Origin of the sequence: Agreia sp. PsM10 (assembly GCF_030433855.1) — a bacterium.
In the GTDB taxonomy this organism is placed as follows: Bacteria; Actinomycetota; Actinomycetes; order Actinomycetales; family Microbacteriaceae; genus Agreia.
Genome location: NZ_JARUXC010000002.1, coordinates 283,008 through 340,678, shown reverse-complemented (window position 1 = coordinate 340,678; position 57,671 = coordinate 283,008). Strand labels below are relative to the sequence as shown.

The following is a 57,671-nucleotide window of genomic DNA, read 5'->3' as shown; positions in this document are numbered from 1 at the left end:
CGCCAGCCGCCACACGCACGTCGAGGGGCGACCCGCGCGGAACCGTCCACACGAATCCATCGGGGTCGATGCTCGGCTCGATGAGACCGGGGCGGTCGTCTACGAGACCGGGCGTCGACGAGGGAGCGACGGCGTAGACGCCGGCGGCCGTTCCCACGGCGGCGAGCTGCAGGCCGGGAACGGAGTCGGAGAACGCGATCGATGTGGCCGCGAGCGATGCCACGTCGTCGCTGATGCCCTCGATCGGCGTGAGCGAACTGCCGGTGAAGAAGCCGAACTGCCCAGAGCGGAGGACGAGCGCACGACTGTCGACGCGGGGACTGGTGACGGGCGCGGCGTCGCCCGAGGTGGCCAGAGGAACCTCTGTGGAATCGACTGTCAAGCGTACGGTCGACACGCCGCTCAGGGCGAGCAGACTCGCCCTGAGCTGGACCTGCATGCGCTCGAGCGTCGCCTCGCTCGAGTCGAGGACGGGCCCCGACAGGTCGACGGATGCGAGTCCGGCGTCGACGGGAACGCTCGTCACTCCGGTTCCCTCGGGGAATGCGGTGACCACGGCGCCGCCGAGCCAGGCGGAGGGGCCGTTGATCAGGGCCCGCGCGATGCGCGTTCCGGTATTGGATGCGACGCGCGGGAACCAGCGCACGTCGGGCACCAGACGCTCGTAGCTCGGATCGAAGAAGTAGAGAGGGTACGAGTTGTAGACCTCGGCGAACTCGGTGGCGAGCATGACGATGCCGTCGGGCGCCGTGTTGATGCGCCACTGGCCGCCCTCCTGCACGAAGGTGTAGCTGCGCGTGACCGGGGCCGCGGCGGGCACGGTGACGTACTCGCCGTCGCCGTCGACGGTGGCGATGGGGCTGACCTTCAGATCGATCGAGGTCTCCGATACGGTCTGCGTGCTCCGGCCGCTCTGGTCGATCGTGACTCCGGCGTCGGGCTTCCAGTCGTCGGAGAAGCTCTTGCTGAGGAACGACCTCGCGACCGCGAAGTTGTTCAAGGGGTTGAGGGCTGCGCGGATGAACCCGTTGAGGATGTCCTCCTGGCTCTCGTCGACGCCCGGGCCGGAGGGCTGGAAGATGATGTCGATCTCGTCGCTGGTCGAGATCGCGTCGCCCTTCTCCACCGGGCCGGAACCGGGGATGCCCACGCATCCGGCGAGAAGCAGTACGGTCAGCGAGGCCACCGCGGCGGCGAGGGATCGGGAGCGGGATCGGATCATGGCTTGTCTCCGTTGAAGGCCTGCTCGTCGAACGTGTTGTGCGTCTGCGCCTCGCCATCGGCATCGAGCGGCGGCAGTGGCAGCGGCGAGACGCCGATCGGCCGGCCCTTGATGCGGGGCAGGGTCAGTCGGAAGCACGAGCCGGCCCCTGGCTCGCTCCACAGTTCGAGCTCTCCCCCGTGCAGCGCCGCGTCTTCCAATGAGATCGCGAGGCCGAGGCCCGTGCCGCCGATGGTGCGTTTGCGCGACGGGTCGGCCCGCCAGAACCGGTCGAATACCCGGGCGGCCGCCTCGGGGGTCATGCCGATGCCGTAGTCGCGGACCGCGAGCGCGACGGCCGTGGCCGTGCTGTCGATCGACACGATGATGGGGCGCCCCTCGCCGTGCTCGATCGCATTGCCCAGAAGGTTTCGCACGATGCGCCGGATGCGTCGCGCGTCGATGTCGGCCTCGAAGTACCCGCCCAGCGCGACGAGCCGCAGTTCGCTGCCCGCCTGCTGCGCCAGCTGGCTCATCTCGTCTATCGAGCCCTCCACGAGATGCACGAGACTGGCCGGCTCGGTCTCGAGCTCGGCGGAACCCGCGTCGAACCGGCTGATCTCGAGCAGGTCGCCGAGCAGCAGCTCGAAGCGCTCCGTCTGCGTGTGCAGCAGCTCGGCCGTGCGCGAGGTCGCGGGCGGAAAGGAGTCGCGTTGATCGAACAGCACGTCGCCGGCCAATCTGATCGTGGTGAGGGGCGTGCGCAGCTCGTGCGAGACATCCGACACGAACCGCTGCTGCACGCGAGAGAGATCGGCCAGCTGGGTGATCTGCGACTGGATGCTGTCGGCCATGCCGTTGAAGGACCTCGCCAGCGTCGTGATCACGTCGTCGCCCTTCTCGGGAATGCGCACCTCGAGCTCGCCCGCGGCGAGCTTCTCGCTGGTCTCGGCGGCCACGCGGATCGGCTCGACGACGAGTCGCACGACGACCCAGGCGATCACGCCGATCAGCAGGCTCAGCGCGAGGGCCGCGATGAGAAGGATCTGCTGCACGAACACGAGTGTGCGGTCGGCCTCGGCGAGGTCGTAGCCGAGGTACAGCTCGAAATCTCCCGAGCCGGGCACGACGAGCGGCGACCCCACGACGATGCCGGGCACGGATTCGGAGCCGCTGTCCTGGAGGGTGACCGACTGCCAGTACTGGGTCTGATCGTCTCCACCCGACGCCACCTGCTGGCGAAGCTCCGGGGTGATCACATCGACCAGCCTCACCGCTGCGAAGGAGATGGCCGTGTTCGGCCCCGTCTCCGTTCCGGGAGTCAGGTACAGAGCGACGAGGCGCGACGAGGTCGACGCAGTGATGGCGTTCTGCACGCTGTTTCTCAGGGAGAAGCTCGCAGCCTGCCCGGTGACGTCGGACGAGTCGAAGATGCGTTGCGCCTCCGTGGCCGCGCGCTTCGACTCGTTCAACACCTGTTCGAGCCGCGAGTTGAAGAGGTCGTTGCTGATGCTCGTCGACACGAACGCACCCGTAGCCGACAGGGCCACAGCCGAGAGCGCCACCGTGATCACGATGGTGCGGAACTGCAGCGATCGCCGCCAGCCGCGCGCGATCTGCCTCGGCCAGGTGCGCCACTCCCGCACGATCGTCGGGCCTATGCGGCTCGTGCGGCGCCCTTCGACGGTGGCGATGCTGTCTGTCGACACGGCCCGCTACGTGACCTGACCCGCCCGGTAGCCGACGCCACGAACGGTCATGACGATGCGCGGGTTGTCGGGATCTTCCTCCACCTTGGCGCGCAGGCGCTGCACGTGCACGTTGACCAGACGGGTGTCGGCCTTGTAGTGGTAGCCCCAGACCTGTTCGAGCAGCATCTCGCGAGTGAAGACCTGCTGCGGCTTGGCGGCCAGGGCGTGGAGGAGATCGAATTCGAGAGGGGTGAGTCCGATGCGCGCGTCGCCCCGGCGCACCTCGTGCCCGGCGACGTCGAGCTCGAGGTCGCCGACCTGCAGCAGCTCAGGCGAGCCGGCGGCGCTGGGCCTCAGACGGGTGCGGATGCGTGCCACCAGTTCCTTGGGATTGAACGGCTTGACGACGTAGTCGTCCGCTCCCGCCTCCAGCCCCTTCACCACGTCGGTGGTGTCGGCCTTCGCCGTGAGCATGATCACCGGTGTTCCGGACTCCGCTCGGATGAGCTTGCACACCTCGATGCCGTCGAGACCGGGGAGCATCAGATCGAGCAGAACGAGATCGGGCTTCGACTCGCGGAAGATGCCGAGCGCCTCCGCGCCGTCGGCGCAGAACACCGGCTCGAATCCTTCGGCGCGCAGAACGATGCCGATCATCTCTGCCAGGGCGGTGTCATCGTCGACGACCAGTATGCGAGCATCCATGCGCTACAGATTAGTCGAGCCGCCCGTCATTGATTCACAGCATCCTGCGGGCGGGGCGGGGTGTGTGGAAGCATGGGAGCACGTGACATGCCGGGGGGACACCGATACGACATGAAGGAACACCGGTGAACGACAGCCAGAATGGCGGGCCCGAGGCGCCCTCCTCCCTGCCGCAGCCGTACGGCGGTGTGCCCCAGGCCGCCTACGGAGCCCCGCCCACGGGCTACCCGCCCGTGCCGCCGCCCGCACCCGGCGCCTGGTCTCCGCCGCCTCGTCCCGGCCTGCTCCCCCTCCGCCCGTTGGGGTTCGGCACGCTCCTCGGCACCCCGTTCCAGGTTCTGCGACGCAACCCCGGCGCCACCTTCGGCAGCGCCCTGATCGTTCAACTCGTCACATCTCTCGTCGCGGTCTTCGTCATCGGCGGCGTCGGCATCCTCGCCTTCGGTCGAATCGACAGCGCCCTCCCCGAAGACCGAGACGCCGTCACCGCCGGCGCCTGGGCGACGGTGATCCTCGCCAGCCTCGTGCCTCTCGCCCTGTCGATCCTCGGCTCCGCTCTACTGCAGGGCGTGCTCGTCGTCGAGGTCGCCCGCGGCACCCTGGGCGAGAAGAACCGCATGGGCGCACTCTGGAAGGCCGCCGGTAGACGGCTCTGGCCCCTGATCGCCTGGTTCGCGATCCTCCTCGGCCTGATCGTCGTGGCCGTCGCCGGGGTCATCGGCATCGCCGTGCTCATCGGCATGATCGGAGGGGCCGCGATCGGCGTCGCCATACTCTTCGGCGTTCTGGGCACGCTCGTGCTCGCCGCCGCCGGAGTCTGGCTGGGCACGAAGACGGCCCTGGTGCCGTCGATCATCGTGCTCGAGCGTCGAGGGGTGATCTCGTCGATCGGACGTTCCTGGAGGCTCACCACCCACTCGTTCTGGAAGACCTTCGGCGTGCTCGCGCTCATCGGCATCATTCTCTACGCGGCGACGCAGGTGATCACCACTCCCGTGTCGTTCATCGGCGGACTCGTCGCGAGCTTCCTGTTCCCCACCGGCAGTTCCGACGACTCCGGTTCATACATCGCCGTGGTGGCCGTGACCTATGGGCTCGCGCTCGTGGTCAGCCTCGTCCTGGGCTCGATCGCGGCCGTCGTGCAGTCGTCCGCCGTCGCGGTCGTCTACATCGACCTCCGGATGCGCCGCGAGGGTCTCGATCTCGACCTCATGCGCTACGTCGAGGCCCGGCAGGCCGGCGGATCCCACGAGGTCGTCGATCCCTACCTCGTCTCGTCCCAGAGAAACGGCTGACCTCTCCTCTCCTATGCGCCCGTTCTCCGCTCTGTCCACGGTTCTTCTCGACGTTCCCGTCGATCCCGACGCGCCTGACGCGCGCAAGCTGCTGCTCGAGGAGCTCGGCAAGCCCGAGTACGCGGCGGCCAGGCCGACCCTGATCGACCGCATCGCCCAGGCCATCCAGGACTGGCTCGGTTCCTTCCAGGGCTCGGGTGACAGCTCCGTGCCGGACATCTTCCCGCTTGTCGTGACCGTGCTCGTGGTCGGTCTCATCGTGGCGGCCTTCTTCGTGTTCGGCCGGCCTCGCCTGCAGCGGAGGAGCGCCGTCGCCGGCGCCCTGTTCTCCGACGACGACGACGCTCGCACCTCGGCTGAGCTGCGGGCGTCGGCCCACCGAGCCGCAGCCGCCGGTGACTTCGTCGTGGCTATCGAGGAGATGTTCCGCGCCGTCGCCCGCCAGCTCGCCGAGCGCACCGTCGTATCGGTCACTCCCGGCACCACCGCGCAGGAGTTCGCCGCCCGCGCCGGCCGCACCTTCCCGGAGTACGGCGATCGTCTGGTCCGGGGAGCCCGCTCCTTCGACGGCGTGCGCTACCTCGGCCGGCCAGGCAGCCGCGAGGAGTTCGACGAGATCTCTGCACTCGACCGCGACCTGCTCACCGCCCGGCCGGCTCGACTCGAGCGCGTCGCCGACTCGGGAGCCGCGCTGTGAGCGCGCCCGCGACCGTGCAGGGTTCCCCCTCCCGGGCCGAGTCGACGACGCCCACGCTCCGCGCCACGGCACGACGCTGGCGGTTCTGGCTCATTCTCGCCGCGGTCGCCGTGGTCGGCCTGCTCGCCGTCACCGTCGCATCCGGAACCGGAACCGGCAGCAGGGCGCCGTATTCGATCACGAACGCCGCACCCGACGGCAGCAAGGCGTTGGCCGAGGTCCTGCGGCAGCAGGGGGTCGACGTCGTGCAGGCCGACACGCTCCCGGAGGCGCGAGCCGCGGTGGATGCGGCGCCCGGCGCGACCCTCGCCTTCGCCGACCCCGTCGGCTATCTGACCGACGAGCAACTGGCCGAGGCCGCGGAGCTCGCCGACCGGGTCGTGCTGTTCCTGCCGGGGTTCAACGAGTTGCGTGCCTTCGCACCCGGGGTCTCGGCGGCCGGCGCACCCCGCGACGTCGACGGCGTCGATGCCGGATGCTCCCTGCCGGCCGCCGAACGCGCGGGCACCATCATCGGTGGCGGACAGTCCTACCGCGCAGCCGCAGACGGCGACGCACGACTCTGTTTCCGCAGCTCCGACGACGCCTACTACGTCGTGAGCACCGAGACTCCGAGCGGCACGGTCACCGTTCTCGGCGCGGCCGATGTGCTGACCAACGAGGGCATCACCGGAGTAGGAAACGCGGCTCTCGCGCTGGGCCTCCTGGGCGAGGACGACACACTCGTCTGGTACGTGCCCACGGCAGACGACGTCGTGGCCGACGGACCGGCCGACGTCGCGTCGCTCACTCCCGACTGGGTCACTCCCGTGCTTGTGCTCGCCGTCTTCACCTTCGTCGCGGCCGCCATCTGGCGGGGGCGCAGGCTCGGTGCGCTCGTGGTCGAGAACCTTCCGGTCACCGTGCGTTCGCGCGAGACCATGGAGGGCCGCGCACGGCTCTACGCCAAGGCCGGCGCGCACACCCATGCGCTCGACTCGCTGCGCATCGGCACCATCACGCGTCTGTCGTCGGTGCTCGGACTCCCCCGGAATGCGTCCGTCGACGAGGTGGCCTCATCGGTGGCCGCGGTGCTGCCCGGATGGTCGCCTGGCGACATCCGGTCCGTTCTGGTCGATGCGACGCCCTCCGGCGAGGCCGATCTGATCGCCCTCTCCGACCGGCTCATGCTGCTCGAGAACGCCGTGACGAGCGCGGTGCGCCCATGACCGTCGAGACCACCCCCGCAACAACCGCAGGCACCGCGCACACCACGCCACCCCACCTGCCCGTGTCCCCACCGAAAGGCCGACCATGACAGACCAGCCAGAACAGACTCCCGACCAGCTCCGCCAGGCGCTCGGCCGAGTGCGCGCAGAGGTGGGCAAGGCCGTCGTCGGCCAGGACGGCGCGGTGACCGGCCTCATCGTGGCATTGCTCGCGAAGGGTCATGTGCTGCTCGAAGGCGTTCCCGGCGTCGCGAAGACCCTGCTGGTGCGATCGCTGAGCCACGCGCTCTCGCTCGACACCACCCGCGTGCAGTTCACTCCCGACCTGATGCCCGGCGACGTGACGGGCTCCCTCGTCTACGACGCCAAGTCGGGCGACTTCGAGTTCCGCGAGGGCCCCGTCTTCACCAACATCCTGCTGGCCGACGAGATCAACCGCACCCCTCCCAAGACGCAGTCGGCCCTGCTCGAGGCGATGGAGGAGCGACAGGTCAGCGTCGACGGCCTCAGCCGCCCGCTCCCCGACCCCTTCATGGTGGCGGCGACCATGAACCCCATCGAGTACGAGGGCACCTACACGCTCCCCGAAGCCCAGCTCGACCGGTTCATGCTCAAGCTCGTGCTCGACCTTCCTCCGCGCGACACCGAGATCGCCGTGCTGCAGCGGCATGCGGCCGGGTTCAACCCGCGCGACCTGGCCGGCGCCGGTCTCTCGGCGGTGCTCGGCGCATCCGAGTTGCGCCAGGCGCAGGCATCCGCAGCCGCAGTGGGCGCCAGCCCCGACGTGCTCGCCTACATCGTCGATCTGGCCCGTGCGACCCGGCAGAGCCCCTCGGTCAAACTCGGCGTGAGCCCCCGTGGCGCCACGGCCCTCGTCGCGTCGGCGAAGGCCTGGGCATGGCTCAACGGCTCCCCCGCCATCACTCCCGACCACGTGCAGGCGATGGTGCTGCCCGTGCTCCGGCACCGCATCCAGCTGCGTCCCGAGGCCGAGCTCGAAGGCGTCTCCGTCGACTCGATCCTGCGTTCGATCCTCAGCCAGGTGCAGGTTCCCATCTGATGACACCTCGAGAGCTCTCCCTCTGATGGCCGTCACCGGACGCTACGTGCTGCTCGTCGCCCTCGGCGCCGTTCCCGTCGTGATTCTGGGCGAGGCCTACCGCCAGGCCGAACTCACGCTCGTGCTGTGGCTGCTGCTCACCGTCGTGATCGGCGTCCTCGACCTGATCCTGGCCGCGTCACCGCGTCGGCTGGTCGTCGAGAGGGTGCTGCCGCATCGGGTTCGTCTCGGAGAGACGGTCGCGAGCGAGGTCTATCTCACGAACGAGAACTCGCGAACCCTTCGGGCTCTCGTTCGCGACGCTTGGCAGCCGTCGGCGGGGGCAGCCCTCACCCGTCAGTCCCTCGTCGTTCCCCCGTCCGAGCGCCGGATGCTGCGCACCGCGCTCACCCCGTTCCGACGCGGAGATCGCAGAACGGCCGGCCTCACGGTGAGAAGCTTCGGACCGCTCGGGCTCTGGGCCCGGCAGGCCACCCTGTCGAGCCCGGGCCGCGTGCGCGTGCTTCCTCCCTTCACCTCGCGCAAGCACCTGCCGTCGCGCCTGGCCCGCCTGCGCGAGCTCGACGGCGCGACGAGCGTGCAGATCAGAGGCCAGGGAACGGAATTCGACAGCCTGCGCGAGTACGTGCGCGGCGACGACGTGCGTTCGATCGACTGGCGCGCCACGGCGCGGCAGGGGGATGCCCGGGCCGGGCACGAGCAGAAACTCATGGTCCGCACGTGGAGACCCGAGCGCGATCGGCGCATCGTGATCGTGATCGACACCGGACGAACACAGGCCGCTCGCATCGAGGACGAGCCCCGCATCGACACGTCGATCGAGGCATCGCTGCTGCTGGCCGCCCTCGCGACGCGGGCCGGCGACCGTGTCGACCTGATCGCGTGGGACCGCCGCATCCGGGGTCGTGTGACCGGCGCGAGCGGCGGCGAACTGCTGAGCCGCATGGTCGACACGATGGCCACGATCGACCCCGAGCTGCTCGAGACCGACTGGTCGTCGGTGGCGGGGCAGGTTCGTGATGTGACGAACCAGCGGGCGCTCGTCGTGCTTCTCACGACGATCGACACCCCTGCGTCCTCCAGCGGGCTGCTGAGCGTGCTCCCCCAGCTGACTCAGCGCCACACGGTCGTGGTGGCTGCCGTCTCGGATCCCGAGGTGCTGCGGGCCGTGTCGCGGCGCGGCGACCGCGACGAGACCTACCGCGCTGCGTCGGCCGAACGCTCCCTGCTCGACATGGAGCGGGTGACCACGGCCATCCGTCGACTGGGCGGCGACGTGGTCACGGGCTCCCCCGCCGCGCTGCCCCCGATGCTCGCAGACCGCTACCTCGCCCTCAAGGCCGCCGGCAGGCTCTGACCGCGCACCGCGCGCATCCATCGGGCAGGAGCAAGGGTCAGCCCGCGACGAGCTGCTTCGCGCCCGCCTCGAACTCGTCGAGGTCTCCCGTGTGGCCGGCCCGCACGGCGGCTCGTCCGACGATGAGCATGTAGGCGAGGAACGCGGCCAGGGCGAGGGCACCGATGCCGATCTTCACCGCCCACGGCCAGGGCTGGGGCGTGACGAAGCCCTCGATGATTCCCGAGATGAAGAGCACGATCACCAGGCCGAGGGCAACGGTGAACAGGGCCCGTCCGTCTTCGGCCAGCGCCTGCGCCCGGGTGCGGGCGCCGGGAGCGACCCACGCCCAGAAGATGCGCAGGCCGGCGGCTCCGGCGACGAAGATGGCCGCGAGCTCGAGAAGACCATGCGGCATGATGTAGAGGAAGAAGGTGTCGCCCTCGCCGTAGTGGAACAGCACGGCGGCGCTGAGTCCGAGGTTCTGGGCGTTCGACATGATGAGCACGGGCACGTAGAAGCCCGTGATACCGAACGCGATGCACTGCGCGGCGAGCCAGGCGTTGTTCGTCCAGACCTGGCCGGTGAACGAGGCGGCGGGATTCTCGGAGTAGTAGTCGACGAAGTCCTGCTCGGCGAGCTTCTTCAACTGCGCATCGGAACCGAGGTTCGCCAGCACCTGGGGATCGTTCGACACCCAGAGCGCGTAGAGGGCGGCCACGCCGACCGTGACGACGGCGAGCACGAGCGTGAGCCAGCGGATGCGGTAGAGGGCGGCCGGGAGCTGGAGGACGAAGAAGGCGGGGATCTGCCGGAGGATGTTCGGGCCGGCCCCGGTGAAACGCAGGCGGGCCCGCGAGAGGAACAGGGAGAGCTGGGCGCCCTGGGCCGTCGATCCGGCCGTGGTCTTGATCGCCGACAGATCGGATGCGCCGGCCTGGTATCGCTCGATCAGCTCGTCGGCCTCGGCACCCGAGAACTGACCTCGTCTGCCCAGGGCATCGAGACGGGCCCACTCGTCGCGGTGGGCTGCAGTGTAGGCATCGAGATCCATCTGCTTGAATTGTATTCATGACCGACGCCCGTGTCGCCTCACCCGCTCCGGCCTTCGTCGACCCGCTCGCCGACGCCTACGCCGACGACGAGCTGCTGATCGGCGAAGCCGTGGCCATCGACGTGCGCCCCGCGGGCTTCATCCTGCGCGCCGGCGGTGCTGCGATCGACGTCATCATCTCCGTGGCCATCCTCATCGTGCTCCTGCTCGGTGTCGGGGCCCTCGCCGAGAACGCCCTCATCGACGAGGCCCTCACCGCCACGTTCAGCGTCTCGGCACTGGTGCTGTGCTTCGTCGTCGTTCCCACCACCCTCGAGGTGGTGCTGAAGGGTCGCTCCGTCGGCAAGCTCGCCGTCGGCGCACGCATCGTGCGCGACGACGGAGGTTCGATCTCGATCAGGCACTCCGTGATCCGCGGGCTGGTCGGCGTCCTCGAGATCTACATGACTCTGGGCTCGATCGCGATCGTGACGGCTCTGCTCAATGGCCGGTCGAAGCGTCTCGGTGACCTTCTCGCAGGCACGTACAGTCAGCACGAGCGCGTGCCGGTTCCGGTCAGTCACGCGCGAGGCGTGCCGGTGATGCTGCAGGCGTGGGCCGAGGTCGTCGATGTGGCCCGCCTGCCCGACCGCCTCGGCCATCGAGTCTCGCAGTTCCTCGTTCAGGCGCCGCAGATGGCCCCGGCCACGAGGGAGCGACTCGCTGTGGAGCTCGCCGCCGAAGTCACGCCGTTCGTGTCGCCCATTCCGCAGGTGCACCCCGCGCTGTTCCTGTCGGGGGTCGCGGCCGTGCGCCGCGATCGAGAGTACGCCGCTCTCTCCCTGCAGAAGGCCGCTCTGAACCGCCTCGACCCGATCCTGCAGAGCCTCCCGCACGCCTTCCCCCGGCGCTGACGTCCTCGGCGCTGACGTCCTCGGCTCCGCCGTTCAGTCACGCCCAGCGCGGGTGTTCCAGCCATGCGCCGTGGCCTGACCACCACGTTGGGCAGGAACCACCGCGCTCGGCCGCAGACCGTGGCAGCCGGACGTGCGGCGAGCTCAGTAGCGGTAGTGGTCGACCTTGTACGGTCCCTCGACGGGCACGCCGATGTAGGCAGCCTGGCGGGGAGTGAGTTCGGTGAGTTCGACGCCGAGCGCATCGAGGTGCAGTCGCGCCACCTTCTCGTCGAGGTGCTTGGGCAGCACGTAGACGCCCACCGGGTAGCGCTCGCCGAAGGCGAACAGCTCGATCTGGGCGAGCACCTGGTTGGTGAACGAGTTGCTCATGACGAAGCTGGGGTGGCCGGTGGCGTTGCCCAGGTTCATCAGGCGCCCTTCGGAGAGCACGAGCACGCTGCGGCCCGTGGGCAGGCGCCACTCGTGCACCTGCGGCTTGATCTCGACCTTGACGGCTCCCTCGAGCTTCTCGAGCCCTGCCATGTCGATCTCGTTGTCGAAGTGGCCGACGTTGGCGATGATGGCCAGGTGCTTGAGCCCGAGGATGTGCTCGACGGTGACCACGTTCTCGTTTCCGGTGCCCGTGACGATGATGTCGACGTCGCCGATCACGCTCTCGAGCCTGGCCACCTGGTAGCCGTCCATCGCGGCCTGCAGCGCGCAGATCGGATCGACCTCGCTCACGATGACCCGGGCGCCCTGTCCGCGAAGCGCCTCCGCAGCGCCCTTGCCCACGTCGCCGTAGCCGACCACGAACACGACCTTGCCGCCGATGAGAACGTCTGTCGCGCGGTTCAGGCCATCCGGAAGCGAGTGGCGGATGCCGTACTTGTTGTCGAACTTGCTCTTCGTGACCGAGTCGTTGACGTTGATCGCGGGGAAGAGCAGCTCGCCGGCGGACATCAGTTCGTAGAGGCGGTGCACGCCGGTGGTGGTCTCTTCGGACACACCCTGGATGTCGGCGGCGATGCGCGTCCAGCGATCGGTCGACGAGGCGAGCGAGCGGCGCAGCAGGTCGAGCACGACGCCGTACTCCTCGCTGTCTGAGGGATCGCTCGCGGGAACGGCGCCGTCGAGTTCGAACTGACGACCCTTGTGCACCAGCATCGTGGCGTCGCCGCCGTCGTCGAGGATCATGTTCGGACCGGCGTAGTCGGCACCGTCGGCCTCGGCCTCTGCAGACCAGTCGAAGGCCTGCTCGGTGCACCACCAGTACTCCTCGAGCGTCTCGCCCTTCCATGCGAAGACCGGAACACCGGCGGGGGCGTCGGGGGTTCCCGTGGCGCCGACGACGATCGCTGCCGCGGCCTCGTCTTGCGTGGAGAAGATGTTGCAGCTGACCCAGCGAACGCGAGCACCCAGCGCGGTGAGGGTCTCGATGAGCACGGCCGTCTGGACGGTCATGTGAAGCGATCCCATGATGCGCGCACCGGCCAGCGGCTGGGAGTCGGCGAACTCGGCGCGAAGCGACATGAGGCCCGGCATCTCGTTCTCAGCGAGGCGGATCTGATGGCGACCGGCCTCGGCGAGCGTGAGGTCGGCGACCTTGAAGGGCAGAGTGGTCACCGGAGCGGCAGCAGAAGTCATGCCTCCATTGTAAAGAGGTGACGCTGCACGAACGCCTACTGGGTGAACTGCACGTGACGCATGACCTGCCACCCCTGCGGCGCCTTGAGCCGCTCGGAATGGCGGGCGCAGAGGTCGTAGCTGTGCGGCTCGTGGCTGAGGCTCAGAGGGCCGAGCACGGCGAGGGAATCGGCGTAGACGTACGTGAGGGTGGCGATGGCCTCGTCGGGGCACGCCACACGGGAACACGGTCGATTCGTCATCACCCTTCACGGTACGCCCGCGGCGGCGACCAGACGGTCAGGCTCGATCGTGTGTCGTGGGTTCTGCCGGGCGCGAGCGCAGAGAATAGACTCTCGCCATGGCTCGCTCACGTCGCATCGCACCGGCCTCATCTCGAGGAACCGGTCGCAACCGCCACGGCAGAGGGCTTCGCTCGGCGGTGACCGGCCCCCATCTGCCCATGATGAACACCCGCATCGACTTCTTCGACACCACCGTCGCATCCACGGCCGAGTACCTGCGCAGCATCTGGCCGAACGAACTCGCCGACGCCGTCTTCGAGATCGGTGCGCTGCCCTACGGCCCCAATGGAAAGCCGGGCACCGCGGATTCAGGTGTGGAGCGCTGGCGCGTTCTCGGCGACCGCATCATCCTCTACCGCGTGCCCATCGAGCGTCTCGCGCACCTTCACCGCAACGACGAGGCACACCGCCGCATGCTCGTCGAGAGCTGCGTGTTCCGCGCGGTCGCCGAGTACCTCGGCAAGGATCCGTGGGATCTCGCGCCCGAGGGCTTCCGCCACTTCTGAGCGGTCGCTTCCCACCCGTCAGCATTGGTGGGATGCGCCGAGAACGCCTACGGGTAGACGACGATCGGGGCGGCGAGCTCGCTCGGCGCCGCGACCGTGTACGCGGAGAGCTGCCCGTCGCTGCTGTAGCCGACGCTGATGCTCACCGCCTCGGTCATCGTGGCCGTGTAGATCGTGTTCGGCTGGGCCTCGAGACCCTTCGTGCCGCCCGCGGGCACCACGATCTTGACCTCGCTGCCCGAGGCCGTGCGCAACGTGACGGTCGCGTCGTCGTCGCCTGAATTCGCCAGATGGATGCGCGGGGACGGGCCGGGCGCGATCGGAACGAGAACATCGTCGTCGAGCGGCTCCGCCGCCTGGTTCCAGGCGAAGTCGATGGCGCCGGCGGAGAGGGCGGACGTGCGCGCGGAGGCGACGATCGGCTCCGTGGAATCGAGCGTCACGGAGTAGGTGCCGTCGGGAAGATCCTTGAGCGGAAGCTCGCTGACGACGCCCCCCGGAGCACTGAGGCTGTAGGAGCCGTCGGCTGAACCGGAGCTCTCGCTGGCGACCGACACGGTGATGGTGGCGTCGGAGCTGCCGGGCACGTAGACGCGCAGCGCGGCCTGCAGATCGGCATAGCCGTCGGCGGAGAGGCGCTCGGCGATGGCGGACGTTCCGGTGATCTTGACTCCGGGGAAGACCATCTCGGTCGAAGGCGCCGATGTCGTGCCCGAGAGCTCGATGCCGCCGGGCTCGAGGCCGCGGATGATGGTCTGCTGCAGGCTCGCGGCGACGTATCCGCCCGTGCTGACGACGTGAACCACGGGGTACTTGGCGTTCGGGGCGAATCCTGCGAGCGAGAAGACACGCTGCGACTGCGCATCGACGGTGATCCCCGTCGATCCGGGAGCCTCGAGCCGGCCGTTCTCGTCGAAGAAGGTGAGGTCGACGTCGGCGGTGACCTCGGACGGGTTGCTCAGCAGCACGAAGCTCGTTCGACCCACGGTCGTCGCGCCTCCTACGAGCCAGGAGTCGGCCTTCGCCTCGGCACAGTTCGTGGAGGCGAGGCCGGCCACGTCCTCCTGCGAGATAGCGACGGACTGGGCGGCAGCGACGAGAACGCCGGGATCGGCATCCGGCGCCGTCACCACGGTGGGCGCGGTCTCATCGGTGACGGTCGAGTTGTCGGGAGCTGCAAGCGGGGCCTGGTCGATGTCGACGTCGGCCTCGGAGGCCCCGCTGCTGCGCTTGGGCGAGCCGATGCCGGACGAGGAGGTCGCGTCGGCTCCTGCACCGTTCGAGAGCTGCAGGAGCGATCCGGGGCACACGAGCGTCTGGGGCAGCGGCGTCGGGGCGACCTCGACAGCCGGCACCGAGACGGAATGCGAGGGCAGCGGGATGAGCATCGCTCCGGCCACGAGCGCGACGCCCGCTCCGAGGGTCAGCGCTGCTCCCAGCGCGCGTGCGCTGGTGGCGATGACTGTGCGTCTAGCGGCCATCGTGCTCATCCTCCTCGTGGCTCAGGTCGATCGGTTTCACGCGCATCACGGTTTCCGCATCGGGGTCGTAGTCGTCGTCGATGTCGTCGGGCAGGGCACGTGGATGCGAGAAGGCCGGTTCAGGGTCGGCCTCGGGCTCCGAGCGGTGCGGCTCGAGGGCATGTTCCGCCTGCGGGGCCTGCACCGGCTCAGGCTCCGGTGCCGGCTCGGCTTCGAACTCGGGCTCGTGCTCGGCTTCGGGAGACTCGACGAACTCCGTCGTCGGCTCCGCCTCGATCGGCGGCAGCTCTGTCGAGGCGGGCGATTCGACCAGCTCGTCGAGCGACGGAGTCTCGGGCTCTGCAGCGAGCTCGGGTGCGGTCAAGGGCTCGGCCGGCCCGAGCAGATCGAAGTCCTCGCCGGGGTGGATCACGACCGGCTGCGGGGCGGCTTCGACCTGAGCGTGCGATTCGGCCTGCGCGTGCGACTCGACCTGAGCCGCAGATGCGGTCTCCGGTTCCGGGGTGGGGGTCGGCTCGGACATCTCGACGCTCGATGACCCGGCGACCGACGATTCGGATGCCCCGTCCGGCTCCGCCTGCGTCTCGTCGGGCGTCGTATCCGGAGCAGACGCGACCGCGGCCGTGCTCGCCGCGACGGCGGCAGCAGCCGCCTCTGCGGCGGCGTCGGGACGTTCCTTGCGCGCGAACAGGCGACGACGACGGCGCACTGTCGCACCGGGCGCCGCGGCGCCCGCCGTCTCGGCGGCCCGCCCATCCGGAGCCTCGGCCCCGTCGTCGGCGTTCTCGTCATCGTCGGAGCCCTCGGAGTCGGGCTCATCGGGGATGACCGGACCTGCAGGCTCCAGCGCGCTCACGGCGCGAGCACCGTGCGGCTGCAGACGTCCGGCCGGCAGCGCGAGAAGCAGCATGAGAAGGAAGACGATGCCCTGTCCGACGAGCACGAGCACGCCGGTGGCCGATCCGAGGTTGGTGGGTGCCGGCTCCGGGAGGCTCGACAGGCTCTCGGTTCCCGTGATCTGCCAGAGGGTTCCCGCGAAGGTCTTGCCCACCGTCGTGAGCGACGCGTTCGCATCGAACGCGGCCGTCGAGCGGGTTGTGGTGGTGACCAGAGCGGGTTCGTCGTCACCCGGCGCGGGGTTGGCGAGCAGCACGAATTCCACGCCGAGGTCGGCGAGGCGCGGGGTGCTGTCCTCTCCGCTCAGTGAGGCCAGGTTGCCGATGAGCTCCGCGAGTTCGGCGTCGCGTGCCGGGTCGCGGTTCGTGGAGGCGAGGGTGGATTGGTCGTCGAGCATCACGCCGGTGCCGTTGACGATCTCCGACTCGAGTCCGCCGTCGGGCTGCGGGGTGAGCACGAGAGTGCCGACGCGGGGTGTGGATGCCGCCTCGGCGGTGACGAACGCGGGAAGCAGGCGGCCATCGGTGGTCTGGATGGCCGAGGAGCCGAGCAGGGTCGACGCGACGAGCGGCACCGCGACCACGACAACGGTGGTGGCTGCCACGAATCCGGGGGCGACGGAGAACCGCTTGAGCGTGTGCAGGCCGATGACGGCGGCGCAGACGAGGCCGAGCCAGTAGAGGCTGAGACCCGGGCCGGCCCACAGCACGACAGGGTCGGCCCCGATCGCGTCGAGCGAGATGCGGGTCGACGCGATCGCGGTCGCCAGGCCGAGCAGCGCGCCGACCACGGCGACGATGGCCCGGGTGACGCTCGGACCGGGAATCACGAGCGCGAGCACGGCGAGGAGGCCGAGGGGAACCACGGCGATCGCCAGGACGAGTTGCAGCACCGACGAATCGATGCCGACCATCGACGCAAGCCCGGTCCATCCGCTCTGTGCGGAGTCGGGGATGCCGCTCAGCAGCGCCAGGATCGACCCCGGCTCGCGCACGACGGGAACACCGGGGTCGGCGAGGATGCCGATCGGATTCCCGGCGCGGAACTGATCCCAGGCAAGAGGGAGGAAGAGGGCGACGGCCGGAATCGGGATGCCGATGTAGCGGGCGATGTTGCGACCCGCCGTGGCCACGGACACCACCCAGATGACGAGAAGTGCGGGCCACAGCGACGGGGCGCCCGCCAGGGTCACGGCGAACAGGATGGCGGCCATCGCCGACGCCGACCACGATTTGCGCGCGGCAAGACCCGCGAGCACGAGCCAGGGCAGCAGCAGATGCGCCAGAACCGCGCCGATGGCTCCGTTGTCGAGCGAGGCGAGGAAGGGGGGAGCGAGAGTCCAGAGCACGGCGGCGACGGCGCGCAGCCACGGTTTGTCGGTGAGTCGTGCAGCGAGGAACCAGGCCGCAAGCGCGGCCAGCGGCAGAGCGGCCAGATAGAGGCCGACGACCGCGAGGGACGGCGACCAGAACGTGATCGATCCGAGCACGGCCAGCACGGTGGTGAAGGGGTCTGCGGCACCGACGAAGCCGAGCCCGATGTCGCGCCAGCCGTAGCCGACGTGACTCCACAGCTCGCCGAGAGTCGCGCTCACCGGCAGCAGGGAACCGCCCGTGAGTGCAATGGCACCGATCAGGGGGACGAACATGACCAGCCCGAGCACGGCGAAGATCAGAACGGTGGTCACGCCGCCCGTCGCGATGAACTGGATGCGGTCCTTCTCGCCGCGCAGGTGCGTCAGGGCGATCTCGCGTTGCAGAGAGCGGCGGCGGCGCACCTCGTCTCCCGGAATGCGCAGAGGAGCGATCGTGGTCCAGCCGACCCTCTTCGCGGCATGCAGATTCTTGCGGGCCTCGGTGATGCGCGATCCGAATGCCGTGCGGAACGCGGCCGACATCTCGCCGCCGATGGCGCCGGGCTGCTTGCGCACCAGCTGGCCGAGACTGCGGGCCACGGCCAGGGGAACGAGCGAGAGCCAGTGGAAGACCACGGCGAACGCGGGTGCATAGACCAGCCTGCGGTGAAGCTGCGCTGCCCGCCGGTCCGCCTGTCGTTTTCTCCGCGCGCGACCCTTCTCGCTGCGGCCGGGGCCGGCGAGACCGACGCCCGCCGACGCGATGCGCGCTGCGGGCACGCCCATCACCCGGTGGCCGGCGAGTCGCACCCGCACGCTGAAGTCGAGACCGTTGTCGGCGGTCGGCAGGGCGTCGTCGAACCCGGCCAGGTCGTTCCAGACGGTGTGGCGAACGAGCATGCCTGCCGCGCCGACTCCGAGAACATCGCTCATGCGATCGTGCTGTGCCTGGTCGAGCTCGGTCTCCGCCATCGAATAAGTGGCTCCGAAGCGCGTGAGCGTCTCACCGAACTCGCTGATGTAGTCGGGGTGCTCCCAGTCCATCTGCTTGGGGCCCGCGGCAGCAACCGAGGGATTCACCTCGACTGCGGCGAGCAGAGCGGCGAGCGCGTCGGGCTCCGGCGCCGTGTCGTGAGCGAGCAGCCAGAGCCACTCGTTCTCGTCGGCGGGAGGGGGGACCACACCGAGGGCGTGGGCGACGGCCGTGCCGAAGCTCAGCCTGCCGGAGGCCGAGATGAAGTGCGTGGGAAGCGCCGCCGACAGCAGGGCGGGCGTCTCATCCGACGAACCCACATCGACCACGATGAGGCTGTCGGGCTGCCTGGTCTGCGCCTTCAGCGCGTCGAGGGTGCGCGGAAGGTAGTCCGCTCCGTTGGAGGCGACTAGAACTGCTGTAACTCGGGCGCGCATATCCCTTAGACCCTAAGGGCGGCATGCGCCCGTGGCGGGTCAGGCCCCGGCGTGCCGGGATACCTATGAGAAAACTATGACCCTAGGCCTGCTTGCGCAGCTTGCGGCGCTCGCGCTCGGACAGGCCACCCCAGATGCCGAATCGCTCGTCGTTCTTGAGCGCGTACTCGAGGCACTGGGCCTTCACCTCGCACGATGTGCAGATGCGCTTGGCATCTCGAGTCGAGCCGCCCTTTTCGGGGAAGAAGGCCTCGGGGTCGGTCTGGGCGCAGAGAGAGTCGGTCTGCCACGCCAGCGGGTTCTCGTCTTCTACCGGCGCCTGTTGACGAACGCCCGGAACACCGAGATTGACGGGATCGACGAACCAGTCCTCTGGGACGCCTGAGCGGTATTCCATAGCCATACCACGCTCTACCTTCTGATCTGCATTCGACCTGCCGAACCCCTCCCGCTAATTACACCCGTGTAGTTCGTTCGAGTCAAGTCGCAGATCGTAAACCCTCAAGTGCTTCTGGAGGGTTTGGCGAAACGCCGTGTCGCGCACATCGACGACGGCGCAGTGCGTCACATCGACTACTCGCCCTGGCGCGCCGCCCATGCACTGCGGACCATCTCGTCGAGGGTGTGGCGCATCCGCCAGTCGAGGTCTCGCGCGGCCAATTCGCCGGATGCGACGATGCGGGCGGGGTCGCCCGGTCGGCGCGGTGCGATCTCGGGAGTGAAAGGAATCCCCGTGCCCTCGGCCATCGCCGTCATGATCTCTCCGACGGACACCCCGGCCCCGCTGCCGAGGTTGTAGGCCTGCTCTACCGACTCGCCGGCATCCAGTCGCCGCGCGGCCGCGACATGCGACAGGGCGAGGTCTGACACGTGGATGTAGTCGCGCACGCACGTTCCGTCGGGGGTGTCGTAGTCGTCGCCGTTGATGCGGGGAACGCGACCGTCGAGGAGGGCGTCGAAGACGAGGGGGAAGAGGTTGTGCGGACTGGTGTCGAACAGATCCGGATATCCGGAGCCGACGACGTTGAAGTAGCGCAGCGATGTGTGGGCGAGTCCGGCAGCCACGCCCTGGTCTCGCAGCAGCCACTCGCCGATCAGCTTCGACTCGCCGTAGGGCGACTCGGGATTCTTGGCGGTGGACTCGGTCACGAGATCGGTGTCCGGCGTTCCATAGACGGCCGCGCTCGACGAGAAGACGATGCGGTCGACACCGGCATCGCTCATCGCACCGAGCAGCACCTGGGTTCCCGTGACATTCTGCTCGTAGGTATGGAGCGGCCGGGTGACGGAGACGCCGGCGTACTTGTAGCCGGCCACGTGCACGACACCGGAGATCGCGTGGTCTTCGAAGGTCTGGCGCAGAAGGCCGGCATCGAGAATGCTTCCGTCGATGAACGGCACACCGTCATCGACGAACGCGCGGTGGCCGCTGGAGAGATCGTCGACGACCACGACGTCGATGCCCTGCTCGCGGAACGCCCGCACCACGTGCGAGCCGATGTAGCCCGCGCCTCCTGTTACCAACCACGCCATTCGTCGTCTCCTCTGCCCATGGGGATGCGACGGTACCCATCGCGCACCCAGTCTCGCATCGTCCACACAATCGCCGCGGCCGACAGAACACCCATAACAACGAGAAAAATCATCATGGCAGTAACGCTACGAATTGCGAATATCCGCCACCAGATGGAAGAATGTCAACAGTCCACGCTTTACTGCCACACCTCCCGTGAAGGAACAGCCATGCTCAAGAAGGTCGTGCTCATCGCCCTCCCCCACGTCGCACCGTTCGAGTTCGGAGTGATCTGCGAGGTCTTCGGCATCGATCGCTCCGACATGGGCGGGCCCGTCTTCGACTTCACGATCGCCGCCGCAGAACCCGGCCCCATCCCGACCAGCCTCGGCTACGACATGATGATCTTGAATGACCTCTCGGCAGCGGCCGACGCGGACCTCATCGCCATTCCGGCTCACATCATCGAGGGCGCAGTGCACCCCGAGGTTTTGAGGGTGCTGCACGAGGCCAACGACCGGGGCGCCTGGATCCTGACGGTGTGCAGCGGGGCGTTCACGTTGGCGAAGTCGGGCCTGCTCGACGGCAAGCGCGCCACCACGCACTGGATGCACGCCGACCGGCTGGCACGCGAATTCCCGAAGATCGAGGTCGACGCCGACGTGCTGTTCGTGCAGGACGGCAACATCATCACGGGCGCAGGCACCTCGGCCGGCATCGACGCGGCGCTGCACCTCGTTCGCACCGAGCTGGGCGCCGCCGCCGCGAACGTCATCGCCCGTCGCATGGTCGTGCCCCCTCAGCGCGCGGGCGGCCAGGCCCAGTACATCGCCACCCCGCTTCCCGCAGAGCCGAGCGACTCGTTCGCGGGCGTCACCGAATGGATGCTCGAGAACCTCGATCGCGACCTCAGCGTTGACGAGCTCGCCCGCAAGGCCCTGATGTCTTCACGCACCTTCGCGCGCCGATTCCGCGCGGATCTGGGCACGACGCCGGCGGCCTGGCTGAACAAGCAGCGCCTCATGCGCGCGCAGCAGCTCCTCGAGGAGACCACCCTGGGGCTCGAGGCCGTCGCCGCCGAGACGGGCTTCGGCTCGGCCGCCGTGATGCGGCACCACTTCGTGAAGACGCTCCAGACGACACCGGCCAACTACCGACGCACCTTTTGCGTGAGAGAACTCGTGGGCTGACAGTCAGTGCTGGGCCCTACGCCGAGCGCTAATTGAGGACAAACTGCTCCTGCGCCGCACACTGCCCCGTCAACCTGGCGCTCTTTCCAGGGTCCAGCGAGGAATGTCCTCAGTTGGCGAGGTCGCACGGGAGTATCAGCCGTCGACTCCTCCCTCCCAGGGATGTGAGCTCACGAAGGACTCACAGAACTCTCCAGTCCGTCCCACGTTCATCCGGGTAACGCCACGCTCGAACCATGGTCGGAGATCACTCGCGCATTCGCGGCCTCATGCTCATGTCGGGGGGAATCGCATCACGGCGCACCCTCACTTCCCTCGGAGCGGAATTGCCTATGATCGACCGAGCCCGATCTGACCGCATTCTCCAGCCGATCCGTCGAGGCATCTACGCAATAGCCGAGGCCGATCTCGATCAAAGACGCGCGGTCCGTCTCGGCGGCAAGGTCGCCTGCCTGTCGGCCTTGCGCAGAAACCGGGTATGGGCGGGCCTCGACACGCGACTACACGTTTGCGTTCGCCGCGGTGCGCACGACCTGCACACGGCTGACGCCTCACGCGTCGGTCGACCTGCCGAAACACCTCGGTCCGATACGAACTTCGTTGCAGATCCGGGAGTTCCTCGCGTTCACTGGCAGCGTTCGGCCACGCCGGATCTCTCCACCGGGCCGTCGAATCATCGCGACTGGCTCATGCCGCCTCTCGTATCGCTGCGCCAAGCCGTACTGTGCCAGAGCGAAGAGCATGCGATCGCGAGCATCGACTCCGCGCTGCGGACAGGGTTCGTGACGGCTGACCAGGTCGGTCTCCTCTTCAGACACCTTCCCCGCCGACTGCAGCACCTTCGGGCAGAGATCGATCCCGCCGCAGACTCGGGCAATGAAACGATCGTTCGCGTGCGTCTTCGTCGAGCCGGTTTCGTGGTGGAGACGCAGTTCCCTCTTCCTGGCACGAGCCCCTTCGACCTCCTGATCGATGGCGTCCTCCCACTCGATGTCGACAGCCGGCAATGGCATAGCGACGATGCGCAGATCTCGTGGGATTTCGATAAGGTGCTCGCCTCGTTCGGAGCAGGTCTGCCGAGCCTCCGCATCCTGCCCAGACACATCCATCAGTTGTGGCCGGAGACGCTCGCGGTCATTCGTCGCACCGTGTCAGAGGCGAAAGAGCTCAGAGACTTTCGACGTGGCGCCAACTGAGGACAAATCTCATTTCGTCCGCGAAGGTTCCCCGGGAAGCAGGGACTACGCCGCGGCCCAATGCACAATGTCCTCAGTTGGACCGGTTGGGTCGCCGAGGACCGATGCTGCTAGGCGGGAGCGCCCGGAGCCGCCAAGAAGACCGTGCCCACTCCCGTGAACGTGATCGCACCCTCCTCAGGCGTGATGAACACCGACTGGCCCCGCTCGAGGGTCGTGTCACTGCGTTCGCCGTGGATCTCGAAGGACCCTGCCGTGCAGATCGCGATCGCCGCGCCATCGGGCCGATACGCCGCGCGCTCGTTGAGCCGGGTATGGATGCGCACCAGCACGAAGTCGGGCACGCCCGGCCGGAACTCCTCCACACCCTCCGAGGGGAACGTGGGTCGCAGGTACGGAACGGGCAGCGATTCGAAGTCGAGCACCGACAGCAGCTCTGGCACGTCGATGTACTTCGGCGTGAGGCCGCCCCGCAGCACGTTGTCGGAGGCCGCCATCAGCTCGACGCCGAGCCCCTCCAGGTACGCATGGATGTTGCCGGCCGGCAGATACAGCGCCTCGCCGGCCGAGAGGGTCACTCTGTTGAGCAGCAGGGAGGTGACGATCCCCGGATCTCCGGGGTACTCGACCGCCAGGTCGCGCACGGTCTGCAGCGACGCCGCATACTCCCCCGCTGCCGCGGGCTCGTTCTCCTCCGCGAGCGCTGAGACCCGGCTCACGAGCGCCGCGACCTCCTCAGAACCACCCAGCAGCCATTCCACCAGCGAGCGGAGAATCTCGCCGTCGTCTCCGTCGGCGCGCGCCCGCGCGGCGAGAGGGGCGAGAACGGCCGGCGCCGGGGCATCCGATTCTGTGTCCCACTTCTCGAGCAGCGCGACGATGTCGCGGATCTCGGCCACGGGCCGGAACCCGCACAGGGCGTCGAAGGTCTCGCTCAGGGCGACGATGACCTCGGGCTTGTGCAGCGGGTCCTTGTAATTGCGATTGGGGGCGTCGAGCGGGATGCCCGCGGCGTTCTCGGCGTCGAACCCCTGCCGGGCCCGCTCCAGCGAGGGATGCGCCTGCAACGACAGCGGCCCGTCGGCGGCGAGGATCTTCAGCAGGAACGGCAGCTGCGCGTGCCCCCCGATGGCCACCTCCCTGTCATCCGCGATCCACTCGGCGAGGTCATCGACGCCATGACGCATGGATCCGTCGATGATGCGCGCCGGGGATCCGGGGTGCGCTCCCAGCCAGAGCTCGGCCTGCGGCCCTCCGGTCGACGGGATTCCGAGCAGTTCGGCGATCGCCGTCGTGGACCCCCACGAGTAGTCACGGGGAGTATTGGTGATGCCAACGAACACGTCGGGCGCCTTTCTGGGAAATCTGCGAGGAGCACGGCCCGGGGGCAGCATTATGAGCGACCTACAACGTCGCCCGGCGCGGCCTGCCGAGTCTTAGCCCAAACTACCAATCAGTTGGAGCGGCGACGGCCTCGCTGATTGAGTTGCACCCGAACACCCCTGAGCAATGGAGCACACATGTCATTGGAACCTCTCGCGAGCGACTTCTACGGCTACGAGTCGATGCTGACCGACCAGGAGAAGGATGCCCTCGCCGGCATCCGCCGCTACCTCGAGAACGAGGTCAAGCCGGTCGTCAACGGGCACTGGGAGAAGGCGACGTTCCCGCACGAGATCGTCAAGGGCCTCGCCGACCTCGACGTCTACCGCTTCGGCTGGGACGAGACGAAGCCGTTCGAGAATTCAGCCGTCTTCCGCGGCTTCGTCGCCCTCGAACTCGGCCGCATCGACGCATCCGTCGCCACCCACGTGGGCGTGCAGAACGGACTCGCCATGGGCGCCATCAGCGTCACGGGTTCCGATGAGCAGCGCGCAGAGTGGCTGCCCCGGATGGCGGCGGGAGAGATCGTCGGCGCGTTCGGCCTCACCGAGCCCACCTCGGGCTCGGACTCCGCCCAGGGCCTCAAGACCACGGCTACGCGCGACGGCGACGAGTGGGTGCTGAACGGCGAGAAGCGCTGGATCGGGCACGCGACCTTCAGCGACATCACGGTGATCTGGGCCAAGGACACGGCCGACAACCAGGTGAAGGGCTTCATCGTTCCCACGGACACCGACGGCTACGTCGCCACGAAGATTGAGAACAAGCAGAGCCTTCGCATCGTGCAGAACGCCGACATCACGCTCACCGACGTGCGCATCCCCGAGTCGCTGCGCCTTCAGAACGCGAACTCGTTCCGCGACACCGCCAAGGTGCTGCGCCTCACCCGCGCCGAGGTCGCCTGGGCCGCGGTCGGCAACTCGATCGGCGCCTACGAGGCCGCCCTGCGGTACACGAAGGAGCGCGTGCAGTTCGGCAAGCCGATCGCGTCGCACCAGCTGATCCAGGACCTGCTCGTGAAGTCGATCGGCAACATCACGGCCAGCCTCGGCATGGTCGTGCGCGTCTCGCAGATGCTCGATCAGGGCATCCAGCGCGACGAGCACTCGGCGCTCGCCAAGGCGTATGCCACGGCCCGGATGCGCGAGACGGTCGCGTGGTGCCGCGAGGCGCTCGGCGGCAACGGAATCGTGCTCGACTACGACGTCGCGCGGCACTTCGCCGACGCGGAGGCGCTGTACTCGTACGAGGGAACACGCGAGATGAACACGCTCATCGTGGGTCGCGCGCTCACGGGCTTCGCCGCCTTCGTGTAACACCTCGTTCCCTGAGCTTGTCTAAGGGCACATCCCTTCGACAAGCTCAGGGAACGAGCATCGGTAGTCTTGCCTCTATGAACTCCGTGACCAGCACCGGCCGCTCCACGCTGGCCGTGCTCACGTTCTTCACGCTTCTCGCCGGCGACTTCTGGCGCAACCTCATCGGCTGGTACGGATTCGCCGCCCTCTGCCTCGCGATCGTCATCACGCTGGTGGTGCTCATCACCCGTGACAAGGGATGGCGCCAGCTCACCCCCCGTCGGGTCCCGCTCGGTCTCACTGCGTTCCTCGCCCTCGCGATCATCTCGATCACGTGGTCCTTCTACCCCGGGGCCACGCTCCTCGGCCTGGTCGCCCAGGCGGGCCCCGTGATCGCGGCGATCTTCTTCGCCACCTCGATGTCGTGGCCGCGCATCCTCACCGCCCTCGGCCGCGCGACCCGCTGGATCCTCGGCCTGTCACTGCTCTTCGAGTTCGTCGTGGCCGTGTTCGTGCGCCGCCCGATCATTCCGTTCTGGGTCGACTACGGCAGCGGAAAGCTGCCCGACGCCTTCTTCTGGAGCCAGGCTCATCTCTTCACGGGAGACCCCATCCAGGGCATCGTCGGCAACCGCAACCTGCTGGCGTTCGTCGCCGTGATCGCGCTCGTCTGCCTCTTCCTCGAGTTCACGTCGAGGTCGCTGGGCCGTGCACGCTCCTACTCGTGGTTCGCCGTGGCGGTCGCCACACTGGCGCTCACCCGCTCGACCACGGCCATCGCCGTGCTCGTCGTCGTGGCCGCAGCCGCAGGCATCCTGATTCTGATGCGACGGTCGAACGCGAGGCAGCGCCGGGTCGTTCTCGTCTCGAGCGCTGCCGGCATCGCCGCGATCGCGGTTCTGGTGGGAGCGTTCTCGTCGCAGATCCTGCGGCTCTTCGGCAAGAGCTCCGACCTCACGGGTCGCCTCGACATCTGGAACGCCGTGACCGGGCTCGCCCAGCAGCGTCCAGCGTTCGGCTGGGGCTGGGTCAGCTACTGGGTGCCCTGGGTCGAGCCGTTCACCCACCTCGCCGAGCGCAAGGGCGTGACCTACCTTCAGGCGCACAACGCCTGGCTCGACGTGTGGCTGCAGCTCGGCATCGTGGGCCTCGTGCTGTTCATCGGGGCGGTCGTCGGCGCGTGCTGGCGGTCGTGGTGGTTCGCGGTCGATGAGCAACTGGATGCCCGGGGTACGGCCGTTCCGTTCGTTCCGGTCACTTTGCTCCCGGCCCTCATCCTCACGCTCCTGGTCGCCCAGTCGTTCGTCGAATCGCGCATGCTCGTCGAAGGCGGGTTCGCGCTCCTGGCGCTGATGGCGCTGAAGACCCGACTCGACGTGGGCGCCACCGGAATCGATCTGACCGTGCCCGACGGCGGCCCCGTCGAATCGGACGCGCCGGTGCGGCTGCGACGGGTCGGCCTCGCGAGGTGAGGATCTCCGAGCACCCCGGATGGGCGGTGGTCGCCGCGATCTTCGGCTCGCCGCGGTTCTCGGCCGTGCTGTCGGTGGCCGCCATCGGATCGGCGCTCTCCGTGCACGTCATCAAGGCGACGATGGGCTGGGCCGGGCTGGTCGGCATCCTGAGCACCCTCGTCGTGCTCGCGACCGTCTCCCTGGTGGCCCGCCGCAAGGATCTCGACTGGCACGGCGTGCTGCCCCTGTCGCTCCTCGTCTTTCTGGGCTGGTGCGCCATCACGATCGTGTGGAGCAGGTACCAGGCATCGAGCATCACGGGCGTCGTCTACCAGCTCACGTTCTCGTTCCTGGCGCTGTACGTCGCGCTCGTGCGCGATCTCATCCAGATCGTGCGGGCGGTCGGCGATGTCATGCGCGTGCTGCTGACGGCGTCGCTGGCGCTCGAGATCCTGTCGGGCCTGCTGCTCGATCTGCCGATCGCGTTCCTGCGCATCCAGGGCAACCTCGACGACGGCGGGCCACTGCAGGGCATCTTCGGATCGCGCAACATGCTGGGCTTCATCGCCCTGATCGCGCTCGTCACTTTTCTGGTCGAGCGCAACACGCGGTCGGTGCAACGCGGCCTGAGCCTGTACTCGATCATTCTGGCCGGGGTGCTTCTCATCGGCTCCCGCTCCCCCATCTCGCTGGGCGTCGCCGTGATCGTGCTCGTGGCCGCGCTGGCCGTTCTCGCGCTGCGCCGGGCGAGGCCCGAGCTGCGCCGCAGCCTGCAGATCGGAATGCTGGTCATCCTGGTGATCGGAACGATCAGCGCCTACTTCGTGCGCACGCGCATCCTCGCCATCGTCGGCGCTCGGGCCGAGTTCACCTACAGGCTCGAGATCTGGAACCAGCTGTCGAACCTGATCGACTACAACCAGCTCGAGGGCTGGGGCTGGGTGGGCCTGTGGCGGCCCAATGTGTCGCCGTTCTTCGCCCTCGACTTCGTGGGGAACCGGCAGCACACGTCGGGGCTGAACGCCTTCATCGACGTCTACTTCCAGGTCGGGCTGATCGGCCTCGCGATCTTCGTGGGCATGGTGGGACTGGCGCTGGTGCGCTCCTGGATTCTGGCCACGTCGAAGAAGAGCGTCATCTACATGTGGCCGGCGCTCATCCTCATCGTGCTGCTCGTGACGAGCGCCGCGGAGAGCGCCATGCTCGTGGAGTACGGGTGGATGTTCTTCGTGATGTGCATGGTGAAGGCGGCGCACTCGCTCAGCTGGCGACAGGGGCTCGCGTTGAAGCCGCCGACCGTGGAGCTGCCTCGGGCCGGCGCTTAGGAGCGCGGCGGCGCTGCACGGCGGAAAGGCCGCTGCACGCCCCAGAGTGTGACCCGCATCATCGCCTCGACCACGATCGCGCGACTCATCTTCGATTCGCCGCGCTCACGTTCTCGGAACTCGATCGGGTGCTCTACGACCCGACCGCCCGCGTCGAGGAGCCGGAGCGTCATGTCGACTTGAAAGCAATAGCCCTTCGAGTCGACTCCGTCGAGATCCATTGCCGCGATGTCCGACGCAGAGTAGACGCGGAATCCGGCCGTCACGTCCTTCACCGCCAGTCGCAGCATGAACCGGGCATAGGCGTTGCCCGCCCGACTCAGCAGCTGGCGGCTGCGCGGCCAGTTCACGACCGATCCGCCGGGCACCCACCGCGACCCGATCACCAGATCGGCCCGCCCGCCCTCGTGAAGGGCCAGCATGGCCGGCAGCGACTCCGGCGGATGCGAGCCGTCGGCATCCATCTCGACCAGCGTGTCGAACCCGTGCTCGATGCCCCAGCCGAACCCGGCGATGTACGCCGAGCCCAGCCCGAGTTTGCCCGCACGATGGATGACATGGACACGCGGGTCGTCGGCTGCCCGACGGTCGGCCAGATCGCCGGTGCCGTCCGAACTGGCGTCGTCGACGACCAGAACGTGAGCGGCGGGGACGGATGCGGCAAGCCGGTCGAGGATCCAGTCGAGGTTGCCGGCCTCGTTGAAGGTCGGCAGGATCACGAGCGCGGTCACCGGTTTTGCTCGATGTCATCGCACGTGATGTCGACCGTCCACGTCGGAGGGGCGATCTCGATCGGTGCCGGAACGAGTCCACTCTCGCATGTGTTTCGTGCCTGGTCGATCGACGTCGACCACTGGGGCCCGCCGTCACGTCTGATGGCGTCCAGGTGATAGCTGCCGATGAAGCCCATGGCCACGATCCCTATGGCGAGTCCCGCCACGAACCGAGCGCGGCCGCCTCTATGGAACGCCTGTGCAGCCGCCACGACGACTGCCCCGAGCAGCAGCATCGAGGGAACAGCGACGTACCGCGTGATCCTGAATCCCTGCAAGGTCTCGGAATCGAGGTCGGCATACTGCCATGTGGGGCCGGGGTTCAGCCAGAGGGCAGCCCCCCAGGCGATCAACGAAGCTCCGACCAGGATGACGGGCACGAATCGGTTGAGACCCGTCGCCGTGAAGACCGGAGTCAGTGCGAAGCCGATGACAACGATCGCGACGAGCGCGTTGATGATGGCGACCCCGAAGCCGCCCTCGAGGAGCGCGCTCTGTATCCGAGCCGAATGCCCCTCGAAGGCCCCGAGGATCGGAAGCTCGACATACCCCACCGCGATGTCGAGCGGGCCTGGCTTGATCTCCACGTTGGGAGTTCTCGGACTCGTGACCGTCGCCACGATCTGCACGGCGACGCCGATCGCGGTCGCCACTGCGACAAGCCAGGCCTTCGGCCACTTCACGTGGACGATCGCGAGAGGCAGGAACAGAAGCATCTGAATCTCGGTGAGTCCCCCGACCAGTGCGACGATACCGAGCGCAGATGCGCCTATCCAGGTTCTCGGCCTGTAGAGAAGCAGCCATGGGGCGAGCCAGAGGAAGCCCCAGTGCACGTTGGCGAAATTGCCCAGAATTTCAAGCGGCAGCACCGGGGCCAGGACAGTGATCATCGCGAGCAGTACCCGGAATGCCCGGCTTCGAATCAGATCCCGGCTGCACACGTACACCAGACCCGCGATGACGCCGAATGTCAGGGACGCCAGCAATGCCGCCGTCTCGGCGAAACGATCTATCGGAAATGCAGACACCGCGACGTCGGTCAAGAGCCGAGGAACGATGTGGACGTAGCCTTCGTAGACGTCGAAGACTGCGTTCCACGGCCCGAGCCGAAGACGGTCCTCGAGAAAGTTCCGTCCGTCTTCTGCCCAGAGGACGCCCCGGACTCCAGCGGGCAACCGACCGAGGCACAGGAGAGCGGCTGCAATGGCGACGGCAACCGTGATGACCGCATCATTGCGCAGCAGCGCGACGTGAGGAGGGAGCCGGTCTGCCGCTCCGGCCTCGGCGCGCGGATCGGCCACTCTGCTCATAGACACAGAGAGCATTCTCACATGAGGTTCGACGAGCGCCACTCCCGCGCATCAGGCGCGGGATCGCCCGTCGATGTGCAGCACCCCATCTACACTGAGAAACCGACGATCGGGCCACGGTCGCCGTTCGACAACACGAGAAGAACCGGAACGACCTTGCCACATCGGATAGTGACCGTCGCCGCCGACCTCTGGACTCGCGTTCTCTCCTACGGTGTGAAGTTCGGCGTCGTCGGCCTCATCGGATTCGTCGTCGACGTCGGCGTCTTCAACCTTCTGCGCGTGGGTGTCGCCGGCGAGGATCACTTCTGGCAGTCGCCGATCGGGGCCAAGATAGCGAGCGTGTCGATCGCCATCATCGTCAACTGGATCGGCAACCGGTACTGGACTTTCCGGAATCATCGCCGCAAGAACTTCATCCTCGAGTTCCTCGAGTACGTCGCCGTGTCACTCGGTGGGATGCTCATCGGGCTGGCCTGCCTGTATATCAGCCACTACGTGCTCGGCTTCGACAGTCTGCTGGCCGACAACATCTCGAGCAATGTGATCGGCCTCGGTCTGGGCACCGTGTTCCGTTTCGCGTTCTACCGGTTCTGGGTCTACGGGCACCATCGGGCCGACGGTCGTACTGTTCTCGCCGAGGCAGTCGACGCGCAGCGAGCGCTCTACGAAGAGCCTGATTCCGCGAACGGGGTCGAGGCTCCGTCCGAGAGCCGGGGGGCAAGCAAATGACCGATCGACCCAGCCGTTACGACATTATGCTGAAGAGTTTAATTCGCATCACCACGCCGCGCGAGTCCGGTCTGCCCAGCGTTCCGGTGCTCCTGGCGTTTCCCATCCTGGCCTTCGTGACCGTAGCCGTGTTCGTCCTTCTGGGCATCTCGGGCTCCTCCACCGGTGCATACTGGAACATCTTCGGAACGGGCTCCGATCCGGATCTGCTGCTCGGAACCCCGCAGTTGATCCGCAGCGACGAATGGCTCGTCCAGTCGAGCTGGGTCGTGTCGCAAACGGAGCAGGGCTTCCCGGTCTTCAACCAGACGCTTCCTGGTGGCATGGACGCGACAGTGCAGAACGACCTGCCGACGTGGGACTGGTCGAGTCTCTTCCGACCCCATGTTCTGGGATTCCTGTTCCTGCCGCTCGACCAGGGAATGGCCCTGCGGTGGTGGATTCCCGCGCTGATGCTGATCATCTCGGCTTACGTGTTCGTCGTGTCACTCCTGCCCCGGCGCCCGTTCAGTGCTGCATTCCTCGCGCTGACGGTGCTTTTCCAGCCGATCATCCAGTGGTGGTTTCTGCCGACGACGATTCTCCCCGTCGCTTTCGCGTTCACGGGTATGACAGCGGTGATCTGGGCGTATCGAAGCCGATCGAGACTCGCCCGACTCGGTTGGGCAGCGGCGACAGGCTACGTGGCCATCGCGATGGCGATGAGCATCTACGCGCCGTTCATGGTTCCTGCGGCACTCGCCTTGGTGGCATTCACGATCGGGTTCGTGCTCATGGAACGACGGACCCAGGGACTGTCCTGGGCTCAGACCGTGCGAACCCTTCTCCCTCTCCTGGCGGCGGCGGTCGCCGCGGCGGCCGTCATGGTCATCTGGATACTCACGCGTATCGAGACCATCAAGGCGCTTTTCGCGACCGTCTATCCGGGCCAGCGGCTGCAGAGCACGGGGGCACTGACATTCAACGAGCTCATCTCGCTCTTCAGCGGCCCCTTCCAGAAACCGCTTCAGTCGAACACGTTCGACATCCTCGGACCCAATTCCTCCGAAGCAGCCACGGCGATGATGACCAGCGTGTTTTTGTGCATCCCGCTCCTCTGGCTCGTGTGGCGCCGCTACCGTCGGTCCAAGTCGGTCGACTGGCTGGCACTCGCTCTGGTGTGCCTGCAGCTCGTGGTGTTGGCCTTCTACGTGATTCCCGGCTGGGATGTCATCGCCCATGTGACCCTGCTCGATCGATCGACCAACGGACGGTTGCGCCTGGTCTTCGCCATCCTGGCCCCCGTCGCGGTCGCGACGATCGTGTCTCGGCTCGAAACGGAGAAGATCCGGATCGGCTGGCCGACAACCGTCGCCACAGGTCTCTCGGTCGTCGCGGCGAGCGGGCTCGTATGGTTCGCTCTGCGCGAGGCCGGGTCGCACATCGCCGATTCCAGATGGGCGGTCCTCGCCACAATCCTGCTCGCCATGGGTGTTGTACTCATATCTCGTCGCGCCGCGGGATGGGGCGCCTTTGCGCTGCTGCTCGCCACACTCATCGTCGGCGCGCAGGTGAACCCTCTCTACCGGGGTGTCTTCGATCTCGCCGAAGACACCTCGGCTGGCCGCGCCGTCGACGTCATCGGCCAGACCGACCCCGAGGCGAATTGGGTCGGTGTCGGGTTCCCCGCACCCACGGCGGTGCTTTTGGAGAGCGGTGTTCACGCGTACAACGGCGTGCAGACCTACCCGAATGACACGATGTGGAAGCAGATCGACCCCTCGGGCCGGTTCGAAGAGAACTGGAATCGTCTCGCGAACATCAGCTGGGTGCCGGGCACGGGCGCCCCCACCGTCTCCAACCCGGCCCGCGATCAGATCGTTGTCACCTTCGACTCCTGCTCCTCATTCGCACAGGAACACGTCGACTTCGTGCTGTCAGACGGCGAACCGCTGAATCAGCCGTGCCTCGAGCCTCTCGATGAATTCACACAGGGCAATTCGGTTCTTCGAATCTACGCAGTGCAGCCGCAGACTCCGCGGTAGGCCTCCGAGCCCGCGGTCATCTCTCGGAATCACGCTCTGCAGGAAACACCCACCGCGCGTAGGTGAGATAGCGGAAGATCGTTGCCAGGGCCTGCCCGACGAGCGTGCCCGAGATGTTGTCGGCAACGGGGTCGGCCAGCTGAAGCACGTACCTGGAGAAGCCCAGACACCCCAGCTGGATGAGTATGGCGACCCCGTTCAGTACTGCGTAGAGAAGCAGCTGACGCGCCGTGCGAGGCGCCTTTCTATCGCGGTAGGTCAACCAGGAGTTCCCGAAATACGTGACAAGGGTCGCAACCAGGATGGCGATGATCTTGGCCAGAAGGGGCTGCTCGAAAAGGGGTCCCGAACCGTTCCAGTAGACCAGACCGTTGAAGGTGGCCGCATCGACGACGAAACCTACGCCGCCGATGAGGAGGAAGAGAAGCCCCCTGTTCAGATGTTGCCTCAGGCGCCCGGGGCGGGCGGGGCGTGGCGCGTCGTTCAGTTCGGAATCCGATCGTGGGTGTTGCGTTATGGTTGCGGAGGCACATCGGCCTTCATCGTCGTGCCATCCGACCGCAAGACCACCAGTGGAGCCCAGCCATGACCGCCGAAACGTATTCTATCGCCGCGATCGTCCCGTGCCACAACGAGGTCGCCGCCGTCGGAAAGGTCGTCTCCGATCTCAAAGCCGCCATCCCCGGCGTCACCGTCTACGTCTACGACAACCGTTCGAGCGACGGCACCGATGAGGTAGCGCGTGCTGCAGGCGCCATCGTTCGGTACGAGAACTTGAAGGGCAAGGGGAACGTTGTCCGCCGCGCCTTCGCCGACATCGAGGCGGACATCTACCTCCTGATCGACGGCGACGACACCTACGACGCGTTCGCGGCGCCACAGATGATCGACACCCTTGTCTCCGGTCCCTTCGATCATGTGCTCGGGGTGCGGGAGCAGATCACCGAGACCGCCTATCGAGCCGGTCACGAGGCCGGCAACAAAGCATTCAACCGATTCGTGAGCAGCGTGTTCGGCACGCCCGTCAACGACATGCTCAGCGGCTACCGCATCTTCTCCCGGCGGTTCGTGAAGTCCTTCCCCGCGGTCTCGCGCGAGTTCGAGATCGAGACCGAATTGACCGTGCACTGCATGAGCTTGCGGATTCCCAGCACGGAGGTCAAGGTCGGATTCAAGGACCGACCCGAGGGCAGCGAGAGCAAGCTCAGTACCTACCGAGACGGCTTCAAGATCCTCGGACTCATCCTTCAGCTGATCAGACACGAACGCCCCCTGGCATTCCATTCGGCCATCGGACTCCTGCTCTTCGTGACCGCCCTGATTCTGGGCATCCCTGTGATCATCGACTTCGTGCAGACGGGACTCGTGCCCCGGTTCCCGACCGCGTTCCTCTCGTCCTCGATCGTCGTACTCGGTGTTGTCGTGACCACGTTCGGGTTCGTCCTCGACGCGATCACCAAGACCCGGCGCGAGATAGCCCGAATGGGCTATCTCGCTCTCAGCGCCGTCCGAACGAAGAACTGACGCTCGGCGGGCCTGCCTACCGAGCGGGCTAGTAGGTGACGGACTTGCAGGACATCAGGGTGTTGCGACCCGCATTCAGCTTCGCCGTTCCGATTGCGAATGCGCACACGCTGTAGGTCCCGGGCTGGGTGAGAGTCAGCGTGTCGCTGAAGCCGTGAGTCGTTCCCGTACCCGGATAGACCCGTCCGACGTCGGCGCGCGTTTTGTTGGCGACGAGAGCCGTTCCGCGCTGAACCCCGTCGGGGCCGGTGACGTAGACGTGAACCTGCGTGGACATCGCTGGGACCTGCTGGTCTATGGACCATCCGGACACGGTCAGTGCCCCTGTGCCGTCCCCGGCCTTCACAACCGTGGCACTGTCGAACGAACCGATCGGGTTCGCTGCCGAAGCGTCGATGGTCGTACACAAGAACAGGGCGTTCTTCCCATCGCTCAGCGGCGACACGGCGATGCCGAATACGCACGCTTTGTAGACACCGGGAACGGTGATCGGAATGACCTCTGAGAAACCGTGATTCGCTCCGCTGCCGTAGACCCTGTTGACGTCATCTCGCTGCTTGTTCGCCACGAACGGGTATCCGCTCGTCGTGCCATCAGGCTTCGTCAGGTAGACGTGAACGGGAATGGCCGTGTTGAGCGCACCAGTGTCGAATGCCCAGCCCGCGATGGCGATGTTCGCCGACTTTTCATCCTGAACGAGGGCGGCCGAATCAACCGTGCCGAGCGGATAGGCAGACGGCAGATTGAACGTCTTGCATCCGAGGACAGCATTCGCGCCCTTGTTAGACCAGTATGTTCCGATGCCGAAGACGCAGACCTCGTACGTGCCTCCCTGACTGATCGGGAACGTCGAGGAGAAACCGTGGTTGGCTCCAGCCGCGGGGTAGGCGGCGGCGATATCCGGCCGGGCCTGGTTGGCCCTCAGCGCCGTGCCCCTGCGCGTGCCGTCGGGGTAGGTGATGTAGACATGCGCCTCGATCGACGTCGAAGCGATGTTGGGATCGAATGTCCAACCGCGCACGGCGAAGGCGGTGCTCGCACCCTTGCCGGTGACGTCTATGCCGTCGACGACCCCCTGCGGGTAGTTCTGGGCGATGGTGACCGACTTGCAGTCGAGAAGCCTGTTGTTGCCCGAGAGTCCGATTCCATAGACGCACGCTTGATACGACCCGCCGGCCGACACCGGAATGGTGGTCTGGTATCCATGATTCGCCCCGGCCCCCGGGTACGCGTTCGCGATGTCCGGACGGCTCTTGTCCGCCCGCAGGGGGGTTCCCGTCGTCGTACCGTCGGGCTTCGTGAGATAGACGTGCGCTTCGATGACCTTCGAGCTCGACTTCAGGTCGAGCGCCCATCCCCTGACTGTGAGGGTGGCTCCCGTCGAGGACAGGCTGACCGAGAACTCGTCGACAGACCCGGCCGGGTTGACCGGCTCCGTCGTAGAACCGAACCAGTCGGTGTAGATGCGCCAGAAGTTCCTGTTTCCGTATGCGCTGCAGCTGTCGCCCGAGCCATAGAGGTTGTTGAGGGCTGCCGCGTTCGGCTGGTACGGCGTGTAGTTGTACAGGCCGGCCGTCGCGAGGTTCTCGATGTAGACCGACGTCGAACCGCACGACGCGTTCGGGCTGAATCGCACATTGTTGTTGCGCCCGGCGATGTGGTTGAACGAGTTCGGAGACGTGGAGTAGATCTTGAACTGACGAGCGGCGTAGTACACCTGATAGAAGAACCCGGCAACGGACGAGTCGCACGGGGCCGTGTCCGGGCATCCCATGCCCGTGGCCGACTCGAACCGGCCCTGAGACGGGTTCGACATCGTGACCAGGCTCTGCTCCTTCTCGAGCAGCACCAGCATGGCCTTCTGGCTGATTCCGCAAACACGGCCGACCTTGGCGATGATCTCGGCGGCCGATTCGCTGCCGCTGCCCGGGTACGTGTCGCACCGTCCCGCAGAGGCAGCCATCGTCGGCGTCGACTGCCGGTAGTTCGTCAGGCAGGCGTAGCTGCTGCGACAGGTCGGCACCTGGCTGTTGAGGAAGTTCTGCACCGAGGAGGCGTCCATCGCGTCGCCGTTGTAGAACTGCGCGTCGCTGATGATGTTGCCGGGCTTGAAGTCCGACGCCGTCGCCGCCTGCGCAACCTCGGTGTTCACCACGGCCGGAAGCCCGACGAGGAGCAGCGCGCCGACGGCGACGGCCGCAACGAGGTTCTTGATTCGCATCATGGGACTGTGACCGTTTCACTCAGTGACGTGTAGAGGTTGGCGTCGAGCGCCGTGTATTCGAGCGTGATCTTCCACGATCCGCTTCCGAGACCATCTATGGGAACCTGCACCAGACCGCACGACGTCGTGCGGACATCCGGGATGCCGACGCTGTCGGCCGCCGCCTGCTTGCCGTTCGCCTCGAAGACGAAGTGGCAGGCGCCGCCGTCTTCGACCAGACCGGCTACGTACCCGCTCGCGGAGACGGTCTCGCCGCCCTCATCGGCCGCGGCGATCACCAGCACGGGTTCGACACCGGCCGGCACCGGCTCGGGGTCGTTGGTGGGCTGCGTGGTCGGCCGCACGGTCGGCGTGGTCGTCGGAGTCTGGCTCACGGTCGGCGTGGACGATGCATCGCCGTCAGGCGACGGCGCAACGCACGCGGTGAGAACGACCGCGCCGACGACAAGGGTCAGTACAGCCCCGACAATGCGACGACTTGACAACGCAGATACACCCCCATAGGCGGGCCGGCACCGGCAAACCCACCTAGATCGTATCTATTCGCCGCGAGTGATCGCGACCAACACGCCCAGCATCGGTGCTACCTGCCGACGATGGCCCTCACGGCGAGGAGGTAGGAGTTCTCGAACCTCTCGGAGGGTTCGAGCGCCGCGCGAACGAACCAGTCGCTCCACGCCTGAACGAAGACGAGTCGTTCGCCGACCTCTCGATCGCCCAGAACGGTGACGGCGGCGCTGAGCCACCTGTGGAACGTGAACGGGTTCGCTCCGAGAAGAAGGCCCGCGTGGAACCGCTCGAGCGACGTCGAGTCGTAGTCGACCGTCACCGCAGGCAGCTCGTGCTCCTCGAGGGTCCACGTGTCGGCGATGCGCTGGTCGGCAAAGCTCGCGTAGTTGTAGACCTCCCGGTTGTAGCGCCGATCCGTGTCGAGACCGTCCGGCTGTCCGCGGTAGTCGGGTCGGAGGGGGTCGGCGAGTCGAATCGATGCCTGAGTCGTGCCGTCAGCGCTGCGAGGGGCGATGCCGGTCGATGTTCCGTCGTCGACGGGAAGGACCGTGAATCGTGCGTCGTCGAGAAGCTTGTCGAAGGCGACGATCCGGTGCGGCTTCTCGACGACGAGGAGCGGTCGAGATGCCAGCGTCAGCGCCCTCGGGTGCTCGAGATACGACTTGATTCGCTCGAGGAAAGCCGCCGACTCCCCCTGCGTGATCTTCGGCGGACGTTCGTTTCCGGGAAAATCGAACGCTGAGCCGGGCGACCAGACCAGGCAGAACTGCCGATCGGTGCCGCTCTTGAGGAAGGCGTCGACGGCGTGGAACCCGTCTCTCGAATCGCTCATCGCGGTGACCCGGAACGCGAATCCCTCGAGGCCGTACTGCTCGAGCAATTCAGTCTGGTGCCGCACGGTCTGCGGGGAATCAGGCGTGTCGAAGGTCGAGTCGAGCGGCAGGTTCGGTTGCCAATGACCCGAGTACAGCGGCTGTGCGATCGCAATCTCCGTCCACGCGCCCGATCCCGCCTCGACCGCCGGACGGTTGCCGCCGAGGCCGATGGAGCGGAAGGCCACGACGCGAGCGCGAGCCCGCTTAGGCGCGTCGACGCGCGTCGTCGGGTCGACGTCGGCGAGGTCGGTGAATGCCACGGTCGCGAGCCCGGACTCGCGGGTGAGGTACCCGAGCAGCTGATCGAAGCTCTCCTCGAGCTCGGCAAGGCTCGTCGGCCCGGCCTCGTCGAAATCCGGCTCGATGAAGTGGAACGATTTCAGCGCTTGGATCACGAACCCGCGCTGCACGGACACGGCACCGCTCGAGTACTCGAAGTCGTCGTGATCGCGGCTCATCTGGAGGCGCCAGAGCCACGCGGCAAGGCCAGCAGCACTCGCGTCATCCGGCATCGCGCGTCGAAGATTCAGGCGGGGGGCCGCCAGTCCCAGTTCGAATCGCTGGGAGAACGCGGCGAGAGCATGACCGAGATCGGATGCCGACCGGTCGGTCAGAGCGGATGCGTCACGCACCCTGATCACCACGTCGTACGGATCGAGGAAGCCGGTTCCTGCCAGGAGCGCGAGCGCGAGGGCCGCGCTCTTCGTCGGGCCGAAGCGCAGCACTCGAACAGAGCGGGCGGGCAGCGAGTCGAAGGCGCGGGTGCCGGCTTCGCTCGACGAATCGATGATGATCAGGTCGACGTCGCCGAGCGTCGATAGGACCGTCTCCAAATGTGCGCCGTACCCGGCCTCGCGCATGTGGACGACCACGACCGTGGGGGCCGGCTCGTCGATGACAGGCGTCTCGCGTACCCACCCGGCCTGAATCGCCGAGCCGAAGGAGGTCTTGCGTCCGAGCGACCACTGATCGAGGGTACGGGAGCGGAAGTCCGCGTGGATGGACGGCGCGACGGCGCCGCCTCCCCCGACACGGTTGCCGACCTGGATCAGGCGCCGACCGACTCCCCGGCGCGTTCGCCCGAGGAGGCGCCTGAGTCTCAGCAGCAACGCCCGCGAGCCGGTCTTCGCATTCTGGGCGTTCGTCACATCCACTCCCGCAGGTTCTGTCCGTAGAGCAGCTCCACGGCGTCGTCGATGTCCCGATTGAGATGGAACAGGTCGGCATTCTTCACGAGCATCGACTTCACGAAGGGAAAGCCCAGTCTCATCATGTGGAACCAGCCCACCGTCGTGGGGTTCTGATTGGCCCAGACCAGCGCAGGCGTGTCGAGCAGGGGTTCGGAGACGAACCCCTCTGAACGCAGCAGCTTGCTGAAACCGATCTCGTAGGTCAGAACAATCTCGTCCTTGTCGTCGATGTGGTCGACACGCGACCAGAACTGCCGGATGCTCGGCGCCTCGAGAACCCTGTTCCGGAACCCGAGCCAGTAGCTCTGCAGATGCGGTGCGATCTCCTCGGTGTGGGTGATTCCCCACACGTCGCTGGTCGACTTCTCGAATGCGTCGAGCGTGGGAGCGAGCGAGGCGAAGGGCCCTACGAGGCTGTCGTTGGTGAGGATGACCAGCGGAACGGTGTGGATCACAGGGAACAGCGTCAACGCGGTCGCCCAGGATCCGAAGTCGTATCCACGGTTGGGCTTGACGACGACGGTCGGATGTCCGTCGAACCAGTCGGGCCAGAGCAGCTCACCCTGAACGTCGCCGGCACGCACGACCACGACCTCGTATCCACCGGACTCGAACTCGGTCACCAGCGTCGCGAGTGACCGCGACACCCGGAGAGTCGCCGCGTAGCTCGCGATCACTGCGACGCGGCTGAGACCCGTGCGAGGGAGGGTGTCGGAGATGATCGTGGCGTCGGCGGCCAGACGCATCGCGGGAGTGGGGCGGGTCATCGCCGAACCGCGGCGACGAGGGCCCGCAGGCGAAGGCGGGCACGCCTGACTGGCGCCGTGGTCTTCCAGATCGTCGAGCCTCGGAGTTCTGCGAGGAGTCTCTGGTCTCGGCGCTGCTGCGCCTTCAGGTGCTCCACTTCTCGGGCCAGCGACTCGGCTCGAACGGACAGGCCCGCGGCGGAGTGGCGAAGCGCCGAGAATTCGGCCCGGAGGAGACGGAGCTGTTCTTCGGCTGAGACGTCGATGGGGCTGGGCACGTGTTTCTCCTAGACCGAGACTCGGGCGATCGTGTGCAGTGCTGACAGAAGCTCCGAGCCTGCCATGCGCGCGAAGCGCTCGGCGGTGCGGTGTCCGTTGTCACGGAGCTCGGTGGCGACCGAGTCCATTGTCGCAATGTCTTCGAGCGCTTTCCTGAGAGCTCCCGACTCCACCCCGTCGGCACCGACGAGGAGCGCGTTGTACCCGTCGAGCACCTCGAACTTCGTCTTGTCGTTGACCAGCCCGACGAAGGCTCCTCCGAGGCCCATGAGGCCGAGCGGCTCGAGGCTGTTCTCATAAGGCGTCAGGGCGACGACAGCGAGCGGGCGAACCGACGAGAGTCGCTCGATGGCGGCGCGCGATACGTCACCGTCCTCGACCACGACGGTGAGGCCATGGGCTTCGCCGACCGCGCGAATGACTGCCACTACGGAGGGCGAATTGTTGACGGACACCACCACCCTCTCCGACGGCTCCGGGGCCAGCGGCAGCGCCGGCAGCGCGGGCACGACCCTGTGCGACGTCTCCCACGCGCTCTCGGCACGAAGCTGATCCGCGGCCCAGCGGTTCGGCGCGACGTAGTCGAACTCGGGCCGGTACTTCGACACGATCATGCTCTGCTTGTCGGGATCGAGAGGAAACGCACCGCTCTCGACCGTCGGCAGGAGGTAGGAGGGCTTCCCCTGGTGCAGGCTTCCCAGCCAGACGGTGTCGGCCGAGCCCCAGTCGCACGCGATCTTCAGACCGGTGCGCGACGAGAGCTCGTCGACGAGGGACTCGTCGACCGTGGTCGCGTCGATCGAGCGAACGGACGTCGCGACGCCGAGCCGCTGCAGTTCGGAGGCCTGGTGCGACACATAGTCGCGCCAGAGGGCCGATGATGCGGGGCTCAGGACGAAGTCGACCTGCAGCTCCTCGTCGGGGACGGAACGTTCGAGGAACAGGTGCGACCATTTCCTCCAGAAGTGGCGCATCGAGCCCAGCTCGCGAGCGCCCTGGCTGTAGCCGCGCGTGGCCGATTCGTGATGCACGACCATGGCCGCGGGCTGGTAGAGACACCGGATGCCTCGGGTCCAGGCCTCGATTCCATAGTCGACGTCCTCGAATCCGAGCCAGTAGGTCTCGTCGAGTCCGCCCAGCTGTTCGTAGGCGTGGCGAGTGACGTAGACGCAGGCGCCCGAGATGGACCTGTTGTAGCTCGCGACGTTGGCCAGGGGCCGATTCGCGGCGCTGCCCACGTAGAGGTGCCCGAACCACTGGGGAGCGAGCACCCGCGCGTAATAGGTTCCGCCGTACTGGATGCGACCATCGGGGTAGACCAGCTTGGGGCTGACGAGGCCGATCTTCTCGTCGACCGCGTAGGCACCGTACTGCAGGGCCTCGAGCCATCCGGGCTGGGCGACGGTGTCGCTGTTCAGCAGAACGATGTCGTGCCGGGCGGCGGCCATGCCCACGTTGACCGAGACGGCGAAGCCCTGTCGTTCCTCCTTGAAGATGACGCGCACACGTGACGATTCCAGTGTGCGCAGCAGCGCGGAGTTCGCCGGCTGGCAGTAGTCGTCGACGACGATGACCTCGTAGTCGAAGCCGGCACACGTCTCTCGAACCGCTTCAAGGCACGCCGTGAGCAGCGGGAAGTCGTTGTAGCTGGGGATGACGATGCTGACCGGGCGACGATTGCGGGCGACCCACAGGCCGATGCTCGGATCCTGCACGAGGCCGGAACTGCGATCGGCCAGGCTTCGATCCTGACGGGCGAGGTCGATTCGATCGCGAGCGGACTCGGGCAATGCCCGGTAGATGCGTCGTGCGATCGGACGAATGGGGAGGAGCGACATAAGGACAACGGTATCGATGAATTACTCTGTGTTCATCATGGGACAGTCATCACACGACCGCGACACGAGATCCCGAACCCGAGTGCTGCTCGTCGCACCCGACGTGGTCGGCGCGCGAATGGCCGGCCCCGGGCTGCGTTTCGTCTCCATCGCCCGGGCGCTCGCCCCGTACATGCACGTGACCCTGGCCGCGGGTGTCGAGGGCAGCAGCACACTCGGCGACGAGGCCCGAGCATTCGACGTCTCCTATTACAGCGAGCGATCCGAGCTCGAGGAACTGGTCGCAGCGACCGACGTGATCTTCTGCCAGTTCTTCGACACGCATGTGGCGCGCATCGCGAACGAGGCGGGCGTCGCGATCGTCTACGACCTCTACAACGCCCTCCCGGTCGAGACGATCGGCTCGAATCGGATCAGCGGTTTCACCGATGAGGAGGGCAAGGACCGCGAGTACTCGGAACTCGTGAAGTACTTCGCGTTCTGCGCGCGGGCCGGCAGCTACTTCGTCACGTCGAACGAACGTCAGCGCGACTGGTGGCTCGGTTTCATCATGGCCAGCCTCGGCGTACTGCCCAGCACCCTGCACGGGCGCAAGGCAGACGAGATCATCGGCCTCCTGCCCTTCGGCTCCGAGGACCGGGAACCCGAACTCGACTTCCATGGACTCCGCGGCCGGCACGGCCTGGAATCGTCGGATTTCATCGTGCTCTGGGCAGGCGGAATCTGGGACTGGTTCGATGCGGCGACACCGATCAGGGCGGTCGCCTCCCTGGTGCATGAGAACCCGCAGATCAAGCTGGTGTTCTACGGCACGACGCACCCCAACGCATCCATCGGCGAACCCTCCACCGTTCGTGAGGCGAAAGCCCTGGCCGCGCAGCTCGGCGTGCTCGGCAGCAACGTCGTCTTCCTCGACGACTGGGTGCCGGCAGCGGAACGCGAGAACTATCTGCTCGACGCGGACATCGCCATCTCGACCCACCAGGACTCCCTCGAGACCCACTACGCGTTCCGCACACGCATTCTCGATCACTTCTGGGCCCGGCTCCCGAGCGTCGTCTCCCGCGGCGACTGGTTCGCCCAGTACATCGACGATCACGGACTCGGCACGGTGACGGCTGTCGGAGACGTGGCCGGGGTCGCCGATGCCATCCGCACGTACGCGAACAATGAGTCCATCCGGGCCTCGACGGTCGAGCGCATCGAGTCGATCCGTGCGGACTGGACCTGGAGCGAGACGACCCGGGAGCTGCGCGAGCTGCTCACCACGGGATTCACCTCCATCCGCCGCCCCCGGCTCGTCGTCGAAGAGACGGTTCAGCCGGCTGAGGCTCCGGCGTACGTCGAGCCGAGCATCCGGCAGCTCGTCAGGAAGCGTCTGGTGAGCTCTCCACTCGGCCCCGTTCTGCGCCGTGGGCGGGCGGCGCTGCAGCGGGTGTCATCGCGTCACAGGCGCGAGTAGAAGTCCTCGAGCTCGTCGAAGATCGCCGCCCAGGTGAAACGGGCGGCCGTCTCCAGCCCGGCGGCCCTCAACCGTTCCTGTAGAGCGGCATCGCCCATCAGCCTCTCGATCGCACGAGCCAGCCCGGCGTCATCGTCTTGCTCGACCATCAGACAGTTGACCTCGTCGTGGCAGAAGCCCCTGTTGCCGTGCGAATCGGTCGCGATCACCGGGCATCCGGCAGCCATCGCCTCGATGATGGGCAGGCTGAAACCCTCGTGCCGTGAGGTCTGCACGAAGCAGGTCGCCTCGTTGTAGAGCCTGTTGACGGTGGCGTTGTCGGGCGTCGTGACGTACTCGGATCGTTCGTCGTCGACGATCTTCGGCTCGCCCCCGAACAGCACGAGCCGCGGTCTCGCCTCGCCGAGGCTCGACCACGCCCGGAGGGTCATCGCGAAGTTCTTCTGGAAGAACGAGCGCCCGATCGCCAGGACGGTATCGTCGCGTCGCGTGACGTCGGGCAGCGGCCGGTAGTACTCGGCCTCGTACCCGACGGGAATGAGGGTGGGCGCCACGCCGATCGCCTGCAGCTCGTCGAACTGGAAGTCCGCCGTCGTGAGGTAGGCGAACTCGCGCCGATAGCTCGAGACAACGGCGGCGCGGGCGATGGCATCGTCGGGGTAGAACCAGGTCTCGAACTCCTGCACGAACTGCACGGGTACGCCGTTGTTCACGCTGGCGAGCCAGACGATCTGACCGGTCTCCCACCACGTCGCGACTTTGATCGCCTGCTCGTTTCGGAGCGCCACCATCAGGTCGTAGTAGCTGCGGAACCGTCGGACGGGAACGAGAAGCTCGGTCCAGGTCGGGGCATCCTCGAGCGACCAGATCTCCACGGAGAAGCCTCGCCGGGTCAGGCCGTTGGCCTGCTCGAACACTGTTCTGATACCGCCACTGATCGATGTGGCGTTCAGCACGAAGATCACCCGACGCCGACCGCCCTCGTCCACGACCGGCCGGCCCGTCAGCCACTCACGCTGGCTCTGCGTCAGCTGCGGGGCGGCGATCCGTGTGACGGGAAGCACCACGGGCGCGAAAGCGAGAGTGCGCCAGTTCTGCTTCCAGCCCTGCATGACGAGGTGAGCGAGCTGATCCGTCGTGGCCAGGGGCGCTAGCGCAACCGCATCCACGTCGATCCGGTCCATCATGCGGTGGGTGAGGTAGAAGCCGTGCACCCCCGAGGTGAGGACGTAGCGCGGAATCGCATCCTGACCGTAGTCCGTGCGGGTCGGGCCGGCCTCGACCCATGACCCGCTCGCCCTGTCGTAGTCGAATCCGGCCACGATTCGGGTGCCGTCGGAGTACGCGGGCGTCACCGCTCCCAGCTCGCCCTCGATGTCGTAGGTGTATGCGGCGTGTCTCAGCCGCACGATGTCGAGCAGCGGAATAAGAGGCTGCGAGAGGTCGACGAGCACGACGTCGCACTTGCGCCACCACTGCTGCATGAAGCTCACCAGCCGGGGCAGAGAGGTGGTGTCGGCGGTGTCGACGACGTCGCAGGCGGTGACGTCGTGCGCCCCGACGAACGGTCGAGTCGTGGCGAGCTGGGGCGATACGACGAAGTGCGTGAGCAGCGTCTGCCTGGCCTCATCGAGCCACCGGCCCAGTGACGGGTCGTCTGTCGAACCCATGAGTACCAGAACGATCCGCTCCGGCGAGAGGGTGTGCCAGTTCAGGGCATCGCCGACGGGAAGGTCGGTCGTGATCCCGTTGGGAAAGACCTTGTGCGGCACGTGCAGGGCCTGTCGTGCGCGCTGCCGGAATGCAAGGAACTCGCGAGGCCCCGTGCGCCTGAGGACTCTCGCGTGACCGAGACCCGTTCGAACGGCACCGACCGCCGACGCAATGCCGGTCTTGATCAGGCCCGCCGGATTCCTCATATCCATACAGCCAGCCTATTCGGTGATCGCAACGGCCTTCGCGGCACCCTCCCGCGCGGGCCGAAATCCGGAGTCCGACAGGAGGCGTGCGTTAAGCTGGGCCGTGCCTTCGCCGTCCACCCTCTCTGGGCTCCAGGCCAGCTCCCCCGACACCCGAGTCGCGTTGAGAGCCGGGACGGCGAATCGACAGATGGGAATGCACGCGTCATGAAGATTGCGATGACGGTGATGGTTCGCGACGAAGCGGACATCGAGAGGACTTGAATGATTTCCGACATGCAGCGAAGCACAGAGCCATCACCCCCTCGTGCCTCAGATGAGAACATCTCGGTCCAGTACGAGAACCTCGTCCAGAACAGATCGGCCGAAGGGCCGCTCGGTGTTATCGCCTTCGCCGTCTCCACCATCGATCTGACGGCCGGAAAAGGAGATCTCTTCGTCGCGGCAGGCCTGGCCCGTGCCCTGAACAGGCAAGGGTGGGGGGTCGCATTCTGGCCCAGAGAGAGATGGGATGAGCCTGTCGGAGATGACGTCTCAGTCGTCGTCGCGATGCTTGAATCCTTCGTACCTGATCTTGTTCCTGATCATGTTGCTTGTGTCGCCTGGGTTCGCAACTGGGCCAAGAAGTGGGCCGATTTGCCCTATCTCAACGATTTCGACGAGATCTGGTGTTCGTCGTCCGCCGCCGCCGCTTTCCTTGATTCCCGTTACGAGGGATCGGTTCGCGTGCTCCCGATCGGTGTGGACGATGAACTGTTTACGAAGGGAGTCGACGATCGCCCGCTCTCCGTCGTCTCCACAGCGAACGATTGGGGAGTCGAGAGGCAGATCAGTCGAAGCATCGAGTCGCTTGCTCAACATGTCGACGTGACGTGGTTCGGCACCAGCGGACACGGAGCTCGTCGGCTGGAGGGCGTCGATCGGCGCGACAGCGTCGACTATTTCGCCGTGCCGGCCATCTACGGACAGGCTCGGGTCGTCATCGACGATGTCATCGATGCCGCGAAGGAGTTCGGCAGCCAGAACAGCCGCCTCTACGAAGCCATCGCTGCTGGAGCCTTCCCGATCACGAACTGTCTGTCTGGACTTGACGACCTCGGACTAGACGATGTCCCTGTATACCGGGATTCCGATGATCTCGCCGCGATTGTGCCCGAACTACTGGCCGACCCCCAGTTCGAATCCCGGTTGGATCGGCTTCGAGCAGTCGTCATCGATCGCCATACCTACGACAGAAGAGCATCGGAGTCCACCCCGTGGCTTCATGCCGTGACTGAGCGACGAGCGTCGTCGCCCCGAGAGAGAACCTCTCTCGCTCGCTGGTTGGGCCCCGAGAGGCGCCAGACCCTCGACCTGGCCAGTGAACTCGAATCGACCTCGCGCGAACTCATCAGGACGTCGGAAGCCCTCGCCCGTCAGACCGACGAAACAGGCGTGGCGCTGGCCGAAATCGAGACTCTCGGCAAGCAGTCGCGCCTGCTCCAAGATTCCGTTGAATCAAGCGAGCAGGAACTTGCGGATATTCGGGCAAGCCGGGCCTACAAGCTCGCCCGCCGACTCAGCTCGATCGTTCAACCCGTCGCTCGGCGCCTTCGTCGTCGCTGAGACCGATCTACGTCAGCTGCTTCATCGACGGCCGGGCAAACACAACACCTGTCGCAGCTTCAAAGTACGGCACATCGAAGGAGGCAGCCTGAGCCTTGTCGATGACGTGAACGTGGGCTTCGTCCATCAGGGAGATGTTCACGAAATACTTGCCGCTTCCGAATGACACATCGGGAACGACGAATTCGATCGTGCGCTCATCTTTCAAGTACCCCAGATTCATTCCGAGGCGTTCGTTGTTTGTGCCGAAGACGACGTGACCGAGCGATGAATTGACCTGAACAGCAGCGATCCAGTCACGGATTCCTGCGCTGTGCGCAAAAGTGGCTCTGACGACGAGGGAATCGCCGGGCTGCACAGGTTCGCCGAGGCGCCGCCCTTCCGCCCACACAGATACGTCGGAGATGGACCCGACCGCGACGGGCTCGTCTTCCTTCTCCTTTTCTTGGACTTCATCGAGCCGTCTGTCCTCGAGGACGTTTCGCATCATCTGCGTGGCCTCGTGCGGAATACCATCGAAGATCATTCGACCCGAGCTGAGCAGAACGGCCCGGTCGCACAGTTCGTTGACCTGCTCCAAGGAATGCGTCACGAGCACGATTGTTCGGCCTTCCGTCTGGAAGGCACGGATCTTGTCGAGGCACTTCCTCTGGAATGCTTCGTCACCCACGGCGAGCACCTCGTCCACGAGCAGCAGGTCAGGATCGACGTGGATGGCGACCGCGAATGCGAGCCTGACGTACATGCCACTGGAGTAGAACTTCACCTGGGTATCGATGAAGTTGTGAATGCCTGAGAAGTCGACGATGTCGTCGAAGTAGTAGTCGGTCTGGCGACGCGACAAGCCTAGGATCGACGCGTTCAGGTAGACGTTCTCGCGCCCCGTCAGGTCGGGGTGAAAGCCCGCTCCGAGCTCGAGGAGCGCGGCGAGCCGACCTCGTCGGAACACGGAACCCGACGTCGGCTCGATGATGCCGCCGATCGCCTTGAGCAGGGTGCTCTTTCCGGATCCGTTCGGTCCGATGAGCCCGATCGTCGAGCCGGCGTTCACCTCGAGGCTCACATCTTGGAGTGCCCAGAAATCCTCTTTGAACTTGGATGAGCGGCCCGCATTCACAAGCCGTTCTTTGAGACTCTTCTCTTTTCTGATGATGAATCTCTTGGACACATTCTCGACCCTTACGACGGGCGTGGCTGATGTCATTTACTCACAGCTCCTGGGCGAAATTGCCCTGTAGACGCGCGAATACGCGCTGCGAAACGAAAAGCAATACGAGCCCCACAGCTGCAGCGGCAAGAAGACGAAGGGCTAGTCCATCGAGGGAATCGGACGACGAGCCAGGCGACCACACCGCCTCCTGAAATCCGATGACGGCAAGGGTCACCGGGTTGTTCAGGTAGATCTGCCCCAGCCAACCCGGCATGGCGCTCACGGCGAAAGTCCAGTGGTAGAGGATCGGCGATCCCCACATGAAGAGCATCAGGATGACCTCGACGAGATACTGGACGTCTCTCAGATACACGTTGAGAGCGGCCAACAGTATGCCCAGAGCAGTTCCGTAGATGACCACGACAACCAGCGCCCCGACACCGTATAAGAGGTGCGGCCCGAGAGTCAGTGTGCCCACGAGGAGCGCCGTGATCAGAAGGATCACCATCTGAACCGCGAGGTTGAACAGGGCGGAACCGACTGCGGAGAGCGGGAATATCTCGCGGGGCAGGTAGACCTTCTTGACCAGTCCCGAGTTGGAGATGATTGAAGAGGTTCCGCCGCTGACGATCTCGCTGAACAGCGTGTAGATGGTGAGCCCCGCGAAGATGTAGACGGCGAAGTTCGGAATCCCTCGCTCTGCACCGAGGAATTTCCCCACCACCACGTAGTAGATGAGCAGCTGCGTCAGGGGCTTGATCAGGCTCCAGACGAATCCGAGGCTGCTGTCTTTGTATCGCGCCTTCAGCTCCCGTTTGGTGAGCAGCCCGAGGAGCTCACGGTGCTTCCAGATGTCTTTGAGGGACCCGGCTGCGCCATTCACCAATTGGTCTGGCGCACCGGCGCGTTCCCACGGGAGCACATCGAGGCGATCAAGCCTCTCGCCCGCGGTCTCTTGTTTCTCCGCCATAGTGTCAGCCTTCAATCCGTTTTGCCGCACACCTGCACGACGACCGGATACGACACTACAACAGTCGGCCGGGGGGACCGCTGGACGAACGACAAACGCCACTGAACTCGCGCGCTAAAATTCGCAGAGATTGTGAAGCAGTCACACGAACCAGAGGACGATCATTTTCACCTTCTCCCGTCGCGGGCGAGACCTGAACCACCGACCCCGACGAATGACGACAGTGGTTGGTCGCGCCCTCGCTTACGCTCGCAGGCTCATCAGGAATCTGTTCGACCTGACGCGCTCCCGTCACGCAAGGTTCGCCCTCGGCATGGGAGGCCGACTCTCGATCTCGATCAAGACGTCGGCCCCGATCGGGCCGACTGGAGACGGATGGGGCGATGTCTTCTTCGCCGGCGACCTCGCCGCAAGTCTTCGCCGCCGCGGCCACGAGGTCTACATCGATCGACTCGGTGAGGAGCTCCGGCCGGCGACGTGGCAGAAGGATGACGCCGTCATTCACCTTCGGGGCCTGCACCGAACGGCGACCGTGCCGGGCGCGGTCAATATCCTCTGGGTGATAAGCCACCCCGAACTGGTCGACCGAGCCGAGCTCGGCGACGATTTCGACGTCCGGTTCGCCGCAAGCGTCTCCTGGGCGCGTTCGCGTTTCGGGGAGACCGGAGTTGAGGTGCTTCCCCTCCTTCAAGCCACGAATCCCGAACGTTTCTTTCCAGGACCGCCGGATCCCGATCTGGCTTCCGACGTTCTCTTCGTCGGCACGTCGAGAAACGTCTTCAGGCCGATCGTCAAGGATGCGCTGTCAGCGGGCGCCGCAATCGACATCTACGGCCCCAACTGGACCCAGTTCATCGATGCGGTGCATATTCGGGCCGACTCATTGGACAACGCTCGGACGCCGGCAGCGTACCGAAGCGCGCGGGTCGTGCTCAACGATCATTGGGCCGATATGAGAAGGGAAGGTTTTCTGTCGAACCGACTTTTCGATGCGGTCGGCGCCGGGGCCGTGGTGGTCAGTGACGACATCGCCGGCTTGGCCGAGACGTTCGGTCGTTCCGTGGTGCCGTACAGTTCCGTTCCTCACCTTCGAAACCTGTTGAGTCCCGACTACCCGTGGCCGAGCGAGGAAGATCGACGGCGAACAGCCGCTTCGATCCACGCGCATCACTCTTTCGAAGTCCGAGGTCGGCAGCTGACAGAGTCCATCCGACGCGCGATGAGACTCCGTCTCCGGGCGACGCTGCGGGAACTGCTCCCGAAGATCAGAAGCCGATCGCCCCGCAGCGACCAGTGACGGGAGCACCCGCTCAGTCGGCCTTGCGGCTGTGCTCCAGGGATCCGGCCCGGATGGCAGCCTCGTCGCCGAGATCGACCCGCGTCGCCGCCCGGTAGGCGCGCCACTTGGCGATATGGAAGCGCGGGTTGACGAGCAGCCATCTTAGCTTTTCCGCGACCGAGTAGTCGTCTCGCAGAATGCGGACCGTGTCGGCGAGGATGCCGCGCACGGTCATACGCAGCTGGGCTCGCCGGCGCATGGGCGGGATTGGCTTGCCGATCTGGCGCAGCGCCACGGTCTCATCGAACATGCGCTTGCCGTACTCGTCGAGCGTGAGGTCGTTCGAATGGATGACGGCCCCACGCGGTGCGTAGGCCTTCTTGTACCCGGCCTCGATGATGTCCTGCCCGAACATCATGTCTTCTGAATAGCGCACGTCTCGATACGGAATCTCGTCGCGCAGGAACAACGTGCGCGTGGCCGAATTCACGTCGGAGTAGAACGACAGAGCATCGATGAGCCCCTGGTCCTTCGCCGTGCCGTCGTCGAAGAAGACCGTCGTTCCGAAGTCGGGCCCGAAGCCCGCGAACACGCCCTCGATCTCGTACTTGAGAAGGGGGAAGCAGCCTGGGCGTGGAATCTGTTTGCCCATGACCGCCTTGATGTCGGCGGCCGTGTCGCGCAGCGGGGCGAGCAGCTCGCGCAGCCAGCCATCAGAGGCGGGGATGGCGTCGTGCGTGAGATAGGCGATGAACTCCCCCCGGGCGAGCCGAGCCGCCAGGTTGCGCGTCTTGCCGTGCCCGAATTCGGAGTTCGGGATCTGGTGGAGCCGGGCCGCTGGGTGCCGCGCGACGATGCCGAGGGTGCCGTCGGTCGATCCCGAGTCGATCACCAGGATGTCGACCTCGCCGTCGATGACTTGGCCCTCCACAGCGCTCAGGATCTGCTCGAGGTATGTCTCTCCGTTATAGGTGAGCACCGCGACGGTCGCGAGCGCATCGGGCGCCACGTTCTCGGGCTGGGTGACGGTCATCGTGACTCCCCCTTCACGTGCTGCCAGGTTTCTGCGATGCCGCGCTCGAGGCTCACGAACTCGTCGTAGCCGAACTCCGACGAGAATCGGCTCGTGTCGAGCACGACCCGGTCGAGGAAGGTCGAGGGAACAGGTTTGACCTCGACGTCGGGCTCGATGCCCGTGACCCTGCGCGCCACGTCGAGCAGTTCGCTCACGCTCGTGCCGGTTCCGCTGCCGATGTTGTAGACGCTCTCTTTCGAGGAGCCGCCGACGGTCTCGCCGATCATGCGCACGGCATCCCGTACATAGAGGTAGTCGCGCACCATAGAGCCGTCGCCGTAGACGGTGAGCGGCAGCCCCCGCGCCATGCGCGACAGGAAGATCGGGATGACGCCCTGCTTCTTGTTCGCCCGTTGCCGGGGCCCGTAGGGGTTCGAGATGCGGAAGGAGATGGAGTCGAGCCCGTACTTCGTGCCGAAGTACCGCAGGTACCCCTCGATCGCCAGCTTGCCGATCGCGTAGGGAGACACCGGCAGGGGCGACACGGTCTCAGAAAAGGATGTGCGGGGCTGGTCACCGTAGATCGCGCCGCCGGTCGAGGCGAAGAACAGCTTCTGCACTCCGGCGTCGACGCAGTGCTGGAAGAGCTCGATGCTCGACGCGATGTTCGTTCGCACGTCGAGCGTCGGATCGTTCTCGGCGGTCACCGGAGTCGTCGTCGAGACGAAATGGAACACGAACTGCTGCCCCGCGACCGCGTCAGCCACATCGGACTGGTTCATGAAATCGCCCGCGATCTGTCGTACGCCGACGGCCGAGTACGCGGCCTGCTGGCTCGAGAACCGGTCGAAGGCCGTGACCTCGTGCCCGAGCGAGACGAGTTCGTCGACGAGATGCGAACCGATGAATCCGTTGGCCCCGATGACCAGGCAGCTAGCCACGGACGGCATCCTCGAAGAGCTTCACGAAGGTGGCACCCGCGGCGTCCCAGTCGGCGCCCTGCACGCTCTCGGATGCGAGGCGCGCGTGCTCCGGCAGGTCGGCGCGATCAACGACCTCGATGAGGCGCCGCGCGAGCGCCTTGGGCGACGGATCGGCGTATTCGATGAACGGGTTGTCGCTGACGAGCCGATTGTTCTCGCCGTCGTTCACGACGGGGATGACCCCAGAGGCGAGCAGTTCGAGGGGAAGCAGCGACATGTTGGTGAGCGAGATCACGAGGCCCGCGGCGCACCTGTTGTACACGTCGTTGAGCTCGTCGATGCGCAGATCCTGGAGGTTCACATACGGGAACGGGATCTTGTAGGTGCTCACGTCCCAGCCCGCCAGGTTGATCACGTAGTCGGGTCGTTCACGGGCGAAGTGCGCCAGCGCGAGGATGCCCAGCTCGAAGCCGCGCCGCTCGGTGACCGGCCTCGCATAGAAGAAGATCTCTTTGCGGCGGCCCTGGTTCGTGACGTTGTACAGCGACTTGTCGGCACCGAAGTCGTAGTGCGAGGCTGCCATTCCATATTCGGTCGACAGCTTGTGCGAGAGGAATCCGCCGGCGGTGATGCCGTGGAAGCCGAAGCGGTAGGTGTTCTCGGCGAGCACGGAGGCCGAGCCCACGGGCGTGAAATAGGGCTCGAAGTCCTGAACGAAATAGAACCGGCGGGCGTTCGCCTCGTCGCGGAACGACGCGTAGGCGGTCTCCCACCCCGTGGCGAAGATGGCGTCGACGTCATCGCCGACGCTCTGGCCGGTGTGCGCCTCGATGCTCGCCTTCAGCTTCGGGTAGGAGGGCGACGACGCGAGCATGTCCTTGACGATCGCCACGGTGAAGGGATGCAGAGAGCTGTACAGGTAGATCTTGACCGTGTGCCCGGCCGCCTCGAGGTAGCTCATGAACCGGAAGATGTTCTGGTGACCGCCGCTCGACTCGCCGGGAGGCGACATGATCCAGGCGACGGTGAGCTTGTCGCCCGTGACGACGCGAGGCTCGACGACGGCCGGATGCGGGATGCTCCAGTCGACCTCGCTGGCATCCTCGGTCTTCACCAGCAGTCGGATCGGAACGGAGTTCGGCATCGGCTTGATCGACCGGGCTATGCCGCGCACGACCCTGGCGAACAACGCCAGCGGCCCTTGTTCGCGCAGAACCTGCCAGACCCTCTTTAGTGAACTCACCGTGCCATGGTACTTGGCCCCTCGGCCATGGCTCGGTCGAAGGCCTCGATGAACATCACTCCCGGATCGGCCCAGTCGATGCGCGCGACCGACTCCGCCATCTCCCGCGCGTGCTCCACCTGGTCGGCGTCGTCCACGATCTCGATCATGCGCCGAGCCATCGCGCCGGGCGACATCGGCTGGTAGTCCATGTACGGGCTCTCGAAGATCTCGCGCGTGTTCGGGCCGTCGTTCACGACGGGCACGACCCCGCTCGACATGACCTCCATCGGCAGCAGCGACATGTTCGTGAGCGACAGGATGAGCCCGGCCGCGCAACGGTTGTACACCTCGTTCAGCTGCGAGATGTCGAGCGCGGTGTGGTTCACGTAGGGGAACGGCACCCAGTAGGGCGAGATGTCCCAGCCCACCATGTTGATGGTGATCTCGGGACGCAGCCGGTGCAGTTCCATGAGCACGAGTCGGCCGAACTCGAAGGCGCGGCGAGAGGTGGGCGGACGGGCGTAGAACAGCACCTCGCTGCGACGAGCCTTGTTGGTGAACGAGTAGTGCTGCTTGTCGACGGCGTAGTCGTAGTGGTCGCCGGGCATGCCGTAGTCGTCGGTGAGCTTCTTCGACAGCCACTTTCCCGCCGAGATTCCGTGGAAGCCGAAGCGGTAGGTATTCTCCGCCAGCACGTAGTCGCTGCCCGAGGCGTAGAAGGCGGGCTCGAAGTCCTGGGTGAAGTAGAAGCGGCGGGCGTTCGTCGGATGCCGGTGGGCCGGGTAGGCGGTCTCCCAGCCGGTCGCGAAGACGGCCTGGGTGTCCGAATCCAGCCCGACGGCCTGATCGTAGATGCGCAGCTCGCCACGAAGGTCGGGATACGCGCTGGTCGTCTGCAGCATCAGCCGGATGGCCGCGAGGTCGATCGGCTTCGACTCGGTCGTGTAGAAGTACACCGTCACCGAGTGGCCGGCCTTCTCGAGGAAGTCCATGAAGCGGAACGCGTTCTGGTGCCCGCCGCTCGTGCGGCCGGGAGGGGAGATGATCCACGCCGTCTTCACGTTCTCGGTGACCGGCTGCGGCGGATCGGTCTCGAACAGGGCGGGCACCGTCCAGTCGACGGCGACGGCATCGTCGGGGTGCACCAGCGACTCGCCGGGCTTGTTGGTGTTCAGATCGATGGCCAGTCGGTTGAAGACACGCGACGCGGCTTGGCGCGGACCTTCCGACTTGAGCGATGTGACGGCGCGAGAGAACAGGCTCACGGGGGCTCCTTCGACAGTGTTCTCGTGCTCGGCCCCGATCGGCGGCCGCGGAACAGCTAGTAGCCTAACCATGTGCCGATCGACCGAGGAGAAGCCATGCCGCACGACACGTTGCGGGCGACCGTCATCGTCGTGAACTTCAATGGCGGCGCCTTCGTACTCGAGTGCATCGAGTCTCTCTCGCAGCAGAAGACGCCGGGCGTCGACGTCGAGGTGGTCGTCGTCGATAACGCCTCGACCGACGGATCCGACCGCGAGATCGCGCAGTTCTACCCGGATGTGCGCATCATCCGCAGCCCGAAGAACATCGGCTTCGCGGGCGGCGTCAACCTGGGAATCGCGAATTCCACGGGCGACGTCATCGTGCTGATCAACAACGACGCCGTTGCGGCTCCGGGCTTCCTCTCGGCGATCGTGGAGCCTCTCTCCGCGGACGGATCGAGCCGGACGGCCGCCGTGACGGCACGCATCCTTTTGAGCGGACGCTTCATCCCCGCGCCGGGCTCCCCGACCGCGTACGTCTCGGCATCCGGCCAGCGATGGGAACGCGTGGCGCGCAATGCGACGCCCGGCTCGGGCATAGCCCTGATCAACAGCACGGGAAACCAGGTCTCACGTTCGGGCAACGGCCGTGACCGCTCCTGGCTCGACACCACCGACGATGAGACGAGTCCGGTCGACGTCTTCGGCTTCTCGGGCGGAGGGGCCGCGATCCGTCGAGCCGCCCTCGATTCCGTCGGCCTGTTCGATGAACGCCTCTTCATGTACTACGAGGACACCGATCTGTCGTGGCGGCTGCGCCGTGCCGGATGGCAGATCGTCTACGCAGAGAAGGCGACGGTGTGGCACCGTCACGCCGCGTCCAGCGGAATCCGCTCGCCGTTCTTCCTGCGCCACAACGTGCGCAACCGCATCCTCGTCACGGCGCGCAACGCGCCCGCCCCCATGGTCGTGCGGTCGATCGTGCGCACCGGAGGCAGCCTCCTCAAGGCCGTCCGGCGCCTCGCCTCGGATCGACGCGACTCCGACGCGCGAGTGCAGGTGACGGCCACCGCGGCCGGGCTCGTGCAGGCGATGCTGATGCTGCCCTCCTACTTGTCAGACGGGCGCCGCTCCGACAGGGCGGCGAAACTGCCGAGGTCGTTCGTCTCGAAGTGGACCGTGCAGGACTGACATGACGAACACACCCTCACGGTCGGCGAAGACGGCTGGGGCGATCGGCCGTGCGGCGGTGGTCCTGCTCCTGATGTTCGTGGCGCTCGGAAGCTGGGCCGTGTCGTCGCCCGCCGGATCGAGTCCCGACGACGACTTCCATCTCGCGAGCATCTGGTGCGGTCTCGGCGACAGGGAGGGACTCTGCGAGTCGACGTCGACGCCCGGCGAGCGGCTGGTGCCGCAGCTCACCCGAGACGCCCCGGTCTGCTACGCGAACGAGCCCGCGATCAGCGCGTCCTGCCAGGAGGAGATCGCCGAGCCCACCGCGCTGGTGCCGACCTCTCGACTGAACTCCGAGGGCCTGTACCCGCCCGTCTACTACTCCGTGATGGGCGTCTTCGCCTCCACGAATATCGAGGCCTCGGTCGTGGCCATCCGTCTGGTCAACATCGCAATCTTCCTGGGGATCACGGCGCTCCTCTACTTCCTGCTGCCGGCCCGACGACGGTCGACTCTGGCGTGGTCGTGGTCGATCGCGATCGTGCCCCTGGGCATGTTCCTCATCGCGTCGAACAATCCGAGCGCGTGGGCGATCATCTCGGGCGGAACCGTCTGGCTGGCGCTGGTCGGGTATTTCGAGGCGCACGGGCGACGACAGCTCGCCCTGGTCGTGGTGGCGCTGATCGCGGTCTGTCTCGGTGCGGGGTCTCGGGCGGACTCGGCCCTGTACACCGTTCTCGGCGCATTCGTCGCCGTCGCGCTGACCTTCAGGAAAGAGCGCCGCTACGCCCTGCTCGCGCTGCTGCCGATCGCCAGCATCGTCATCGCCGTCACCCTCTTCCTCACGTCGAATCAAGCCGCGAGCGCGTCGGGCGGCCTCGGCACCGGCACCCAGGCGGCCTCGACGGATATCGGGTATCTCCTCACGATCAATCTCCTCGACGTGCCCCTGCTCTGGGCGGCCGTGTTCGGCTCGTGGCAGCTCGGATGGTTCGACACCCCGATGCCGGGAGTCGTGTCCGTCGGCGCTCTCGCCGCATTCTGCGTGGTGGCATTCACCGGACTCGCACACACCTCGTGGCGCAAGCTGCTGGTGCTCGGCGTCATCGTCTCTGCCCTCGTGGCGATCCCCGTGTACATCCTGGTCAAGAGCAACACTCGCGTGGGCGGAGAGGTTCAGCCGAGATACATCCTTCCGCTGATCGTGATCTTCGGGGGTGTCGCACTGTTCCACCTGGGGCAGCGCACGCCCCAGATGGGCCGTGTGCAGACCCTCCTCGTCGAGATCACCCTCATCGTCGCCAATTCCGTGGCCCTGCACGAGAACATCCGCCGCTACATCACGGGGGTCGACATGGGCGGGTGGAACCTCGACACCTCCGTCGAATGGTGGTGGCCCGGGCTGCCGTCGCCGATGGCGATCTGGGTCATCGGATCCGTCGCATTCGCCGTCGCCCTGCACCTGCTCTTCGTGTTCCACTCCGAGGCGATCTTCCGGGTGACCCCGTGGGGCCGACTGCGCCGCCGAGCCCAGGCCCTCGCGGTCGAGACGACATGACCCTCGACATCCTGATGCCGTTCTACGGCCGCATCGATCAGTTCCAAAGCGCGGTCGAGA

48 protein-coding genes (2 of these 48 cut by a window edge) are annotated in these 57,671 nt (G+C 66.4%); 21 read left to right on the top strand and 27 right to left on the bottom strand.

Going from position 1 to position 57,671, the window contains the following annotated elements; translation table 11 throughout:
- The 3 genes in view from QCD70_RS03655 to mtrA are tightly spaced (at most 6 nt apart) and all read right to left on the bottom strand, a layout consistent with a single transcriptional unit that may run on beyond the window.
- A protein-coding gene (locus QCD70_RS03655; protein ID WP_301213825.1) for an LpqB family beta-propeller domain-containing protein crosses the window boundary here: on the bottom strand, positions 1 to 1,222 show its 5' portion. 467 nt of this gene lie to the left of the window's left edge; the window shows 1,222 of its 1,689 coding nt (coding positions 1-1,222); its start codon is at positions 1,220 to 1,222; its stop codon lies beyond the left edge, outside the window.
- A complete protein-coding gene (gene mtrB / locus QCD70_RS03650) occupies positions 1,219 to 2,910 on the bottom strand; it encodes an MtrAB system histidine kinase MtrB (protein WP_301213824.1) in 1,692 nt (563 codons plus the stop codon). Before mtrB ends, QCD70_RS03655 begins: the two co-directional genes overlap by 4 nt.
- Before the next feature lie 6 nt (positions 2,911 to 2,916).
- Positions 2,917 to 3,597 carry an MtrAB system response regulator MtrA gene (gene mtrA / locus QCD70_RS03645; RefSeq protein ID WP_301213823.1) on the bottom strand — a complete coding sequence of 227 codons (681 nt, stop codon included), beginning with the start codon at positions 3,595 to 3,597 and terminating at the stop codon, positions 2,917 to 2,919.
- A 125-nt stretch (positions 3,598 to 3,722) separates the two neighbouring features.
- Here mtrA and QCD70_RS03640 point away from each other — a divergent pair, with 125 nt between their 5' ends.
- From QCD70_RS03640 to QCD70_RS03620, 5 genes are all read left to right on the top strand, one after another.
- Positions 3,723 to 4,892 carry a hypothetical protein gene (locus QCD70_RS03640; protein ID WP_301213822.1) on the top strand — a complete coding sequence of 390 codons (1,170 nt, stop codon included), beginning with the start codon at positions 3,723 to 3,725 and terminating at the stop codon, positions 4,890 to 4,892.
- A gap of 13 nt (positions 4,893 to 4,905) precedes the next feature.
- Positions 4,906 to 5,589, top strand: coding sequence for a DUF4129 domain-containing protein (locus QCD70_RS03635; RefSeq protein WP_301213821.1), 684 nt, complete (start codon positions 4,906 to 4,908; stop codon positions 5,587 to 5,589).
- On the top strand, positions 5,586 to 6,797 hold the full coding sequence (locus QCD70_RS03630; protein ID WP_301213820.1) for a DUF4350 domain-containing protein: 1,212 nt from the start codon (positions 5,586 to 5,588) through the stop codon (positions 6,795 to 6,797). The genes QCD70_RS03635 and QCD70_RS03630 overlap by 4 nt, the downstream gene beginning before the upstream one ends.
- 85 nt (positions 6,798 to 6,882) lie before the next feature.
- A complete protein-coding gene (locus QCD70_RS03625; RefSeq protein WP_301213819.1) occupies positions 6,883 to 7,857 on the top strand; it encodes an AAA family ATPase in 975 nt (324 codons plus the stop codon).
- A 25-nt stretch (positions 7,858 to 7,882) separates the two neighbouring features.
- Positions 7,883 to 9,214, top strand: coding sequence for a DUF58 domain-containing protein (locus QCD70_RS03620; protein ID WP_301213818.1), 1,332 nt, complete (start codon positions 7,883 to 7,885; stop codon positions 9,212 to 9,214).
- Positions 9,215 to 9,251: 37 nt separating this feature from the next.
- On the opposite strand, the gene QCD70_RS03615 is transcribed toward QCD70_RS03620, so the two are convergent.
- Positions 9,252 to 10,247 carry a stage II sporulation protein M gene (locus tag QCD70_RS03615; RefSeq protein WP_301213817.1) on the bottom strand — a complete coding sequence of 332 codons (996 nt, stop codon included), beginning with the start codon at positions 10,245 to 10,247 and terminating at the stop codon, positions 9,252 to 9,254.
- Positions 10,248 to 10,264: 17 nt separating this feature from the next.
- Here QCD70_RS03615 and QCD70_RS03610 point away from each other — a divergent pair, with 17 nt between their 5' ends.
- Positions 10,265 to 11,140 carry an RDD family protein gene (locus QCD70_RS03610; RefSeq protein ID WP_301213816.1) on the top strand — a complete coding sequence of 292 codons (876 nt, stop codon included), beginning with the start codon at positions 10,265 to 10,267 and terminating at the stop codon, positions 11,138 to 11,140.
- Between the two features lie 144 nt (positions 11,141 to 11,284).
- Here the strand turns inward: QCD70_RS03610 and ahcY are convergent, their stop codons facing one another.
- Positions 11,285 to 12,769 carry an adenosylhomocysteinase gene (gene ahcY / locus QCD70_RS03605; RefSeq protein WP_301213815.1) on the bottom strand — a complete coding sequence of 495 codons (1,485 nt, stop codon included), beginning with the start codon at positions 12,767 to 12,769 and terminating at the stop codon, positions 11,285 to 11,287.
- Positions 12,770 to 12,804: 35 nt separating this feature from the next.
- Positions 12,805 to 13,011, bottom strand: a complete 207-nt coding sequence (locus QCD70_RS03600; RefSeq protein WP_055947171.1) for a DUF3499 family protein — start codon at positions 13,009 to 13,011, stop codon at positions 12,805 to 12,807.
- 98 nt (positions 13,012 to 13,109) lie between these two features.
- On the opposite strand from QCD70_RS03600, the gene QCD70_RS03595 reads away from it, so the two are divergent.
- Positions 13,110 to 13,559, top strand: coding sequence for a metallopeptidase family protein (locus QCD70_RS03595; RefSeq protein ID WP_055930946.1), 450 nt, complete (start codon positions 13,110 to 13,112; stop codon positions 13,557 to 13,559).
- Positions 13,560 to 13,606: 47 nt separating this feature from the next.
- Here QCD70_RS03595 and QCD70_RS03590 read toward each other — a convergent pair whose 3' ends face one another.
- The 4 genes from QCD70_RS03590 to galE form a co-directional block, all read right to left on the bottom strand.
- Positions 13,607 to 15,040 (bottom strand): DUF5719 family protein, encoded by a 1,434-nt coding sequence (locus QCD70_RS03590; RefSeq protein WP_301213812.1) that lies wholly within the window; start codon positions 15,038 to 15,040, stop codon positions 13,607 to 13,609.
- Positions 15,030 to 18,701, bottom strand: coding sequence for a glycosyltransferase family 2 protein (locus QCD70_RS03585; protein WP_301213811.1), 3,672 nt, complete (start codon positions 18,699 to 18,701; stop codon positions 15,030 to 15,032). Before QCD70_RS03585 ends, QCD70_RS03590 begins: the two co-directional genes overlap by 11 nt.
- A gap of 82 nt (positions 18,702 to 18,783) precedes the next feature.
- Positions 18,784 to 19,104, bottom strand: a complete 321-nt coding sequence (locus tag QCD70_RS03580; protein WP_055930939.1) for a WhiB family transcriptional regulator — start codon at positions 19,102 to 19,104, stop codon at positions 18,784 to 18,786.
- Positions 19,105 to 19,274: 170 nt separating this feature from the next.
- On the bottom strand, positions 19,275 to 20,234 hold the full coding sequence (galE, locus tag QCD70_RS03575) for a UDP-glucose 4-epimerase GalE (protein ID WP_301213808.1): 960 nt from the start codon (positions 20,232 to 20,234) through the stop codon (positions 19,275 to 19,277).
- Between the two features lie 210 nt (positions 20,235 to 20,444).
- Between galE and QCD70_RS03570 the strand changes: the two genes are divergently transcribed.
- Complete coding sequence (locus QCD70_RS03570; RefSeq protein ID WP_301213807.1) at positions 20,445 to 21,404, top strand: GlxA family transcriptional regulator; 960 nt, start codon at positions 20,445 to 20,447, stop codon at positions 21,402 to 21,404.
- Between the two features lie 332 nt (positions 21,405 to 21,736).
- On the top strand, positions 21,737 to 22,600 hold the full coding sequence (locus QCD70_RS03565) for a hypothetical protein (protein WP_301213805.1): 864 nt from the start codon (positions 21,737 to 21,739) through the stop codon (positions 22,598 to 22,600).
- A 110-nt stretch (positions 22,601 to 22,710) separates the two neighbouring features.
- Here QCD70_RS03565 and manA read toward each other — a convergent pair whose 3' ends face one another.
- Positions 22,711 to 23,943 (bottom strand): mannose-6-phosphate isomerase, class I, encoded by a 1,233-nt coding sequence (gene manA / locus QCD70_RS03560; RefSeq protein WP_301213804.1) that lies wholly within the window; start codon positions 23,941 to 23,943, stop codon positions 22,711 to 22,713.
- 177 nt (positions 23,944 to 24,120) lie between these two features.
- Here manA and QCD70_RS03555 point away from each other — a divergent pair, with 177 nt between their 5' ends.
- The 3 genes from QCD70_RS03555 (at position 24,121) to QCD70_RS03545 (ending at position 28,060) form a co-directional block, all read left to right on the top strand.
- Positions 24,121 to 25,299: an acyl-CoA dehydrogenase family protein gene (locus QCD70_RS03555; RefSeq protein ID WP_301213803.1), complete on the top strand. Its 1,179-nt coding sequence runs from the start codon at positions 24,121 to 24,123 to the stop codon at positions 25,297 to 25,299.
- A 77-nt stretch (positions 25,300 to 25,376) separates the two neighbouring features.
- The gene (locus QCD70_RS03550) at positions 25,377 to 26,753 is read left to right on the top strand and encodes an O-antigen ligase family protein (protein ID WP_301213801.1); all 1,377 of its coding nucleotides are present in this window, start codon (positions 25,377 to 25,379) and stop codon (positions 26,751 to 26,753) included.
- Positions 26,750 to 28,060, top strand: coding sequence for an O-antigen ligase family protein (locus QCD70_RS03545; protein ID WP_301213798.1), 1,311 nt, complete (start codon positions 26,750 to 26,752; stop codon positions 28,058 to 28,060). Before QCD70_RS03550 ends, QCD70_RS03545 begins: the two co-directional genes overlap by 4 nt.
- Here QCD70_RS03545 and QCD70_RS03540 read toward each other — a convergent pair.
- Together QCD70_RS03540 and QCD70_RS03535 are read right to left on the bottom strand one after the other, a co-directional pair.
- Positions 28,057 to 28,791, bottom strand: a complete 735-nt coding sequence (locus QCD70_RS03540) for a polyprenol monophosphomannose synthase (protein ID WP_301213795.1) — start codon at positions 28,789 to 28,791, stop codon at positions 28,057 to 28,059. The genes QCD70_RS03545 and QCD70_RS03540 overlap by 4 nt on opposite strands.
- On the bottom strand, positions 28,788 to 30,149 hold the full coding sequence (locus tag QCD70_RS03535) for a hypothetical protein (protein ID WP_301213792.1): 1,362 nt from the start codon (positions 30,147 to 30,149) through the stop codon (positions 28,788 to 28,790). Before QCD70_RS03535 ends, QCD70_RS03540 begins: the two co-directional genes overlap by 4 nt.
- Positions 30,150 to 30,314: 165 nt before the next feature.
- Between QCD70_RS03535 and QCD70_RS03530 the strand changes: the two genes are divergently transcribed.
- Both QCD70_RS03530 and QCD70_RS03525 read left to right on the top strand, forming a co-directional pair.
- Positions 30,315 to 30,875, top strand: a complete 561-nt coding sequence (locus QCD70_RS03530) for a GtrA family protein (RefSeq protein ID WP_301213790.1) — start codon at positions 30,315 to 30,317, stop codon at positions 30,873 to 30,875.
- Positions 30,872 to 32,899, top strand: coding sequence for a DUF7657 domain-containing protein (locus QCD70_RS03525; RefSeq protein WP_301213787.1), 2,028 nt, complete (start codon positions 30,872 to 30,874; stop codon positions 32,897 to 32,899). The genes QCD70_RS03530 and QCD70_RS03525 overlap by 4 nt, the downstream gene beginning before the upstream one ends.
- Before the next feature lie 16 nt (positions 32,900 to 32,915).
- Here QCD70_RS03525 and QCD70_RS03520 read toward each other — a convergent pair whose 3' ends face one another.
- A complete protein-coding gene (locus tag QCD70_RS03520; RefSeq protein WP_301213897.1) occupies positions 32,916 to 33,311 on the bottom strand; it encodes a GtrA family protein in 396 nt (131 codons plus the stop codon).
- Between the two features lie 173 nt (positions 33,312 to 33,484).
- On the opposite strand from QCD70_RS03520, the gene QCD70_RS03515 reads away from it, so the two are divergent.
- On the top strand, positions 33,485 to 34,423 hold the full coding sequence (locus QCD70_RS03515) for a glycosyltransferase (protein ID WP_301213785.1): 939 nt from the start codon (positions 33,485 to 33,487) through the stop codon (positions 34,421 to 34,423).
- 28 nt (positions 34,424 to 34,451) lie between these two features.
- On the opposite strand, the gene QCD70_RS03510 is transcribed toward QCD70_RS03515, so the two are convergent.
- The 6 genes from QCD70_RS03510 to QCD70_RS03485 all read right to left on the bottom strand — a co-directional run bounded on the left by QCD70_RS03510 (position 34,452) and on the right by QCD70_RS03485 (position 42,085).
- On the bottom strand, positions 34,452 to 36,644 hold the full coding sequence (locus tag QCD70_RS03510) for a hypothetical protein (RefSeq protein WP_301213783.1): 2,193 nt from the start codon (positions 36,642 to 36,644) through the stop codon (positions 34,452 to 34,454).
- Complete coding sequence (locus QCD70_RS03505) at positions 36,644 to 37,021, bottom strand: hypothetical protein (protein WP_301213781.1); 378 nt, start codon at positions 37,019 to 37,021, stop codon at positions 36,644 to 36,646. The genes QCD70_RS03510 and QCD70_RS03505 overlap by 1 nt, the downstream gene beginning before the upstream one ends.
- 209 nt (positions 37,022 to 37,230) lie before the next feature.
- Positions 37,231 to 39,186, bottom strand: coding sequence for a glycoside hydrolase family 99-like domain-containing protein (locus QCD70_RS03500; protein WP_301213780.1), 1,956 nt, complete (start codon positions 39,184 to 39,186; stop codon positions 37,231 to 37,233).
- The gene (locus QCD70_RS03495) at positions 39,177 to 39,989 is read right to left on the bottom strand and encodes a rhamnan synthesis F family protein (protein WP_301213778.1); all 813 of its coding nucleotides are present in this window, start codon (positions 39,987 to 39,989) and stop codon (positions 39,177 to 39,179) included. The genes QCD70_RS03500 and QCD70_RS03495 overlap by 10 nt, the downstream gene beginning before the upstream one ends.
- The gene (locus tag QCD70_RS03490; protein ID WP_301213776.1) at positions 39,986 to 40,246 is read right to left on the bottom strand and encodes a hypothetical protein; all 261 of its coding nucleotides are present in this window, start codon (positions 40,244 to 40,246) and stop codon (positions 39,986 to 39,988) included. The genes QCD70_RS03495 and QCD70_RS03490 overlap by 4 nt, the downstream gene beginning before the upstream one ends.
- A 9-nt stretch (positions 40,247 to 40,255) precedes the next feature.
- The gene (locus QCD70_RS03485) at positions 40,256 to 42,085 is read right to left on the bottom strand and encodes a glycosyltransferase family 2 protein (protein WP_301213774.1); all 1,830 of its coding nucleotides are present in this window, start codon (positions 42,083 to 42,085) and stop codon (positions 40,256 to 40,258) included.
- Positions 42,086 to 42,122: 37 nt separating this feature from the next.
- Between QCD70_RS03485 and QCD70_RS03480 the strand changes: the two genes are divergently transcribed.
- A complete protein-coding gene (locus QCD70_RS03480) occupies positions 42,123 to 43,547 on the top strand; it encodes a glycosyltransferase (protein WP_301213773.1) in 1,425 nt (474 codons plus the stop codon).
- On the opposite strand, the gene QCD70_RS03475 is transcribed toward QCD70_RS03480, so the two are convergent.
- Positions 43,532 to 45,472, bottom strand: a complete 1,941-nt coding sequence (locus tag QCD70_RS03475) for a glycosyltransferase family 4 protein (RefSeq protein WP_301213772.1) — start codon at positions 45,470 to 45,472, stop codon at positions 43,532 to 43,534. The genes QCD70_RS03480 and QCD70_RS03475 overlap by 16 nt on opposite strands.
- A gap of 258 nt (positions 45,473 to 45,730) precedes the next feature.
- On the opposite strand from QCD70_RS03475, the gene QCD70_RS03470 reads away from it, so the two are divergent.
- Positions 45,731 to 47,071 (top strand): glycosyltransferase family protein, encoded by a 1,341-nt coding sequence (locus QCD70_RS03470; protein WP_301213771.1) that lies wholly within the window; start codon positions 45,731 to 45,733, stop codon positions 47,069 to 47,071.
- A gap of 7 nt (positions 47,072 to 47,078) precedes the next feature.
- On the opposite strand, the gene QCD70_RS03465 is transcribed toward QCD70_RS03470, so the two are convergent.
- Both QCD70_RS03465 and QCD70_RS03460 read right to left on the bottom strand, forming a co-directional pair.
- Positions 47,079 to 48,275, bottom strand: a complete 1,197-nt coding sequence (locus QCD70_RS03465; RefSeq protein ID WP_301213770.1) for an ABC transporter ATP-binding protein — start codon at positions 48,273 to 48,275, stop codon at positions 47,079 to 47,081.
- A 4-nt stretch (positions 48,276 to 48,279) separates the two neighbouring features.
- A complete protein-coding gene (locus QCD70_RS03460) occupies positions 48,280 to 49,206 on the bottom strand; it encodes an ABC transporter permease (RefSeq protein WP_301213769.1) in 927 nt (308 codons plus the stop codon).
- Between the two features lie 517 nt (positions 49,207 to 49,723).
- On the opposite strand from QCD70_RS03460, the gene QCD70_RS03455 reads away from it, so the two are divergent.
- Positions 49,724 to 50,488: a glycosyltransferase family protein gene (locus tag QCD70_RS03455; protein ID WP_301213767.1), complete on the top strand. Its 765-nt coding sequence runs from the start codon at positions 49,724 to 49,726 to the stop codon at positions 50,486 to 50,488.
- Between the two features lie 13 nt (positions 50,489 to 50,501).
- On the opposite strand, the gene QCD70_RS03450 is transcribed toward QCD70_RS03455, so the two are convergent.
- The 4 genes from QCD70_RS03450 to QCD70_RS03435 are packed head-to-tail and all read right to left on the bottom strand — an operon-like array spanning position 50,502 to position 54,898.
- Positions 50,502 to 51,503, bottom strand: coding sequence for a glycosyltransferase family 2 protein (locus QCD70_RS03450; protein WP_301213766.1), 1,002 nt, complete (start codon positions 51,501 to 51,503; stop codon positions 50,502 to 50,504).
- Entirely contained in the window at positions 51,500 to 52,426 is a 927-nt protein-coding gene (locus QCD70_RS03445) for an NAD-dependent epimerase/dehydratase family protein (protein ID WP_301213765.1), read from the bottom strand. The genes QCD70_RS03450 and QCD70_RS03445 overlap by 4 nt, the downstream gene beginning before the upstream one ends.
- Positions 52,419 to 53,651, bottom strand: coding sequence for a rhamnosyltransferase WsaF family glycosyltransferase (locus tag QCD70_RS03440; RefSeq protein WP_301213764.1), 1,233 nt, complete (start codon positions 53,649 to 53,651; stop codon positions 52,419 to 52,421). Before QCD70_RS03440 ends, QCD70_RS03445 begins: the two co-directional genes overlap by 8 nt.
- Positions 53,648 to 54,898: a rhamnosyltransferase WsaF family glycosyltransferase gene (locus tag QCD70_RS03435; RefSeq protein WP_301213762.1), complete on the bottom strand. Its 1,251-nt coding sequence runs from the start codon at positions 54,896 to 54,898 to the stop codon at positions 53,648 to 53,650. Before QCD70_RS03435 ends, QCD70_RS03440 begins: the two co-directional genes overlap by 4 nt.
- A gap of 96 nt (positions 54,899 to 54,994) precedes the next feature.
- Here QCD70_RS03435 and QCD70_RS03430 point away from each other — a divergent pair, with 96 nt between their 5' ends.
- The 3 genes in view from QCD70_RS03430 to QCD70_RS03420 are tightly spaced (at most 1 nt apart) and all read left to right on the top strand, a layout consistent with a single transcriptional unit that may run on beyond the window.
- A complete protein-coding gene (locus QCD70_RS03430) occupies positions 54,995 to 56,071 on the top strand; it encodes a glycosyltransferase family 2 protein (RefSeq protein ID WP_301213761.1) in 1,077 nt (358 codons plus the stop codon).
- Between the two features lies 1 nt (position 56,072).
- Positions 56,073 to 57,611 carry a DUF2142 domain-containing protein gene (locus tag QCD70_RS03425; protein WP_301213760.1) on the top strand — a complete coding sequence of 513 codons (1,539 nt, stop codon included), beginning with the start codon at positions 56,073 to 56,075 and terminating at the stop codon, positions 57,609 to 57,611.
- Positions 57,608 to 57,671: the 5' end (the start) of a glycosyltransferase family 2 protein gene (locus tag QCD70_RS03420; protein ID WP_301213759.1), read on the top strand. It continues 824 nt past the right edge of the window; the window shows 64 of its 888 coding nt (coding positions 1-64); it begins with the start codon at positions 57,608 to 57,610; its stop codon lies off the right edge, out of view. The genes QCD70_RS03425 and QCD70_RS03420 overlap by 4 nt, the downstream gene beginning before the upstream one ends.

Bases quoted from the DNA above. Each gene is read 5' to 3' on its own strand.
- mtrA (WP_301213823.1), bottom strand. From the start codon at position 3,597: ATGGATGCTCGCATACTGGTCGTCGACGATGACACCGCCCTGGCAGAG.
- QCD70_RS03635 (WP_301213821.1), top strand. From the start codon at position 4,906: ATGCGCCCGTTCTCCGCTCTGTCCACGGTTCTTCTCGACGTTCCCGTC.
- QCD70_RS03625 (WP_301213819.1), top strand. From the start codon at position 6,883: ATGACAGACCAGCCAGAACAGACTCCCGACCAGCTCCGCCAGGCGCTC.
- QCD70_RS03620 (WP_301213818.1), top strand. From the start codon at position 7,883: ATGGCCGTCACCGGACGCTACGTGCTGCTCGTCGCCCTCGGCGCCGTT.
- QCD70_RS03615 (WP_301213817.1), bottom strand. From the start codon at position 10,247: ATGGATCTCGATGCCTACACTGCAGCCCACCGCGACGAGTGGGCCCGT.
- QCD70_RS03610 (WP_301213816.1), top strand. From the start codon at position 10,265: ATGACCGACGCCCGTGTCGCCTCACCCGCTCCGGCCTTCGTCGACCCG.
- ahcY (WP_301213815.1), bottom strand. From the start codon at position 12,769: ATGACTTCTGCTGCCGCTCCGGTGACCACTCTGCCCTTCAAGGTCGCC.
- QCD70_RS03600 (WP_055947171.1), bottom strand. From the start codon at position 13,011: ATGACGAATCGACCGTGTTCCCGTGTGGCGTGCCCCGACGAGGCCATC.
- QCD70_RS03595 (WP_055930946.1), top strand. From the start codon at position 13,110: ATGGCTCGCTCACGTCGCATCGCACCGGCCTCATCTCGAGGAACCGGT.
- QCD70_RS03590 (WP_301213812.1), bottom strand. From the start codon at position 15,040: ATGGCCGCTAGACGCACAGTCATCGCCACCAGCGCACGCGCGCTGGGA.
- QCD70_RS03585 (WP_301213811.1), bottom strand. From the start codon at position 18,701: ATGCGCGCCCGAGTTACAGCAGTTCTAGTCGCCTCCAACGGAGCGGAC.
- QCD70_RS03580 (WP_055930939.1), bottom strand. From the start codon at position 19,104: ATGGCTATGGAATACCGCTCAGGCGTCCCAGAGGACTGGTTCGTCGAT.
- galE (WP_301213808.1), bottom strand. From the start codon at position 20,234: ATGGCGTGGTTGGTAACAGGAGGCGCGGGCTACATCGGCTCGCACGTG.
- QCD70_RS03570 (WP_301213807.1), top strand. From the start codon at position 20,445: ATGCTCAAGAAGGTCGTGCTCATCGCCCTCCCCCACGTCGCACCGTTC.
- QCD70_RS03565 (WP_301213805.1), top strand. From the start codon at position 21,737: ATGATCGACCGAGCCCGATCTGACCGCATTCTCCAGCCGATCCGTCGA.
- QCD70_RS03555 (WP_301213803.1), top strand. From the start codon at position 24,121: ATGTCATTGGAACCTCTCGCGAGCGACTTCTACGGCTACGAGTCGATG.
- QCD70_RS03550 (WP_301213801.1), top strand. From the start codon at position 25,377: ATGAACTCCGTGACCAGCACCGGCCGCTCCACGCTGGCCGTGCTCACG.
- QCD70_RS03525 (WP_301213787.1), top strand. From the start codon at position 30,872: ATGACCGATCGACCCAGCCGTTACGACATTATGCTGAAGAGTTTAATT.
- QCD70_RS03515 (WP_301213785.1), top strand. From the start codon at position 33,485: ATGACCGCCGAAACGTATTCTATCGCCGCGATCGTCCCGTGCCACAAC.
- QCD70_RS03510 (WP_301213783.1), bottom strand. From the start codon at position 36,644: ATGCGAATCAAGAACCTCGTTGCGGCCGTCGCCGTCGGCGCGCTGCTC.
- QCD70_RS03495 (WP_301213778.1), bottom strand. From the start codon at position 39,989: ATGACCCGCCCCACTCCCGCGATGCGTCTGGCCGCCGACGCCACGATC.
- QCD70_RS03485 (WP_301213774.1), bottom strand. From the start codon at position 42,085: ATGTCGCTCCTCCCCATTCGTCCGATCGCACGACGCATCTACCGGGCA.
- QCD70_RS03480 (WP_301213773.1), top strand. From the start codon at position 42,123: ATGGGACAGTCATCACACGACCGCGACACGAGATCCCGAACCCGAGTG.
- QCD70_RS03475 (WP_301213772.1), bottom strand. From the start codon at position 45,472: ATGGATATGAGGAATCCGGCGGGCCTGATCAAGACCGGCATTGCGTCG.
- QCD70_RS03470 (WP_301213771.1), top strand. From the start codon at position 45,731: ATGATTTCCGACATGCAGCGAAGCACAGAGCCATCACCCCCTCGTGCC.
- QCD70_RS03465 (WP_301213770.1), bottom strand. From the start codon at position 48,275: ATGACATCAGCCACGCCCGTCGTAAGGGTCGAGAATGTGTCCAAGAGA.
- QCD70_RS03450 (WP_301213766.1), bottom strand. From the start codon at position 51,503: ATGACCGTCACCCAGCCCGAGAACGTGGCGCCCGATGCGCTCGCGACC.
- QCD70_RS03430 (WP_301213761.1), top strand. From the start codon at position 54,995: ATGCCGCACGACACGTTGCGGGCGACCGTCATCGTCGTGAACTTCAAT.
- QCD70_RS03425 (WP_301213760.1), top strand. From the start codon at position 56,073: ATGACGAACACACCCTCACGGTCGGCGAAGACGGCTGGGGCGATCGGC.